The organism is Saccharothrix sp. S26, from assembly GCF_021390395.1.
Taxonomy (GTDB): domain Bacteria; phylum Actinomycetota; class Actinomycetes; order Mycobacteriales; family Pseudonocardiaceae; genus Actinosynnema.
Genome location: NZ_JAJUWT010000032.1, coordinates 1 through 56238 on the forward strand (window position 1 = coordinate 1; position 56238 = coordinate 56238).

Sequence of the window (56238 nt, forward strand, 5' to 3'; positions counted from 1 at the left end):
GGTGGGGGCGGGTCGCGGGGTGGGGTGAGGGATGGGGTTAGGGGTTGTGGGGCAGGGGTTGGTTGCCGGCCTCGTTGTTTCAACCGACGTTTGACGGTTGCGGAAACGGTGTTTTGATTAGGTCACTCGGTTGGGTTCACTCGGTCGTGGAGGTTGTAGTTGGGGAAAGTGCTGGTCAGGGGGGTGGTGGGTTAGGAGGGCGGGGTTGGGGTGATGTCGGTGGGGGTGGGGTCTTCGGCGATGGTGGCGACCTCGGTGGCGGCTTCGGGGCCTGCGGACAGCAGGACGCGGAAGCCGGCCTCGTCCAGGACTGGGACCTTCAGCTGGACGGCCTTGTCTGCCTTGGAGCCCGGGGACTCGCCGACGACCACGAACGCCGTCTTCTTCGACACGGAGCCGGCCGCCTTACCGCCGCGCGACAGGATCGCCTCCTTCGCCTCGTCACGCGAGAACGTCTCCAGCGACCCCGTCACCACGATCGACAACCCCTCCAGGTTGCGCGGGATCGAGGTGTCGCGTTCCTCCGCCGTGCGAACCCCCGCGGCCTGCCACTTGCGCACGATCTCCTGCCGCCACGGCGTCTCCACCCACTCGCGCACGGCCGTGGCGATGGTCGGGCCGACGCCCTCGGCGGACGCCAGCTCCTCCTCCGTGGCCGCGACGATGCGCTCCAGCGAGCCGAACTCCTGCGCCAGGGCACGGGCGGCCGTCGGGCCCACGTGGCGGATCGACAGGGCGACCAGGACTCTCCACAGTGGACGTTGCTTGACCGTCTCCAGGTTGTCCAGCAGCTTCACGGCGTTCGCGGTCAGCTCGCCGTCCTTGGTGCGGAACAGGTCCACCTGGGCCAGCTTGGCCGCGTCCAGGTCGAACAGGTCGCCCTCGTCGCCGTACACCGGCGACTCGACCAGGGCCGCCGCCGCCTCGAAGCCCAGCACCTCGATGTCCAGCGCCGACCGCGACGCCAAGTAGGCCAGGCGCTCGCGCAGCTGACCCGGGCACCCCGCCGCGTTGGGGCAGCGGATGTCGACGTCGCCCTCCTTCATCGGGCGCAACGCGTGGCCGCACTCCGGGCAGGTCAACGGCATCTCGAACGCGTAGGCGCCGTCCGGCCGGGCGTCGATCACCGGGCCCAGCACCTCCGGGATCACGTCGCCGGCCTTGCGGATCACGATGCGGTCGCCGATGAGCACGCCCTTGCGCTTGACCTCGCTCGCGTTGTGCAGGGTGGCGCGGGCGACGGTGGAGCCCGCCACCTTCACCGGCTCCATCACCGCGAACGGCGTCACGCGACCGGTGCGGCCGACCTGCACCTTGATGTCCAGCAGCGTGGTCGTGGCCTCCTCCGGCGGGTACTTGAACGCGATCGCCCACCGCGGCGCGCGGGACGTGCTGCCCAGCCGCCGCTGCGACGACACCTCGTCCACCTTGACGACCACGCCGTCGATCTCGTGCACGGCGTCGTGCCGGTGCTCGCCCCAGTACGCGACGTGCTCCCGCACCTCCTCGAACGTGCTCAGCACCCTGGTGTGCGACGACACCGGCAGCCCCCACGATCGCAGCGCCTCGTACGCCTCGGACTGGCGGCTCAGCTCGAACCCCTCGCGCTTGCCCAGCCCGTGGCAGATCATCCGCAGCCGGCGCGACGCGGTGACCTTCGGGTCCTTCTGCCGCAACGACCCGGCGGCGGTGTTGCGCGGGTTCGCGAACGGCGGTCTGCCCGCTTCCACCAGCCGCGCGTTGAGCTCCAGGAAGTCCTCCACCGCGAAGAACACCTCGCCGCGCACCTCGACCAGGGCGGGCACGGGGTGCTCCTCGGTGCCGGTCAACGTCTCCGGCACGTCCCGCAGCGTGCGCACGTTCAGCGTCACGTCCTCGCCGGTCCGCCCGTCGCCGCGGGTCAGCGCCCGCACCAGCCGCCCGTGCTCGTAGAGCAGGTTGACCGCCAGCCCGTCGATCTTCAGCTCGCACAGGAAGTGCGCGTCCGACCCGACCTCCTTGCGCACCCGCTCGAACCACGCCTCCAGCTCGTCGGGCGAGAACACGTTGTCGAGGCTGAGCATCCGCTCCAGGTGGTCGACCGCGGTGAACTCGGTCGAGAACGTGCCGCCGACGAGCTGGGTGGGCGAATCGGGCGTGGCGAGGCCGGGGTGCGCCTGTTCCAGCGACTCCAACTCCCGGAGCAACGCGTCGAACTCGCCGTCACTGACCGTCGGCGAGTCGAGGACGTAGTAGCGGAACTGGTGCCCGCGCACGACCTCGGCCAGCGCGGCGTGCTCCGCGCGCACGTCGGCGGGCACGTCCTCGACGCCCTCGGCGGGGACCTGGGCGGGGTTCAACGGGTCGTCGCTGGTCACGGCATGAGGGTAACCAGGGGGTCCGACAATTTCAGGACCGATCCCCGGCCACCGACCGCACCAGCTCGCGCAGCTCCAGCAGGCCGATGCCGCCCTCCGGCTCGGCGGACGCCGTTTCCACCCGGCCGAGTCGTTCACCCGCCAGGCGCTCACCGAGCGTGACGTCCAGGGGCAGGAACGTCATGGTCTGCCGGGCCGTGTCGTCGAGGTTCTCGAACTCGGGGTGGTAGACGGCGACGTCGACCAGGCCGTCGCAGACCTGGGCGACCACGCGCACGTCGGCGAGCCGGATGCGGCGCGGGCCGAGGTTGACGGTGACCTCGGTCGGGTCGGGCACGGCGGGCACCGAGTCGTGGTACTCCCAGATCATGTCCTCCGACGGCGCGGCCTTGATCCACGCGTCCGTGTAAGGCCGCAGCTTCGGATCCTCACGGCTGGTGACAACGAGGGCGTAGATCGCGCGGTGGCCGCGTTCGAGGGAGAACTCCAGGTCCGGGTGCACGGCGGCGACCAGGGCCCCGATCTCGCCCTCCACCCGGAACGGCTCGCCGTCGCCCAGCGCCGCGCTGACGTGGGGGAGCAGCTCGAACCACCCCTGCCAGAACGCGACCGCGGCCTCGTCCGGGTTGGGCAGGTGGACGGGTTCGGGCTCGGGCTCGGTGCGTCGGCGGAACCAGCTCATGGCTCCATTGAACTACGGCGGGCGGCGACGGCGAGGAGTTCCGCGGCGGGTCCCACCAACCGGCGTCCGCCCGGCCACACGGCACGCAGCACACGGTCCAGGTCGAGGTCGACGGGCACTTCGACCAGCCGTCCTTCGGCGAGGTCGACGGCCACCGCGAGCACGCTCAGCACGGCGGGCGCGACACCGGCGACCACGGCGCCGCGCACCGCCGTGGTGGAGCCGAGCTCCAGCGCGGGCGGGCACGCGTCGGGCAGCGCCCGGTCCAGGGTGTCGCGGGTGCCGGAGCCGCGTTCGCGCATCACGAGCGGTGTGGCGGCCAGTTCGGGCGGGGTGAGCGGTCGACGCCGGCGGGCCCACGGGTGTGCCGGCGCGACGACCAGCGCGAGCCGGTCCACGGCCACCTTGCGGGACGAAATGCCTGGTGGCGGCGGTCCTGGGGCTTCGATGAAGCCGAGGTCGACCGCACCGTCGCGCACGAGCGCGCCGACCGTCTCCGAGTTGGTCACGCGCAGTCCGACGCGCAGGTCGGGCCGGGTGCGGCGCAGCTCGCCGATCCAGCGCGGGGCGAGGTGCTCGGCCACGGTCATGCTGGCGGCGACCCGCAGCTCGGCCTCCTGCGCCGACCGCAGCGCCCGTGCCGCTTCCACCAGGCCCGCGACCTCGTCCAGCACCCGCCGTGCCCGTTCGGTCACCACCACGCCCGCGGGGGTGAGCGCGGATCCGCGCCGTCCCCGGTCCACGAGCACGACGCCGAGCCCGCGTTCCAGTGTGGACAGGCGCTTGCTCGCCGACGGCTGGGCGATGCCGAGCTCCCCGGCGGCCCGGCCGAGGCTGCCCAGCTCCCCGACCAGCACCAGCAGGCGCAGCGATTCGAGGTCCGGGGTCATAGCCCCAGGGTATGACCCCGGACCTCACCGACGGCTACCGGAAGCGGTCGCGCGGACGGACGCTGGGCGGGTGCTGATCGCCGCGTTGGTCCTGGGTGTGCTGGTGGGTGGACGCCTGCCGGACCTGGCCGGCGTCACGCGCGGGTTGCTGCGCACCGGAGTGGTGCTGCTCGGCCTGCAACTGTCCGTTGTGCAACTTCTCACCCTGGGACCGGGCGTTCTGCTCGCCATCGTGGTCACGGTGTCGGTCACGTTCTTCGGCACCCTGCTCCTGGGCCGCTGGCTGCGGCTGCCCCGCGGCCTGTGCGTGCTGGTGGCCAGTGGTTTCTCGATCTGCGGCGCGTCGGCGATCGCGGCCGTCGAGGGCCGGGTGGACCGGGAGGACGAGCACGTGGCCACGAGCGTCGCCCTCGTCACGCTCTACGGCACGCTGGCGATGGTCGTGTTGCCGTTGCTGGACGCCTCACCGCAGTGGATCGGGCTGAGCGTGCACGAGGTGGCGCAGGTGGCCGCCGCCGCACCCGCGGGCGGCCTGGCGACGGCGATGGCGGTGAAGCTCGGCCGGGTGGCGCTGCTCGCGCCGATCGTGGCCGGTGTCGGTGGGCGCGGTGCGCCGCCCGTGCCCGCTTTCCTGCTCGGCTTCCTGGCGTCGATGCTGGTCGGCCCGCTGCTGCCGACCGCCGTGCTGGACGTGGCCAAGACCGCGACGACCGCGGTGCTGGCCGCCGCGCTGTTCGGCCTGGGCACGTCGGTCCGCCCGAAGGCGCTGCTGCGGACCAGCCCCAGGGCGCTCCTCCTGGGGCTGCTGTCCACGGTCCTGGTGTGCGGGGCGGGCTACCTGTCGCTGCGGGTGGTGTGAGCGCGCAGCAGGTCGGCGTTCAGCCGGGCGATGGTGGTCAGCGGGATGCCCTTGGGGCACGCCGACGTGCACTCGCCGGTGTTGGTGCAGCCGCCGAAGCCGGCCGCGTCGTGCTCGGCCACCATGTCCCGCGCGCGCGAGTACCGCTCCGGCTGCCCCTGCGGCAGCACGCCCAGGTGCGTGGCCTTCGCGGCGGTGAACAGCATCGCCGACCCGTTGGGGCACGCCGCCACGCAAGCGCCGCAGCCGATGCACGCCGCCGCCTCGAACGCCGTGTCCGCGTCCGGCTTGGGCACGGGCGTCGCGTGCGCGTCCGGCGCGGACCCCGTGGGCACGCTGATGTACCCGCCCGCCGCCACGATCCGGTCGAACGCCGACCGGTCCACCACCAGGTCGCGCACGACCGGGAACGGCTCGGCCCGCCACGGCTCCACGGTCACCACGTCGCCGTCGCGGAAGTGCCGCAGGTGCAACTGGCACGCCGTGGTGGCCCGCTCCGGCCCGTGCGCCATCCCGTTGATCATCATCCCGCACATGCCGCAGATGCCCTCGCGGCAGTCGTGGTCGAACGCCACCGGCTCCTGCCCGGTTGTGATCAACCGCTCGTTGAGCACGTCCAGGGCCTCCAGGAACGACATGTCCGGCGACAGGTCGTCCACGACGTACTCCACCAGTCGCCCGGTGGCGCCGCTCTGCCGCCAGATCCGCAGGGTCAGCTTCACGAGTAGCTCCTGGTGCTCGGCGTGACGTGTTCGAAGACCAGCTCTTCCTTGTGCAGCACGGGCGGTTGGCCCACGCCCGTGTACTCCCAGGCGGCCACGTAGGAGAAGTTCGCGTCGTCGCGCAACGCCTCGCCGTCCGGCGTCTGGCTCTCCGACCGGAAGTGGCCGCCGCACGACTCCTCGCGGTGCAGGGCGTCGACGCACATCAGCTCCGCCAGCTCGAAGAAGTCCGCGACCCGGCCCGCCTTCTCCAGCTCCTGGTTCAGCCGCTCACCCGTGCCGGGCACCTTCACCCGCTGCCAGAACTCCTCGCGCAGCTCCGGGATGCGCTCCAACGCCTTGCGCAGCCCCGCCTCGTTGCGCTCCATGCCGCACTCGTCCCACATCAGCCTGCCCAGCTCGCGGTGGAACGACTCGACCGTGCGGTCGCCGTCCACGGCCAGCAGGGTCTTCACCCGGCCGCGCACCTCGGACACCGTGTCCGCGACCGCCGGGTGGTGGTCGTCCACCGGGTCGAACGGCGCGTCGGCCAGGTAGTCCCCGATCACGCCGGGCAGCACGAAGTAGCCGTCCGCCAGGCCCTGCATCAGCGCCGACGCGCCCAGCCGGTTCGCGCCGTGGTCGGAGAAGTTCGCCTCGCCGATCACGTACAGGCCGGGGATCGTGGAGCGCAGGTCGTAGTCGACCCACAAGCCACCCATCGTGTAGTGCACGGCCGGGTAGATGCGCATCGGCGTCCGGTACGGGTCGTCACCGGTGATGCGCTGGTACATCTCGAACAGGTTGCCGTAGCGCTGTTCGACGGCGGGCGTGCCGAGGCGGGCGATGGCGTCGGCGAAGTCGAGGTGGACGCCCCGCTTCTCGTCGGAGATGTTCTTCGCCGCGCGGGAGGCGATGTCGCGCGGCACGAGGTTGCCGAAGGCCGGGTACATGCGCTCCAGGAAGTAGTCCCGGTCGGCTTCGGGGATGTCGTTGGGCGCACGGGTGTCGTGCGGGTCGCGCGGCACCCACACCCGGCCGTCGTTGCGCAGGGACTCGCTCATCAGGGTGAGCTTCGACTGGTGGTCGCCGCTGATCGGGATGCACGTCGGGTGGATCTGGGTGAAGCACGGGTTCGCGAACAGCGCGCCCCGCCGGTGCGCCCGCCAGATCGCGGTGGCGTTGCAGCCCTTGGCGTTGGTCGAGAGGTGGAACACGTTGCCGTAACCGCCGGTCGCGAGCACGACGGCGTCCGCGAAGTGCGTCGACACCGCGCCGCTGACCAGGTCGCGCACGACGATCCCGCGGGCCCGACCGTCCACCACGACCAGGTCCAGCATCTCGGTGCGCGGGTGCATCTCGACGCGTCCGGCGGCGACCTGCCGTTCCAGCGCCTGGTAGGCGCCCAGCAGGAGCTGCTGCCCGGTCTGGCCGCGGGCGTAGAACGTGCGGGAGACCTGCGCGCCGCCGAACGACCGCGTGTCCAGCAGGCCGCCGTACTCGCGGGCGAACGGCACGCCCTGCGCGACGCACTGGTCGATGATCTCGACGCTGATCTGCGCCAACCGGTGCACGTTCGACTCGCGGGAGCGGAAGTCGCCGCCCTTCACGGTGTCGTAGAACAGGCGGTGCACGCTGTCACCGTCGTTGCGGTAGTTCTTGGCCGCGTTGATGCCGCCCTGCGCGGCGATGCTGTGCGCGCGGCGGGGGCTGTCCTGGTAGCAGAACGACTTGACCCGGTAGCCGAGCTCGCCCAGCGTCGCCGCGGCCGAGCCGCCCGCGAGGCCCGTGCCGACCACGATCACGCTGCGGTTGCGCCGGTTCGCGGGGTTGACCAGCCGGGCGGAGAAGCGGCGGCGGTCCCAGCGGGTCTCGATCGGCCCGGCCGGCACGCGTTGGTCGGAGATCGGGGCACCTTCGGTGTAGGGCATATCAGCTCACCAATCCGGTGAAGACGGCGAAGGGGACGGACAGGAAACCGGCGCAGATCGCCACCGCGACGGCGAGGCCGATCACGCGCGAGGTGGTGACGCCGAGGGTCTGGGTGGCGCTCCACACGCCGTGGCGGATGTGGAAGCCCAGGGCCAGCACGGCGACCGAGTACGCCAGCACCACGTACCAGTGCCGGAAGTCGGCGACCACGTTCGCGTGAATCTCGCCGGGCACGCCGTTCGGGTTGAGCCAGCCGACGGTGAGGTCGAGCAGGTGGTAGACCACGAACAGGGCGATGATCACGCCACCCCAGCGCATCGTGCGGGCCGCGTAGCTGCCCTGGACGCGTCGGCGGTGCTGGTAGCGGCCCCTGGCCTTGCGGGCTTTGGCGGTGAGTTGGTAGGCGGCGACGAAGTGCAGCGTGACGCACACGAGCAGCGCCACCCGCGTCGGCCAGACCACGCCGATCTCGCGCAGCCAGCGGCCGTAGCCGTTGATCGCCTCCGCGCCGGAGAAGACGGTCAGGTTGCCGAGCATGTGCACGACGACGTACAGCAGCAGCCCGGCGCCGGTGACCGCCATGACGACTTTCTTGCCGACGGTGGTGCGGTAGAGCCCGATCGTGTCCACGTCGGTGACGCTAGGAACGGGTGTGACGAGTCGTCCAATACATCGTGAGCTGCCTGAAGATAGCCTGGGGCTATGACGCTGCAGCAGCTCGCATACTTCCTGGCAGTGGCCCGGACGCGGCACTTCACGCGGGCGGCGGCGGAGGTGCGTGTGGCGCAGCCCTCACTGTCCAAGCAGATCCACGCGTTGGAGAAGGAGCTGGGGGCGGAGCTGTTCAGCCGGGCGCGGGGCAACGTCACGTTGACGCCGGCGGGCGAGGCGCTGCTGCCCGTGGCCGCGCGGATCCTGTCCGATGTGGACACGGCCCGGCTGGAGGTGGCCGAGCTGGTGGGGCTGCGGCGGGGCCGGGTGCGCGTGGGTGCGACGCCCAGCCTGTGCGGCAGCCTGTTCGCCGACGTGATCAAGCGCTACCACGACGCCTACCCCGGCATCCAGGTGACCGTGACCGAGGGCGGGTCGCGCGACCTCGTGGCGGCGTTGGAGGCGGGTCAGCTGGACCTGGCCCTGGTGATCGTGTCGCCGGCCGACGCGGACCGGGCGCTGACCGTGGTGCCGGTGCTGCGGGAGGAGCTGGTGGTGGCGTCGGCGTCGCCGCTGGGCGTGACCCGGATGCCGTTGACGGACCTGCGCGAGCACCCGCTGGTGATGTTCCGGCCGGGGTACGACCTGCGGGAGACGACGTTGGCGGCGTGCCGCCAGGCGGGGTTCGAGCCGCGGTTCGCGGTGGAGGGCGGGGAGATGGACGCCGTGCTGCGGTTCGTGGAGGTGGGGTTGGGGGTGGCGATCGTGCCGAGCACCGTGCTGGCCACGCGGTCGTTGCACGGGACGCCGTTGACGCCCGCGACGACCCGGACCGTGGCCTTGGCGCACCGGACGGACGTGGCGCCGACGTCGGCCGGGCGTGCGTTCCAGAGCGTGCTGCTGGCGTTCCTGCGCGGGGCGGAAATGCCTTCGGGGGTTCACCTGGTGGAGCCGTAGGGTGCTGTGCCGTGCTGATCCGACGCGAGACCGCCGCCGATGTCCAGGCCATTCACGACGTGACGGAGGCCGCGTTCGCCGCCAGACCGGGCGGTGAGGCGCGGCTGGTGGGCGAGCTGCGTGCCGACCCGGGCTGGATCCCGGCGCTGTCGCTGGTGGCCGAGGTGGACGGCGCGGTGGTCGGGCACGTCGTGTGCACGCGTGGTCGGGTGGGTGACGCCCCGGCTTTGGGCCTGGGTCCGCTCAGCGTGCTGCCGTCGCACCAGCGTTCGGGCGTGGGCAAGGCCCTGATGCACACCGTGCTGGGTGCGGCCGACGCCCTCGGCGAGCCGTTGGTGATCCTCCTGGGCGACCCGGCCTACTACTCGCGCTTCGGCTTCGTGCTCGCGTCGACCTGCGGCATCACCCCGCCGGACCCCGACTGGACCCCGTACTTCCAGGTCCGCACCCTGACCACCTACACCCCCGGCCTGACGGGCCCTTTCACCTACGCCACCCCCTTCACCACCCTCTAACCCCCGCGAGAGTCCTACATCCAGCACGCGAGAGTCCTACGTTCGCGCCCCCTGAATTCAACACTCGGCAGACCGAGCGGTCGGTCGAGCGTTGAACTCGGGGGTCTTGAACGTAGGACTCTCGCGGCGCGAACGCAGGACTCTCGCGGTTACCAGGTTTCCGGGGGTTCGAGGAAGGACTTGGCCAGGTCGCGGGTCAGGGCCAGGGCCCGGCGCATCCACTGGTCGCCGGCGCCGGCCATGCCGCACGTCGGCGTCGGCACGGCGTGCGTGCCCAGGATCGAGCGCGGGAAGCCGAGGCGGTCCACCAGCTCCAGCGCGGGCCGGGCCAGGGACTTCAGGCTCGGTGGCACGGCCGGGTCGGTGCTCGGGGTCAGGCCCAGGAACAGCTGGGTCTTCTCCTCCCACGCCTCGCCGATCTCGTCCCACATCGAGTCGTCCAGCAGCGTGACGTCGAACGACACGGCCCGCGCGCCCGCCTGTCGGATCAGCGTCACGGGCGGCTTCGGCGCGCAGCAGTGCACGATCACGTCCGCGTCGAGCCCGTCGATCACGCCCTGCAACACGGCGCGCGCCTCCGGCTCGGGCACCGCGGGGACCGTGCCCAGCTTGGACGGCGTCGGCAGCAGGCCCTTGAGCACGGCGGGCAGCGCGGGTTCGTCCAGCTGCACGACGACCTTCGCGCCGGTCCGCTTGGCGACCTCGGCGACGTGCCGGTTGAGCCCCTCGACCAACGACTGGGTGAACTCGCGCAACGCTCCCCGGTCGGTCAGCACGCGGTGGCCGCGCAGCAGCTCCACGCTCGCGGTGAGCGTCCACGGCCCGGCGGCCTGCACCTTGACCACCGACGGCGGCGCGGGCTCGGCGGCCTCCTCGAACGCGTCCAGGTCGCGGCGCACCAGGTCCACCGCGCGCCGGTGGTCCCTACCGGGGTGCGCGGTGGTCCGCCAGCCGGACGGGACCACCTCGACCGGCAGGTCGACCAGGAGCGCGGCGGTGCGGCCGATCATGTCCGCGCCGACGCCCCGCGCGGGCAGTTCCGGCAGGTGGGGCAGGTCGGGGAGTTCGCCGAGAACGATCCTGGCGGCCTCCAGCGGGTCGGTTCCGGGTAGCGAGCCGATGCCGGTTGCGGCGCCGGCGGACCAAGGGAGGGCATCCACGCGCACAGTGTCCCACCACCGCCGCCGGCCCGTTCGAGACCGAAAAGGTCTAGACCCATTGACGATGTGGTCCAGTCCACCTACCGTCACCTTGTCGGTGCCGACAGTGGTCGAGGGCACCGCCACGACGTGGTGTGGGGGCGTGCCGCGCCCCACGCTCCCGCACCACTCCCACCCCGTTCCCTCCTGCACGGGAGTAGGTACCGATGTCTTCGAAGCGCACAACCCTGGCCGCGTTGGCGGCCGGCGTCACGGCGGCCCTGACCGCCGGTCTGCTGCTGGCCGCCCCCGCAGGCGCCGCACCAACCCCCACGGCCGTGTTCAGCCAGGACTCCACGTGGAGCTCGGGCTACCAGGGCAAGTTCACCGTCACCGCCGGGTCGAGCGCGGTGTCCGGTTGGAAGATCGAGTTCGACCTGCCCGCGGGCAGCGCGCCCGGCTCGTACTGGGACGCGACGCTGACCAGCAGCGGCTCGCACCACACGTTCACCAACCGCGAGTACAACGGCAGCCTGGCGGCGGGCGCGTCCACGTCGTTCGGGTTCCTGGTGAACGGCACCGGCGTGCCCGCCAACTGCAAGCTCAACGGCCAACCGTGCACCGGCGGCACGACCACCACCACAACCACCACCACGACGACTACGACGACGACCACTTCGGACCAGCCGCCCCTGCCGGGCAGCCTGAAGTCCGCGCCGTACGTCGACATCACCATGCCGACGCCGTCGCTGGAGTCGGTCGCCCGCGCCACCGGCCAGAAGGTGTTCACGCTCGCCTTCGCGCTCGCCGACAGCAGCGGCTGCAACCCGTCGTGGGGCGGCACGATCCCCTTGAACGACAGCCGGATCGTCAACGACGTGCGGGCGCTCAAGGCGCTGGGCGGTGACGTGATCGTGGCGACCGGCGGCGCGGCCGGGCCGTACCTGGAGTACTCGTGCTCCACCGCCGACGCGCTGCTGGCCGCGTACAAGAAGGTGCTGGACGCGGTCGGCAGCAACCACCTGGACGTCGACGTCGAGGCGTCCATCCCGCACGACATGGTGAACACGGCGTTGAAGCGCCTGCAGACCGAGCGCGGCACGTCCATCAGCTACACCATGCGCGTGCAGGGCGACGACTACGGCATGGACCCGTACTCGGTGCAGATCCTGCAGAACGCCGCCGCCAAGGGCCTGACCGTCCTGGTGAACCCGATGACGATGGAGTTCGGCTCGTCCCGCGCGGACTGGGGTGACGCCGTCATCGCGGCGGCGGAGAGCAGCCTGCGCCAGATGAAGCAGATCTGGCCGGCCAAGTCCGACGCCGAGCTGAAGCGCCTGCTCGGCGTGACCCCGATGATCGGCCGCAACTTCAACGGCAAGGTCTTCACCCAAGCCCACGCCCGCAAGCTCGTGACGTGGGCCAACACCAACCGCATCGGCCTGCTGGGCTTCTGGTCGGTGGGCCGCGACAACGGCGGCTGCCCGGGCGGCGGCATCTCGCCGACGTGCAGCAGCATCAGCCAGTCCCAGTACGAGTTCACCAACATCTTCAAGGGCTTCACCGCCTGACAAAGGTCAGTACAGCGGTGTGAAGTGGAGGCTGAAGCCGTGGTCCGCGCGGTGGCCGCTGGTGGCGGCGAGCCAGTACTCGCCTGGCCGGACGATTGCGCCCGCGTACGAGTTCGACTCACCCCCGCCGTGCGCGATACCGACCACGTGCGTCGGTGGGTTGTCCGGGCCGACGGTCAGCCGCACGGTGGCCGTGTAGCCGCCGACGAAGTAGACCGACACGTAACCCAGCACGTCGGCGCGGTAGAGGGTGTCGAGCTTCGGGGTGGTCCGCGGGCCGCCCACGCCCGACGGGGTGGCGCGGGCTTCGAGGGAGCGCACGGCGGCTTCGGCTTGGCGGGCCAGGGATTCGATCCTCGTGGCGTCGTCCAGCAGCGGGCGGGTGGCGGACAGTTGGGCGGCCAGGGTGGCGGACCTGGCTTTCCAGGTCCGCCACCCTGGCCCGCAGTTCCTCGGCCTCGCGCTTCGACTTGAACACCTAGCCTCCCAGCAGGATCAGTACGCCGATGGTGATCAGCACGACCGGCAGCGCCACGTGGCCCCAACGGCTCAGGGCGCGGGCGATGGCGGGACGGGTTGCGAAGTAGCGGCCCGCTCCGCACCATACGGCCACCAAGAGCAGGAAGACGATGGCGTAAGTGGTGATGGCGGTGGTGGCGAAGACGGGGACGTAGACGCCGATGTTGTCGCCACCGTTGGCGAACGTCACGGTGGCCACGCCGAGCGCGCCCGTGGCCACCGGTGACGCGTCGTCGCCCCCGCGCCACGCCTGCCAGGCCGCCTTCACACCCAGCGCCAGCGGCAGGAGGCCCAGCCACGGGAGCACGGTCGGCGGCAGCAGGGTCGCGCCCAGGGCGGCGGCGATGGCCACCGCCAGGATCGCGGCGAAGCCCAGGTACTGGCCCAGCACGACGCGCCACGGCGGCACGCCCCGCGAGAAGAACAACGCCAGCAGCACGATGTCGTCCACGTTCGTCACCGCGAACAGACCTACCGCACGGATGATGTCCAGCACCCGCGAACCTTAAGGTGCGGGGATGGACGGACCCGCGGAGATGCTCGCCAACGACGCCGCGTCGGCCGCGCTCGGCATCCGGGCGCTCGAACTCGGCGACGGCACGGCGAAGCTCGCCATGACGATCACCGACCGGATGGTCAACGGGCACGGCATCGGGCACGGCGGGTACGTGTTCCTGCTCGCCGACACCGCCTTCGCCTGCGCGTGCAACCGCCACGGCTCGGTGACCGTGGCGGCGCAGGCGGAGATCGACTTCATCGCCCCCGTGCACGAGGGGGACGAGCTGGTGGCCGAGGCCGTGGAACGGGCGCGGTTCGGGCGCAGCGGGATCTACGACATCACGGTGCGCCGGGGCGAGCAGGTGGTGGCCGAGTTCCGCGGCCGCAGCCGCACCCTCAAGCCGAACGGCGCAGACCCAGCACCTGCAGGGTGATGAACCCGGCCACGGCGACCGCTTGGGCGACGATCAGGAAAACGCCGAGCCCGGTCACCGGGAACCACCCGGCGAAAGCGGTCAGGAAGCTGTCCAGCACCCACACCGAATTGCCGATGATCACCACCGCGACCAACGGCCGGATCGGTCGCGTCCCGAGCACGAAAACACCCACGCCGTAGGCGACGAGGAATGCGCCGAGCCCGATCACGAGACCGCGCGGCAATCCCGTGGGCAGGTCGAAGAGGAGGGCGAGCAGGCCGAGCCCGCCCGAGGCGACGCCGTCGAGCTTGAGGGCGAAGCGGAGCAGACCGTCGTGGCGAACCTGAGTTGTCGTCATGGCTCGAAAGCTAGGGTCGGCGGCACTGCCGGCGGAACGCCGAACACTGCCAACGCCTGCCAGTCACGACGCCTCGACCTGCGCGGACAAGTCCTCGGCCACCAGCTTCGCCCCCGCGTTCTGCCAGTTGTGCAGGGTCCGCTCGGGCACCTGGTTGACGAACCACGCCAGCGCCCGCCGCGCGTCCGGGTCGAGGTCCTCGCGCTTGGTGCGCCTGCTGTACGGCCGGATGCCGACCACGTAGTAGAAGTACAGCGCGTTGTAGTGCCGCCATTCGTCGCTGGTGCCGAAATCGCCGTCGCGCGGTTTCAACCGGCGGATGCTCTCCAGCAACAACGACTTCAACTCCGCCGCGCGTTCCAGCGGCTGGTCCGACGCGCCCCGGGCGGCCAGTCGGGCGTCGATCACCGGCAATTCCGTCAACGGGCTCGCGACCAACTTCCCCAGGTCGCCGTAATGGCTCAACGCGCGCCTGGTCAGCTTCACGAACTCCGCCGGGTCCAGCGGCGCGCGCCGGGGCAGCGCCTCCACCGCGTCACGCAGCTCCGCCCGTGACGCGGCCACCTCCGGCACCGCGACCCGGTCCACCAGCAACGCCAGCGGGTTGGCCAGCACCTGCACCGCGATCGCGGCGGCGACCGTGCCGTACAGCAGCGGCACCAGCCGGTCGTCGAGGAACAACGCCACCTGCCCGCCGAACACCGCCGCCAACCCGGCCGACGTGAGCAGCGAGCGCACCATGTCCGCCCGGATCGCCTCGCCCTCGTCGAACGCGTCCGTCACCGCCACGACCAAGCCGAGCACGAGCAGGTCGATCCCGGCCGACGCGATCACCAACGCCGAGGGCAGCACGTCCACCAGCAGCAACGCGCAGCTCAGCCCGAACAGCACCGTCGGCGCGCCCAGCAGCGCCCGCCGCACCCGCAGGCACAGCACCACCGCCGCGGCCAACGGGACCAGCACGACCACGGGCGCGAAGTAGGCCGCCACCAGCAGCGGCAGCGCGCTGTAGCGCCACCACCGGTCGTAGCGCACGGGCAGCCAGCACACCACCACCCCGGTCCACGCCACCGCGGGCACCGCCATCGCCATCGGCGGCACGGGCAGGACGATCACCAGGGCGTAGGCCAGCAACCCGATCGAAGCCCGCTGGAGCAGGGGCTTGCGGGGGTCGCGCACGAGCAGGTACAGCCCGAGCCACCAGGCGAGGCCGAACGTCACCACCGACACCGCGATCACCCGGAGATACTACGGTTGCCCGAGCTGGGACCATGTGATCCATGCCGCTCGAGCTGACGCTCCGCAAGGCCGCCGAAGAGGTCGAACGCGGTGACTTGGCCAGTGTGCTGAGGGCGCGACAACGGCTGGTCGGGCTGGTCACCAGCTACCCCGACCGGCTGGACCTGCGCGCGCGCCTCGCCGCGGTGTACCGGGTGCTCGGTGACGCGGCGCAGGCCGGGCGGTGGAGCTACCTGTGCGAGGTGCGCGACGAGGCCGAGGTGGCCGCGTTCGAACGCGCCTACCGCACGCCGCTGGCCCGGCTGGCGGCGATGAACTGGGTCAGCGGCGAGGCGGGCGCGCCGACCGAGACCGCCCGGCAGCGGCTGGTGGCCCTGCAGGAGGCGGCGAGCGACCAGTTGCGCGCCGAACTGCTGGTGGCCGACGACCGAGACTCGTCGTGGCGGGCGAACGTGTTCGTGCTCCTCGGGCTGGTGGTCGTGCTGCTGTGCTTCGTGGTGGGCGCGGTGACGCTCGTCATGTGGGTCTACAGGTGGTTCGCCGGGTGAGCGCATGCTGGGTGCATGACCCCCGACGTCGCCGCCGCCGCTGACCGCATCCGCCCGCACGCCCGCCGCACCCCCTTGTGGCGCACGGAGGTCGACGGCAGGCCGATCGCGTTCAAGCTGGAGCACCTCCAGCTCACCGGCTCGTTCAAGCTGCGCGGCGCGGTGAACACCCTGGTCGCCGCCGGTTCACCGGGTCGAGTGGTCACGGCGTCCGGCGGGAACCACGGCCTGGGCGTGGCCAAGGCCGCGCAGTTGCTCGGGCTGCACGCCACGGTGTTCGTGCCGGTGAGCGCGCCCGAGGGCAAGGTGCGGCGGATCGAGGCGGCGGGCGCGAAGCTGATCCGGCACGGCGACACCTACGCCGAGGCGGTGCTGGCGGCCCGCGAGACGCCCGGGTTCTACGTCGAGGCGTACGACGACCCGACCGTCGTCGCAGGTCAGGGCACGGTGGCGGCGGAGGTCGTGCAGGACGCGCCGGACGTGGACGTGATCGCGGTCGCGGTCGGTGGCGGTGGCCTGGCCGCGGGCACGGCGCTGGCGTCGGGTCGGCTCACGGTCGCCGTGGAGCCGGAGCGGTGCTGCGCCCTGCACCACGCGCTGGCGGCGGGCGAACCGGTCGACGCCGAGGTGGACTCGGTCGCCGCGTCGGCCTTGGGTGCCACGCGGGTGGGCGACGTGCCGTTCGGCATCCTCAGCACGCACCCGGTGACGTCGGTGCTGGTGTCGGACGCGGCGATCCTGGCCGCCCGCGACCGGCTGTGGGAGGAGTTCCGGCTGGCCGTGGAGCCGGCCGCGGCCGTCCCGTTCGCCGCGTGGCTCGACGGACGGGTGCCGGGCGAGCTGGCCTGCGTGGTCCTGTGCGGCGCGAACACCGACTGGACGCCGTAGTACGTCGCCGGACGTACGCCGAAGGGCCGCTCGGCGCCCGACGCCGTGACCCGGTCGGGTGACCACCATCAGCGGCATGACCGCGACTCGCTTCGCCTACCGGGTGGCCGCCGCGCTGGTGGCGTCGGGACTGCTCCACCTCCTGGTGTTCGCCGTGGACGGCGGGCCGTGGGAGGGGCCGGTGTCGTGGCGCAAGCCGGTCACGTTCGGCCTGTCGTTCGGCCTCGCGCTGGCCACCTACGCCTGGGTCGGCACGCGGCTGCGCCTGCGGCCCGGCTGGGTGTGGGTGTTCACCGCCGCCTCCGTGCTGGAGGTGGCGCTCATCACCCTGCAAGCGTGGCGGCACGTGCCGTCGCACTTCAACGAGGCGACGACGTTCGACACCCTGGTCACGCGAAGCCTGACCCTCGGCGGCGTCATGTTGGTCGTCTCGGTGCCGGCGCTGGCCACAGCCGCGTTCCGAGCCCGGCACCTCGCGCCGAGCATGGCGCTCGCGGTGCGAGTGGGCACGGCGACGCTGGTGGTGGCGCTGGCGTTCGGCGGCCTGATGATCGCCGAGCGGGGCGGCTCGTGGAAGCTCGCCCACGGCGTGGCCATGCACGGCGTCCTGCTGCTGCCGGCCCTGGCCTGGGCGTTGTCGTTCACGACCTGGTCCGAGCACCAGCGCACCCGGACCGTCGCCCTCGCCTCGACCGCCTACTGCGCCCTCATCGCCGCCGCCGCGGCCTACAACGCGCTCGTCTGACCGATCAGCGGCACTCGGTCACCCGCCCCAGCTCCGGCGACACGCGCGGCTGCGCCACGCCCCCTTGCGACACCCCCGCCTGCGACGGCACCTCGACCTCGACCGAGAGCGACGGGTCGAGCCGCTCCACCCGGTCCACCATGGCCTCCACCTGGGCGATCAGGTCGGCCCACTCTGGCCGGTGCAGGCGCTCCCGGACCACCCAGCGCAGCGTGCGGACCTCCGCGCGCAGCCGTTCGAACTGCTCCGCGTCGAGACGTTGCGCGGACGGGTGGTCGAGCTTGCTCGAAAGCACCCTCACCCGGGTCCCGATGTCCACCAGCGACCTCCGGCGTCGTGCGTTGTCATACGGCACGCACGCAGTGTCGCAGGCGACACCGACAAAACACCAAGCCGGACGTCAACGAGTCGTGCTGATCGTGGCGCTGGCGAGCACCAAGTCGCCCGCCGCCGCGTCCTCCCGGTACACCGCGACCGCCTGACCAGGGGCGACGCCGCTCAACGGCTCGCGCAGGCGCACGAGCAGCTCACCGTCGACGACTTCGGCCACCGCAGGCGCCAACCCGCCGTGCGCGCGCACCTGCGCCACGCACTCCACCGGGCCGTCGAACGGCACCCGCGTCACGGGCCGCCGCGCGACGATCTCGGTGACCTTCAGCTTCTCCGCCGCGCCGACCCGCACGGTGCCGCTCACCGGCTCCAGCGACAGCACGTACCGCGGCCGGCCGTCGGGGGCGGGCGCGTCGATGCCCAGGCCCTTGCGCTGGCCCACGGTGAACTCGTGCACGCCCACGTGCCGCCCGAGCACCGCGCCGGTCTCGTCGTCCACCAGCACGCCGGGCTGCTCGCCGAGCTTGCGGGTGAGGAAGCCGCGGGTGTCGCCGTCGGGGATGAAGCAGATGTCGTGGCTGTCGGGTTTGTCGGCGACCTGGAGCCCGCGCTCGGCGGCCTCGGCCCTGACCTGCGCCTTGGTCGAGTCGCCCAGCGGGAACATCGCGTGGGCCAGCTGCTCGTGCGTCAACGACGCCAGCACGTAGGACTGGTCCTTGCCGTCGTCGGCCGAGCGGCGCAGCTCCGGCACACCGTCCACAGTGGACAGGCGGGCGTAGTGCCCGGTGCACACCGCGTCGAAGCCGAGCGCGATCGCCTTGTCCAGCAACGCCTCGAACTTGATCTTCTCGTTGCACCGCAGGCACGGGTTGGGCGTGCGGCCGGCCGCGTACTCGGCCACGAACTCGTCCACGACCTCCTCGGTGAACCGCTCCGCGAAGTCCCAGACGTAGAACGGGATGCCGAGCACGTCCGCCGCGCGCCGCGCGTCCCGGGCGTCCTCGACGGTGCAGCAGCCGCGCGCGCCGGTGCGCAGCGTGCCGGGCTTGGCCGACAGCGCCAGGTGCACGCCGGTCACCTCGTGGCCCGCCGCCACCGCCCGCGCCGCAGCCACGGCGGAATCCACCCCGCCGCTCATCGCCGCCAGCACCCGCATGCCCGTCACACCTCCGCCGTCGCCTGGCCCGCAAGCCGCTTCAACCCCGCGATGCCCGCCGTGCGGGCGCGGTCGACCACCGGTCCGATCACCTCGGCCAGCTCGCGCACCTCGGCCGCCGTGGACGTGTGGCCCAGGGAGAACCGCAGCGAGCCGCGGGCCAGCACCGGGTCCACGCCCATGGCCAGCAGCACGTGGCTGGGCTGCGCCACCCCCGCCGTGCAGGCCGAGCCGGTGGAGCACTCGACGCCCTTGGCGTCCAGCAGCATCAGCAGGCTGTCGCCCTCGCAGCCGGGGAACGTCAGGTGCGCGTTGCCGGGCAGCCGGTGCACCGGGTCGCCGTTGACCGCCACGTCCGGCACGACCCGCCGCACCGACGCGACCAGCTCGTCGCGCAGCGCGGCGACCTGCGCGGCCGTCTCCGCCTGGTGGTCCACCGCGTGCCGCACCGCCGCGGCCAGCGCGACGATCGACGGCACGTCCAGCGTGCCGGACCGCACCTCGCGCTCCTGACCGCCGCCGTGCAGCACGGGCGTCGTGGCCACGTCACGGCCCAGCAGCAGCACGCCGACGCCGTACGGCCCGCCGATCTTGTGCCCGGTGAGGGTCAGCGCCGACGCGCCGGACCCGGCGAAGTCGACCGGCACCGAGCCCACGGCCTGCACCGCGTCGGTGTGGAACGGCACCGACCGCTCGGCGGCCAGCGCGGCCAGCTCGCGCACCGGGTTGATCGTGCCGACCTCGTTGTTCGCCCACATCGCGGTGACCAGGGCGACGTCGTCGTCCAGCGCCTCGCGCAGCGCCTCGGGCCTGATCCGGCCGAGGCCGTCGGGGTCCAGCCAGGTGATCTCGGCGCCCTCGTGCTCGGCCAGCCACTGCACGGCGTCCAGCACGGCGTGGTGCTCGACCGACGAGGCCACCACGCGCCGGCGGCGGGACGTGCGGCGGGACCAGTAGACGCCCTTGACCGCGAGGTTGTCGCTCTCCGTGCCGCCGCTGGTGAAGATCACCTCGGAGGGTCGCGCGCCGAGGGCGTCCGCGATGTCCTCCCGCGCCTCCTCGACCAGCCGCCGGGCCCGCCGCCCCGAGGTGTGCAACGACGAGGCGTTGCCCGTGGTGGACAACGCCCGGGTCATCGCCTCGATCGCCTCGGGGAGCATGGGGGTCGTGGCGGCGTGGTCGAAGTAGGCCATCAGCTTCCCAGGGTAGCCGGGCGCAGCCGCCCGGCGAGCACCGCACCGAGCACCGCGACGCCCGCCATCAGCAGGTCGAACGGCACCACGGCGGCGGTCGGCGCGGCCGCCGAGGCGAACGTGGTGACCAGCACACCGCCCAGGCCGACCAGCAGCGCCGAGCCGAGCATGTCGCTGATCTGCAGGGCCGAGGAGTTGAACCCCCGGTCGACCTCGGACGACGCGCCCAGGGTGAGCACGCTCAAGCTCGACATCGCCAACCCCATCCCCGCTCCGGCGACCGCCCACAGGACCGGGGTGGCCCACGCCGGGCCCCACGACGGTGCGATGAGCGTCACCCCGGAAATACCCGCGGCATTCAGCACGAACCCCCAACGCACGAGCTTCTCGCGCGGGACGTCGGGCTTGCGCGACTGCCACCACGCCGCGCCGGACCAGCCCAACGCGCTCAGCGTGAGCGGGATGCCGGCGGCGATGGCCGAGTAGCCGTGCACGGAGGTCAGCGTCAGCGGGATGAACGCCTCGGCGGCGAAGAACGAGCCGGCCAGCAGCGCGCGGGCCAGGATCGTCACCGGCAGGCCGCGGCGCGCGGTGAGCGTGCCCTTGGGCAGCAGCACCCGCAGCGCGGGCGCCAGCACGGCCAGCCCGGCCACCCCGATCACCAGGTCGAGACCGCGGGGGTGCTGGGCGGCCCAACTCAGCGCCGCCACGCCGAAGCCGGCGCCGAGCGCGGCCAGCGGCAGGCCGCGCCGGGTGTTCCGGTCCGGGGTGTGCGGCGGGAGGTTGCGCAGCACGGGCACCAGCAGCAGCACGCCCAGCAGCACGAACGGCGCCAGCCCCAGGAACACCCACCGCCAGCTCAGCGTCTCCGTGAGCCACCCGGCCAGCGCCGGGCCGACCAGCGACGGCACCACCCACGCCGACGCGAGCAGGCCGAACACCGCGGGCCGGTCCCGTTCCGGGTAGACCAGGCCGATCAGCACGTAGACCGCGACCACCTGCGCGCCGCCGCCGATGCCCTGCAACACGCGGCCGAGCAGCAGCAGCGGCATGTCCTGCGCCACCCCGGCCACGATCAGGCCGACCAGGAACAACGCCGGCCCGACCAGCAACGACGGTCGCGGCCCGCGCAGGTCGCTGAGCCGTCCGGACAGCACGGTGGCGACCACGCTCGCGGCGAGGAACGCCAGGAACGGCCACGCGTACAGGTCGTTGCCGTCGAGGTCGGCGACCATGCGCGGCATCGCGGTGCTGACGCCCATGTTCTCGAAGGCGAGCAACGTGACGAGCAGGATGATCCCGACCGTCGGGCCCCGCCGTTCAGGTGTCCAGAGGTTGCTCTTGGCGGAGGTCTCGGTCGTCGTCGTCACGGGTCAATGGTTCAACCTCCACCGGGGAGGAGGTCAAGGTAATATGACGCAGTTCAGGACGGGCGTCCCGACTGTGGGGACGCCCGCGCGGCGGCACCTCCGACGGGTGAATCGCCGGGCGGCTCGTATTTTCCCGGGACAGCGGCTCCTCTCTCTCCGTGACATCGCCGCCATCAACCTCGGAGAGATCTCATGCGACGTCCGGTTGTGCTCGTCCTGCTCGTCTGCGCGCTCACCGCTTCCACCGGTCTGCCGGCCCTCGCGCAGCCCACCCGCGAGGTGGTCTCCACCCCTGGGGAACCGAGCGACCGCCTCGTCCCGTTGGCCGTGCTGGAGTACGTCGGCGGCACCGCCGTCGAGTTCGCCCGCGGCGCGGAGACCGGCGACCTCGTCCTGCATCAGCAGGGGGACGACGGCGTCAACGCGCCGGTGGTCCCGCCGCGAGCGACCACCTTCCTGGAGGCGTACCTGGCGATCACGCCGGCGCACCTGCCCGTGCCGTCCGCGCTGGTCGGCACCGATTCCGCGCCACCCGCTCTGGCCGAGCGGCGCGTGGTCGACACCCTGGTCACCGCGACCGACCTGCCCGCGCCGACGAGTGGCGCGGCCGTGCGCTCCGCCTGCTGGGCGAGCTTCTTCGACCAGCCGGTGTGGGCGGAGAGCTTCAAGGGCATGACGTCGGCGACCTACAAGTCCGACAACTACGGCGGCAGTTACCGCTACGCGGGCAGCGGCGTCGTGAACTGCACGCCGAAGACCGGACCGCTCGACCACTGGGCCAAGCACCGCCTGTACCGCAGCCTGACCCCGGGCGTGGACGGGATCAAGATCCTCGACCACGCGATCGCGCCCGGCAAGTGGTCCGTGGCAGTCGCCGGTGCGCCGACCCGCCGCTACTGGACCGTCCGCTACAGCGACGGCTGGAACTCCTCGCCCGACTCCGCCAGCCAGTACTACCGCGAGGGCACCTTCGCCGACAGCCACCCGTAACGGTGCCGCCGGGCTCCGGCCGGACGCGCGCGCCCGGCCGGAGCCTCAGTCGTCCAGGGCCGGCGCGGGGGCGTGCACCCGTTGCGAGAGCAGCTCGACCGAGGCGTACGCGACCCGTTCGGCCTCCTGCTGCACGAGTGCCGCCAGCTCGCGGCGCGTGGCCGCGCGGCCCGGCGCCACCTCGTCCAGCACGTGCACCTCCACCACGAGGCCGCGCGAGCGCAGCACCCGCCGCACCGAGTCGACCAACGTGTCCGACCCCACGAACGCGGGCCGGGTGGACGTCGCCGAACCCTGCGTGTACCGCAGCACCACCGGCCGCACGGGCACGCCGGCGTCCAGCGCGGCCTGGAACAGCGCCGGCCGGTAGCGCCCGGACGCCACGCCGCACCACGTCGTCCCCTCCGCGTGGATGCCGACCGCCGCGCCGTCCCGCAGCGCCGCCGCCAGCTCGGCCACCGTGCCCGGCAGCAGCGACAGCCGTTCCCGGTCGAGGTAGACCGTGCGGGCGGCCGTGATCAGCCTGCCCAGCACCGGCCAGTCGCGGATGTCGCGCTTGGCCACCATCCGGATCGGCTGCACCGCGTCGATCGCCAGCTCGTCGAGCCACGACACGTGGTTGGACACCACCAGCACGCCACGCCCCGGGTTGGCCTGGAACACCGGCCCGGCCACCCGCAGCCGCACGCCGAACGCGCCCAGCAGGGCCCGGAACCAGCGCCGCAGCAGCACCGAACGGACCTGCCCGCGCAGGCACAGCACGGCCAGGACCACGAGCACCCCGGACAGCATCACGGCCGACGCCGCCACCACCCGCCACGCCACCCGCAGCCCGCCGACGGACGGCGTCGAGTGGTCGACGCACCCGTCACCGCACGGCGACACGGGCATCCACGCGTGCTTGCTCACGCCGTCTCCCCCAGGAAGAACTTCAGGTACCGCTGGTCCACCCGGTCCATCCCGAGCAGCACGGGCAGGTCCGCCACGCCGAAGTCGGCGTCCAGCGCGGGCCGCCCGCACACCCACGCGCCCAGCCGCAGGTAGCCCTTCAGCAGCGGCGGCAGCACGGTCTTGGCCGGCCGCGGCACGGAGTCGACGTCCCACGGCGTCAACGGCGTCACGCGGTACTCGTCGGGCGCGTGGTGCTTGGCCAGCACCACGTCCCAGACGCCCGCCGCGTACCCGCCGCCGTCGTGCAGCGGCACGGACGCGCAGCCGATCAGCCACGAGTGGCCCGACAGCAGCATGTACCGGGCGATCCCGGCCCACACCAACGACACCACGGCACCGTTGCGGTGGTCGGGGTGCACGCACGACCGGCCGGTCTCCACCAGCGACGGCCGCAGCGCGTCGAGGGCGGACAGGTCGAACTCGCCGTCGGAGTACAGCCGGCCCGCCTCGGCGGCCCGCTCGGGCGGCAGCATCCGGTAGGTGCCGACGATGTCGCCGGTGCGGTCGTCACGCACGACGAGGTGGTCGCAGTACTGGTCGAAGTAGTCGACGTCGTGCCCCGGCACGGAGCTGTGCAGCACGGCGCCCATCTCGGCGGCGAACACCTGGTGCCGCAGCCGCTGCGCGGCCACGACCTCGTCGCTGTCGCGCGCGACCAACAGGGAGTAGCGCGGCGCGTCGGAAGCGGCGTCACCGGTGCTGACAAGCAGTTGCGGCTGCGTCATGGGTCTGGTCTACCGACCGGTTGGCGACCGGGAGCAGGTCGTTCCGGTGACGCCTCAGTGGCAGCTCGGTTAAGGCGCGGTGAGGCCGTGCACGGCACGGGGGCCGCCTCGCGCGTGGCGAGACGGCCCCCGTGGGCGAACCGGATGGTCAGCCCTTGCGCTTGGCGACCTCTTCGGTCAGCTGGGGCGCGACCGCGAACAGGTCGCCGACGACGCCGAAGTCGGCGATCTCGAAGATCGGGGCCTCGGGGTCCTTGTTGACCGCGACGATGGTCTTGGACGTCTGCATGCCCGCCCGGTGCTGGATCGCGCCGGAGATGCCCAGCGCGATGTACAGCTGCGGCGAGACCGTCTTGCCGGTCTGGCCGACCTGGAACTGGTGCGGGTAGTAGCCGGAGTCGACCGCGGCCCGGGAGGCGCCGACCGCCGCGCCGAGGCTGTCGGCCAGCTTCTCCACGACCTCGAAGCTCTCCGCGCTGCCCACGCCGCGACCACCGGACACGACGACCGAGGCCTCGGTCAGCTCGGGGCGGTCGCCGCCGACGATCGGCTCGCGGCCGGTCACCTTGGTGACCAGCGCCGGGTTCGCGGCGGGCAGCTCCACGGCCTGCTCGACCGCGTCCGCGGGCGACTCGGACGCCTCGATGCCGCCGGGGCGCACGGCGATGACCGGCACGCCCTTGGTGACCTTGGACTTCACCACGTACGCGCCACCGAAGACCGACTGCGTGGCGACGCCCTCGCCGTCGAGGTCGACGGCGTCGTAGAGCAGGCCGGAGCCCAGGCGCACGGCCAGCCGGCCCGCGACCTCCTTGCCCTCCAACGTCGCCGAGACCAGCACGGCGGCGGGCGACGCGGTGCCCGCGATCGTGGCGAGCGCGTCCACCTTCGGCGTGACCAGGTAGTTCGCGGCGTCCTCGGACTCCACCGCGTACACCTTCGTCGCGCCGTAGCGGCCCAGGGACTCCCTCACCTTGCCCGCGGTGCCGGGCGATCCGACCACCACCGCGGCCGGCTCGCCGAGACGGCGCGCGGCGGATAGAAGCTCATGGGTGACCTTCTTGACCTCGCCGTCGACGTGGTCGACGAGGACGAGTACCTCAGACATTGGATTCCTCGCCTTCAGATGAGCTTCTGGCCGACCAGGTACTCGGCGATCTTCGAACCGCCGTCACCCGAGTCCTCGACACGCTGACCGGCGCCGCGCGGCGGCTTGGGGGCCGACTCGAGCACCTGCGACCACGACGCGCCGAGGCCGACCTCGCCCGCGTCCAGCCCGAGGTCGGCGACCGTGAGGGTGCTGACCGGCTTCTTCTTGGCCGCCATGATGCCCTTGAACGACGGGTACCGCGGCTCGTTGATCTTCTCGTTGACGCTGACGACCGCGGGCAGGCTCGCTTCGAGGTGCGCGACGCCCTCGTCGGTCTCCCGCTCGGCCTTCACGGTGCCGCCCTCGACGGTGAGCTTGCGCACCTGCGTCACCTGCGGCAGGCCCAGCAGCTCGGCGAGCATCGCGGGCACCGCGCCCGCGCGGCCGTCGGTGGCCTCGTTGCCGGCGATGACGAGGTCGACGCCCTCGATCGTGCCGATGGCCTTGGCCAGCACCTTGGCGGTGGTGAGCGCGTCGGAACCGTGCAGGGCCTCGTCGGAGACGTGCACCGCCTTGTCCGCACCCATGGAGAGCGCCTTGCGGATCGCGTCGGTCGCGCGGTCGGGACCCATCGCGACGACGGTCACCTCGCCGCCGTGCGCCTCCTGGAGCAGCAGCGCCTCTTCCACGGCGCGCTCGTTGATCTCGTCGAGCACGGCGTCCGCGGACTCGCGGTCGAGGGTGTGGTCGGCGTCGGCGAGCTTGCGCTCGGACCAGGTGTCGGGCACCTGCTTGACCAGGACGACAATGTTCATGGGTCCTCTTCGACCTCCTGCGGACGGGCGGCGACGTGGGTGGGCGACGGTGGTTGCCCGCGGTCGCCGGATTGTTCGTGACCCTGCCATGTCATCGCCGCATTGGCATGGTGGTGTCGGCCACCCGCATGTTACCCACCGGTAGCAGAGGTGCAAACGGCAGCAAGCACCGGCCGCGGGTGATGATGCTCACTGGCGCGTTTCAGGCCATTCGGACAATGTCGCCTCTCCGCACGACGGCGTTACAGACCCTCCCCCAACTGGGCTAGGTTCGACCGCATGCCACGGCGAGTAGCGATTGTCACGGACTCCACCGCCTGCCTGCCGCCGCAGTTGACCGAGAAGCTCGGCGTGACCGTCGCGCAGATCCAGGTGCGCATCGGGGAGTGGGTCGACGACGAGGTCCGCGTGCCCGTGCCCAAGCTCGTGGACGCGCTGCGCGGGCAGCTTGACGTGACCACCGCGCCACCGGACCCCGGCGCGTTCTTCTGGACCTACGCCGACGCGGCGGCCGCCGGCGCGGAGGCGATCGTGTCGCTGCACGTGTCGACCGGGCTGTCGCAGACCGTGGAAACGGCCCGGCAGGCCGCCGCGCAGGTCCCGGTCCCGGTGCACGTGGTCGACACGCGGACGTGCGGCATGAGCCTGGGCTACGCGGTCGTGGCCGCCGCCACCGTGGCCGCCGCGGGCGGTGACGTCGAGCGCGTGGTGTCGGCCGCGCAGCGCACCGTCCGGCGCAGCAGCGAACTGCTCTACGTCGACACGTTGGAGTACCTCCAGCGCGGCGGGCGGATCGGCCGGGCCGCCGCCCTGCTCGGCTCGGCGCTGTCGATGAAGCCGCTGCTGACCGTCACCGACGGGCGGATCGCGCCGCTGGACAAGGTGCTCGGGGCGGAACGGGCGATGCGCAAGCTGGTCGACATCGCGGTCAAGCGGGCGGGCGACGAGCCGGTGGACATCGCGGTCGAGCACTTCGACGCGGCCGACCGCGCCGGGAACGTGCTCGAACAACTGCGGGCCAAACTGCCCAACGTGCGGCGATTCCTGGTGACCCAGGTCAGCTCGGCGATCGGCGCGCACGTCGGCCCGGGCGCGCTGGGCGTGACCGTTTCGCCGGTTTAGGAACTCCTTGCCAGGTTTGAGCGTTGGCCTGGCAGGGAAGGAGATAGGCATGGCAAAACTGTTCAGCAAGCTCGCCGCGTTCGCCCGCAGTCCGCAGGGCCGTCGGGTCACCGAGCAGGTCAAGCAGGCTGCCCGGGATCCCCGCAACAAGGCCAAGGCTCAGCAACTGATGCGCAAGTTCCGCAAGCGCTGACGGTCGCCGACGTTCAGCGGCCCGCTACCGGTTGGACTCCCGGCGGGCCGCTTCGAACGTGCGCGGGGTCGGGACGGCTCCCGGCTTCGGTGGCGCCTGTTGCGCCGCCACTTGGATGGCCATGGGGTCGGCGGGTTCGGCGACCGGCTTCGCGGTGCCGCTCGGCACGACGGGTTCGGCGGTCGGTTCGGCCGTGCCCCCCGACATGACGGGGTCGGCGGTCGGTTCGGCCGTGCTCCCCGGCATGGCGGGGTCGGTGGTCGGTTCGGCCGTGTTCCCAGGCACGACGCGTTCGTTCGCCGGCTCCGTGGTGTCGTCCGGCGCAACGGTTCCCGGTGCCTCGCCGCCCGGATATGCGCCGGAAGTGGCCGTGTCGGCGCGTTCCGCGCCCTCCCCGGGCGGTTCATCGTCCGCGACCGGCGGCGTGACGAGGGTCGGGGTGGGGCGCACCACGTGCATCCGGCGCACCGCGTCCTGGCGCACGGGCAGTTCCGCCGCCGGCTTCGGGTCCGGCACCAGGACCAGCTTCGGCCGGGCCGGGCGGGGTGCGGGCAGCGCGGTCGGGACGCCCATCACCGGGTTGCGGTGGATCGGCTTGGTCGCGTAGTCCTCCGGCGGGAACCGGAGCTCGAACCGCGGCGGTGGCGGTGCGGGCGCGGGTTCAGGTGTCGGTTCGGGCGGTGAGTCCCGGCGGAGCATGACCGCTGTCAGCACGCAGCCCGCCGCGAACGACAAGGCGCACAACCCGAACACGACCGCGACCCCGGACATCACCCGTCCTCACTCGACCGGCGCGCCGCCGAGAGCCGGCTCGCCGTGCCCCATCGGGAACTCCCGCTCCGGCGCGACCGTCGGCCGCACCGGGGCCTTCGTCGGGCGCGTGACCGCCGGCGCACCGCTCGCCTCGCCGCCGTGCGCCGCGCAGCCCGACACCACCACCGCCGCCACACCGACCACCACCGACAGCACGGGCCGCAGGCGCATCAGGCACGCACCCGCCGGTCGTCGTCGTCGGCCCGCTCGGCGGGCACGGTTCCGGTGGGCACGGGTTCGGCGGCCACGGGTTCGGCGGCCACCGGCTCGGCGCTCGCCTGCTCGACGGTCGTCTGCTCGGGGATCAGGCCGGGCACGTGGTCGGCCGCCGAGTCCAGCGCGACCCGGGCGGACGCGAGCTGGGCGGCCACGGTGTGCCGCAGCTCGCGCAGCTCGTCGGCCTCCTGCTGGATCTCGCCGATGCGCCGGTTCGCCTCGCGGGCGGCGAGCTTGATCAGGAACGCGGCCCGCGCCTTCGACAGCTCCTCCTGCTCGGCGAAGTGCTGCTCGGTCTCGTGCCGCCGCCGGTTCATGGTCAGCTCGAAGAAGTTCTGCGCCTTGGTGCGCCGGGCGTCCGACTCGGCCTCCAGCTGCGCGCACCGCTCGGCGGCCTCGCGCAGGATCCGGTCCGCCTCCCGTTCGGCACTCGCCACGGCGGCGGCGCACTCGGCATCGACCTGGTCGGCCCTGTCCCGCAGGTGCGCCTCGACCTCGGCCCGCCTGCGCTCCAGGTCGACCTCGCGCTGGTCCAGCGCGGCGGCGCGCTCGTTGGCCGCCTCACGCTGGTCGCGCGCGTGCGCGTCGAGCTCCGCCCGTTGCGCGGCCAGCTCCTCCTCGACCTGGCGACGCCGCTCGGCCAGCTCCACCTCGGTGCGCTCGCGCAACGCCGTGACCTCGCGCTCGGCGCGCAGCCGCAGCTCGTTCGCCTCGTCCTCGGCGAGCGTCAGCATCCGGTGCAGCCGCTCGGACGCCCCTGCGGTGGTGTTGGGCGACATCTCCAGCCGCTCGACGCGGGCGCGGGCGTCGTCCAGGTCCTGCCTGGTCATCTCCAGCAGCTTGCGCAGGTCGGCCGCCTGGGCCAGCGCCTCGGCGCGGTCGATCGACAGGTACTTGAGCTGCTCGTCGAGGTTCTCCAGGTGCTCGATCACCTGACGGCGGTGGAACCCCCGGTAGACGACGTCGAAACCCGCGTGCAGCGGAACAATCTCCGGCTCTTTCGCACCCATGGCGGCCCCGCTCGTTCGAAGATTGGCCGAGGTGCCGAGCGTAAGGCACCAAACCGGCTCGTGACCACCCACGACTACCCTGCCACAACGACTTCGATGCATTGTCCTGGCAGGGCAAACACCATCAGGGAAGATCCACGCAGGATAGGTGTGAGTCACCCGATGGTGTTGATTTTTCGAACCCTGTCGCGCTATCCAGAATGCGCAGCGCACAAAATATCCACCCCTGTGGGGCGACACATTCACACGAAACAGTGAGGGCTTGACGGACGGTCGCTGCCTACCCACGAGTAACGGACAACTAGGCTGGCCGGGTGACCGTCGAGCCGCTGCCCCTCACCGGTGAGCGCACCGTGCCCGGGATCCCCGAGGAGAACTACTGGTTCAGGCGCCACGAAGCGGCGTACTCCGACCTGGTCCGGCACTGCGTCGGCGCGGTCGTGCTGGAGGCGGGTTGCGGCGAGGGCTACGGCGCGGCGCTCATCGCCCGGCACGCCGAACGGGTCGTCGCGCTGGACTACGACCAGGCCACCGCCGCGCACGCGAGCCGCGCGTACCCCGGGCTGGCCGTGGTGCGGGGCAACCTCGCGTCCCTGCCGCTGGGCGGCGCCACCGTGGACGTGGTGGCGAACCTCCAGGTCATCGAGCACCTGTGGGACCAGGAGGGCTTCCTGGCCGAGTGCGCGCGGGTGCTGCGGCCGGGTGGGCGGCTGCTGGTCACCACGCCGAACCGGATCACCTTCTCCCCCGGCCGCGACACCCCGCTCAACCCGTTCCACACCCGTGAGCTCGCGCCGGCCGAGCTGCACGAGCTGCTGGTCGGCGCCGGCCTGCGGGTCGAGCTGCTGGCCGGCCTGCGGCACGGTCCGGCGCTGCGCGCGCTGGACGAGCGGTTCGGCGGGTCGATCATCGACGCGCAGGTGGCCGTGGTCGTGGGCGGCGGCCAGTGGCCCGACGACCTGCTGGCCGCCGTGGCGTCGGTGCGCAGCGAGGACTTCGAGATCACCACCGACGACCTGGACGCGAGCCTGGACCTGGTGGCCGTGGCGGTGCGCCCGTGACGCACGAGGGGACGTTCTGCCTGGTCCTGCACAGCCACCTGCCGTGGCTGGCGCACCACGGGGCCTGGCCGGTCGGCGAGGAGTGGCTGTACCAGGCGTGGGCGCACTCGTACCTGCCCGTGGTGGACCTGCTGGAGCGGTTCGCCGCCGAGGGGCGCGAGGACGTGCTGACCCTCGGCGTCACGCCGGTCCTGGCCGCCCAGCTCGACGACCCGTACAGCCTGCGCGGCCTGCACGACTGGCTGGGCAACTGGCAGTTGCGCGCGCACAGCGCCTCGTTCCGGCTGCCCGACCTGGCCGCCCGCGAGCACCGCGCGTCGGCGTGGGCGTTGGACCGCTTCGAGACGCGGTGGCGGCACGGCTTCTCGCCGGTGCTGCGGCCCCTCGTGGACTCGCGGACCGTGGAGCTGCTGGGCGGACCGGCCGCGCACCCGTTCCAGCCGTTGCTCGACCCGCGGCTGCGGGCGTTCTCGTTGCGCACCGGGCTGGCCGACACCGCGTCGCGGATCGGCTCGACGCCCGCGGGCATCTGGGCCCCGGAGTGCGCGTACGCGCCCGGCATGGAGCACGACTACGCGCGGGCCGGCGTGCGGCGGTTCCTGGTGGACGGGCCGTCGCTGCGCGGCGACACCGCCGCGGGCAGGCCGGTCGGCACGTCGGACGTGGTGGCGTTCGGGCGCGACCTGGAGGTGTCCTACCGGGTGTGGTCGCCCAAGGTCGGCTACCCCGGCGACCCGGCGTACCGGGACTTCCACACCTACGACCACCCCAGCGGGCTCAAGCCCTCACGGGTCACCGGCAAGAAGGTCGAGCCCGCCGACAAGCGGCCGTACGACCCGGACCTCGCGGCCGAGGCGGTCCGGCGGCACGCGGCGGACTTCGTGGACACGGTGGTGCGGCGGCTGCGGGCGTTGAAGGAGCAGCACGGCAAGCCGTCCCTGGTGGTCGCCGCGTACGACACCGAGCTGTACGGGCACTGGTGGCACGAGGGCCCGGCGTGGCTGGAAGCGGTGCTGCGGCAGTTGCCGCGGGCGGGGGTCCGGGTCACGACGTTGCGCGGCGCGGTCGAGGCCGGGCACGTGGGCGCGCCGGTCGACGTGCCGCCGTCGTCGTGGGGCTCGGGCAAGGACTGGTCGGTGTGGAACGGGCCGCAGGTGAGCGACATCGTGCAGGGCAACGCCGAGGTGCAGCGGGAGCTGCTCGCGCTGGAGGTGCCCGGCGCGGTGCGCGACCCGGTCGCCGACCAGGCCGTGCGGGAGGCGTTGCTGGCGCTGTCCAGCGACTGGGCGTTCATGGTCACCAAGGACTCGGCCGCCGACTACGCCCGGTACCGCGCCAAGGTGCACGCGGAGCGGTTCCGGGAGCTCGTCGCGCTGCGGCGGGCCGGGCGCGGGCACGACCGGGCGGCCGAACTGCGCCTGGTCGACGGTCCGTTCGGCCGCCTCGACGCGCGAGGGCTGGCTAGTTGACGCCGCCGCCGGAGAAGTCGCTGCCGTGCTCCCGGCGCGTGATGCCCGCCGAACCGGGGTTGTCGGTGCGGGCCCGCACCACCGGGTCCGCCTTCGAGCGCCCCGTGGTGTCGGCCGGTCGTTCGAGGCCGGCGCGCTTCGCGCGGGCCCTCCGGTCCACCGCGAAGCCGACCGCCAACGCCACGACGCAGAACAGCACCGCCCAGGCCCAAGGCTGCATGACCGTACCCCCACTTCCCCCTGTCGAGCCCAGGGTAGCGGTCCCGAGATGCGAGGATGGCCCATGCGCGTGCTGATGTTGTCCTGGGAGTACCCGCCGGTCGTCGTCGGCGGGTTGGGCCGGCACGTGCACGCGCTCGCCGGTCACCTGGCGGCCCAGGGCCACGACGTGGTCGTGCTGTGCCGGCAGCCGGCCGGGACGGACGCGGTCACGCACCCCACCACGGACACCATGACCGAGGGTGTGCGGCTGATCCGCGTGGCCGAGGACCCGCCGCACCTGGTGTTCGAGCGTGACCTGGTGGCGTGGACGCTGGCCATGGGTCACGCGATGGCGCGGGCCGGGTCGGCGTTGCTGCGGGACTGGCGGCCCGACGTCGTGCACGCGCACGACTGGCTGGTGACGCACCCCGCGATCGCGCTCGCGCAGGAGTGCGGGGCGCCGCTGGTGGCGACCGTGCACGCGACCGAGGCCGGGCGGCACAGCGGGTGGCTGTCGCAGACGTTGAACCAGCAGGTGCACTCGGTCGAGTGGTGGCTGGCGAACCGGGCCGACGCGCTGATCACGTGCTCGTCGGCGATGCGGCGCGAGGTGGCGCACCTGTTCGAGGTCGACCCGTCGTCGGTGACGGTGCTGCACAACGGCATCGAGCCGCGCCGGTGGCGGGTCCGCTCGTCCGACGTGGCCGCCGCGCGTGCCGCGCACAGCCCGTCCGGTGCGCCGTTGCTGCTGTTCTTCGGGCGGTTGGAGTGGGAGAAGGGCGTGCAGGACCTGATCGCCGCCCTGCCCCGGATCCGACGTGCCCACCCCGGCACGCGGCTCGTCGTGGCCGGCACGGGAACGCACCGGGACTGGCTGGTGGACCAGGCGCGCAAGCACAAGGTGCGCCGGGCGGTCGACTTCGTGGGCCACCTGTCGGACCGCGCGCTGGCGGCGGTGCTGGCGGCGGCCGACGCGGTCGTGCTGCCGAGCCGTTACGAGCCGTTCGGCATCGTGGCGCTGGAGGCGGCGGCGGCCGGCACGCCGTTGGTCGCGTCCACCGCGGGCGGCTTGGGCGAGGTGGTCGTGGACGGCGTCACGGGCCTGTCCTTCGCCCCCGGCGACGTCGACGCCCTGGCCGGCGCGGTCCGTTCCGTCCTGGACGACCACCCCGCCGCCCAACGCCGGGCCCGTGCCGCGAAATCCCGCCTCGCCACCGACTTCGACTGGGCCAAGATCGCCGAGGACACGGCCGCCGTCTACCGCTCCACCACCGCCCGCGACCACCTGCCGCTGGGCCGTCCGAAGATCCCGACCGGCAACGCGTTCCTCTAGGCCACGCGCTGGAGCGCGGCGAGCGCCGACGAGGATGTCATCCTCCGGCGCGGTGCCCGCCCGGAACTTCTCCACCACTCCCGCGAAGTGCCGCGGCTGCACCCTGCCCAGAGCGAACTCGGCGAGGAAATAGATCCTGCTGTTGTCATCGATCCACTCGAGCAGGTGATCGCCGACCTCGTCCGCGAGCTGCGGATGCGAGTTCCCGGTCGCCGCGGTCGACCTGGTGGTGGCCGGCCTCAGAGGGTGAGCACCAGCTTGCCGGCGGTCCGGTTGGCCTCGCCCACCTCGTGCGCCTTGACGACGTCCTCCAGCGGGAACGTCTCGGCCACGACCGCCCGCAGCTCGCCGCGCTCCACCAGCCGGGCCAGGTGCTCCAGCGCGGCGTGGTCCGGCACCACGGACACGGTGGTGGCGCGCACGCCCAGCGGCTCGGCCTTGGCCCGCAGCTCGGGCAGCCTGCTCGGGTCGGTCAGGCCCACGTACACCCCGCCCGGCTCGAGCACCCGCATCGACCGCTCCTCGTAGTCGCCGCCGACCAGGTCGACCACCACGTCGACGGCGGCCAGCTCGCCGAAGTCCCGCGTCCGGTAGTCGACCAGCTCGTCGGCGCCCAGCTCGCGCAGCAGGTCGTGCTTGCCCGCGCTCGCGGTGCCGATCACCCACGCGCCCAGCGACTTCGCCACCTGCACCGCGAGGTGCCCGACACCGCCCGCGGCGGCGTGCACCAGCACCCGGTCGCCCGGCTTGACGTCGGCGGCCTCGGTGAGCACCTGCCACGCGGTGAGCGAGGCCAGCGGCAGGGCGGCGGCGTGCACGTGGTCGACGTTGGCGGGCTTGCGGGCGAAGTGGCGCGCGGGCGCGGCGACGTACTCGGCGTACGCGCCCGCCTGGCGGGGCAGGTGGGGCATCCCGAACACCTCGTCACCGACCTCGAACCGGTTCTCCCCCGGCGGCACGGACGCCACCACACCGGACACGTCCCAGCCGGGCACCCACGGGGTGGTGAACCAGAAGCCGTGCCGCCGCACCAGCCAGTCGAACGCGTTCACGCCCGCCGCGCGCACCTCGACCACGATCTCGTCGTGCGCCGGCTCGGGCCGGGCGACCTGGCGGACCCGCATGACCTCCGGCTCGCCGAAGGCTTCGACCACAACCGCTCGCATCTCGTTCGTCATGGTCGAAAGGATCATCCACAGTGGTACCTGTTGTGAAGAAGGCACCTCAACGGTATATAGGTACCTCGTGTATACCGTCACTGACCTGCGCGCCCACGGCGGCGCGGACGCCTACCTCCGCAGCTGCGCCTCACGGGCGGTGCTCGACCTGCTCGCCAACAAGTGGGTGTGCCTGGTCGTCGGCGCGCTGCGGCCGGGCACCATGCGCTTCGGCGAGCTGCGCCGCCGCCTCGACGGCATCACCCAGAAGATGCTCACCCAGACGTTGCGCGACCTGGAACGGGCCGGTCTCGTGCACCGCGCCGTCTACCCGAGCGTGCCGCCGCGCGTCGAGTACCGCCTCACGCCGCTGGGCGAGGACGTGGCCGGCCTGATGGACGCGATCAGGGCGTGGTCGGAGAACCACATCGAGGACATCCGCGCCGCGCAGGAGGAGTACGACCGCAAGGCGGGCGAGGAGCTGCACCCGGTCTAGGAGCCGTTGCGGGACTGCTCCAGGGCTTCCTGCGCCTTGCGGGCCATGTCGGCGACCGCGGCGCGGCGCTCGGCGTCGGCCTCGTAGTCCGCGCGGCGGTCCTTGACCACCCGCGCGGGCAGGCCGACGGCGATCTTGAAGTCCGGCACGTCGCCGCGCACCACGGCGTGCGCGCCGATCACGCACCCGCGCCCGATCCGCGTGCCGCGGGTCACGGTGACCTTCGTGCCCAGCCAGCAGTCCGGGCCGATCCGCACCGGCGACTTCACGATGCCCTGGTCCTTGATCGGCAGCGTGACGTCCGCCGTGACGTGGTCGAAGTCGCAGACGTACACCCAGTCCGCGATCAGCGTGGCCGCGCCGATCTCCACGTCCAGGTAGCAGTTCACCGTGTTGTCCTTGCCGAACACGGCCTTGTCGCCGATGCGCAACGAGCCCTCGTGGCAGCGGATCGCGTTGCCGTCCCCGATGTGGACCCAGCGGCCGATCTCCAGCCGGCCGTAACCGGGGCGGCAGTGCAGCTCCACGTTCTTGCCCAGGAACACCATCCCCCGCAGCACCACGTGCGGGTTCGCGAGCCGGAACTTCAGCAGCCGCCAGTACCGCACCAGGTACCAGGGCGTGTACGCGCGGTGCCGCAGGACCCAGCGCAGCGAGGCGAGGGTGAGGAACCTGACCTGTGCCGGGTCGCGGCGCGACCGACGCCACCTCGTCCAGACCGGGGCACCCCACATGCTCGTCACGCCCGGCACTCTAACCGGGCCCACCGGTGCTGCTCGGCGGACGGCGGGTGGTGTCACAGTGTGCACGTGACGACCCCACTGATCATCGACACCGACCCCGGCGTGGACGACGCGTTCGCCCTCGCCCTCGCCGCCGCCAGCCCCGAGGTGGAGTTGATCGGGGTGACCACGGTCTTCGGCAACGTCTCGCTGGAGAACACGACGCGCAACGCCCTGCGCCTGCTCACCCTGCTCGGCCGCGACGACGTGCCGGTCGGCGTCGGCGCGGCCCGGCCCCTGGTCCACCCCCACCCCCACCTGTCCAGCGCGCATGGCTCGGACGGGTTGTCCGGGTTCGCCCACACGCTGCCCGAACCGACCCGGGACGTGGACGGGCGTGACGCCGTCACCCTGCTGCGCGAGCTGCTGGAACAGGCCGACCGGCCCGTCACGATCGTGCCCATCGGCCCGCTCACCAACATCGCGCTGCTGCTCGCCGCCCACCCGCACCTCAAGCCGAAGATCGGCCGGCTCGTCGTCATGGGCGGCGGCGTGACCGGCGGCAACGTCACCGCCACGGCCGAGTTCAACGTCTGGAGCGACCCCGAAGCCGCCCGCCGCGTGCTGGTCGAGGAGGACGTGCCGACCACGCTGGTGCCGATGGACCTGACCCGTCGCTGCGCGGTCAGCGCCGAGTGGCTGGACGCGCTGGCCAAGACGTCCGAGGTCGCGAAGACCCTGGTCGGCCTCACCCCGGACTACCTGGCGACCTACCGCAAGTTCCTCGGCTGGGACGGCATGGCGGTGCACGACGCGGTCGCGGTGGCCGAGGCGGTCCGCCCGGGCATCCTCACCGCGACCGCGTTCCCGGTGGACGTCGACTGCGCGTTCGGCCCGAACCGGGGCGCGCTCGTGGTCGACCAACGGCTGGAGGTCGACGCGCCCAAGACCCTGGGCATCACCCTGGACGCCGACCTCGACGGCCTGCGCGCGTTCCTGTTCGACCGGCTAGGTGCGCTCGGCGTGCGCCAGTAGGTAGACCGGGCGGCGGCCGATGCGGGTCAGCGCCACGGTCGCCTCGGTGGAGCCCGAGAGCTTCAGCCTCGGCCGCAGCGCGTTCGGGTCCACGTCCAGGCCGCGCACGAGGATCTCCAGGCGGCCCACGTCGTGCGAACGCAGCACGGACCGCAGCGCCTTCTCGCTGTAGTGACCGTGCTCCACCACCCGGAACGCCCGCACGCCCGGCGGCGGTGTGGGGCCGGTCAGGTAGGCGATCCGCTCGTCGAGCTGCACGAGGCCGTGCCGGGCCGCGTAGTGCCGCACCAGCCCGGCCCGCACGACCGCGCCGTCCGGGTCGACCAGCCACTCGGCCGGCTCGCCGACGCCGCAGTCGTCCGGCTCGGCGGAGGTGATCGTCCACTCCGGACCGCCCGACCGCAGCACGGTCGCCCGGCGCGCCACACCGGGCGTGGCCAGGCCCCTGGTCCACAGGCACGCCTCGCGCACCTGGCCGTCCAGCGACACCACCTCGACCTCGTCCGCCCACGGCGCGACCGCGAAGTCCACGCCCGGCGCGCACTTCACGGCCAGGTCACGTGCCGCGTAGGCCGACGCCAGCTCGTCCAGCGGCGGCGCGAAGTCCGACGGACGCCACGTGCGCCGCCCGCTCGCGTCCCGCCGGGCCGGGTCGGCCAGCACCGCCGTGCCGCGTGACACCGGCCGCAACGCGTCCGCCCGCACCAACGGCACCGCGTCACCCAGGTTGTGCCGCGCCATCGCCAGCCGCACCGGGTCGAGGTCCGAGCCGACCGAGCCCTCCGGCAACGCCGCCAGGTCCGCGCCGATCGAACACGTCACGTCGTGCGCGGGCCCGGTGAACCGGCGCGCCCGGTGCGCCGCGACCGGGTGCGCGGTCGCCTGCTGCACCGCGTCCGAGGTGAACAGCCCGTCGGTGAACGAGACCTTGCCCGCCGCCTTGCGCCGCAACAGCAGCGTCTCCAGCACGGCCGCGAAGCGGGTCGGCGCGACCTGCTTGGCCCGGTTCACGTCGGCCAGCCGTGACGCGGGCGTCAACGGCAGGTCGGCCAGCGCCGACAACGCGGCGCACCCGGCGTCCGACCGCAGGTACACCACGTCGTCGAGGCTGAACTCGTAGGCCACTAGACCGGCTTGCGACCCGTCACGGAGACGTTGTAGAACACCTCGCGCGGCAGCACCTTGGCCAGCACGTTCTCGTCCACCCAGGACAGCCGCTGCCAGGTCCGGTAGGCGAACATCGCCCACCCGAAGCCCAGCTTCTCGCGCGGCACGGCGGCCTCGAACGTGCGCACCGGCCAGCCGAACAACGCCGCCGACAGCTCCTCGGTCACCGCGCGCACGTCGACCGCGCCCGCGCCCCGGGCCGTGCGCTCCAGGTCGGACGGGTCGAACGTGTGCAGGTCCACCACCGCCTCCAGCGCGGCGGCCCGGGAGGACTCGTCCAGCTCCTCCTGCGGCCTGCGCCAGTCGTTCAGCGGCGCGAGCTTGGTCACGTTCGTGGTCAGCCACCACGTCAGTTGGCCGAGCTTGCGGGCGTAGAAGTTGCCGACGTTGGTCGGGTCGCCCGCGAACACGAACTTGCCGCCCGGCTTGAGCACCCGCAGCACCTCGCGCATCGCGGCGGGCACGTCCGGGATGTGGTGCAGCACCGCGTGCCCCACGACCAGGTCGAACGTGTCGTCGTCGTACGGGATGCGCTCGGCGTCGGCCACCCGGCCGTCCACCGGCAGGTCCAACTGCTTGGCGTTGCGCAACGCCACCTCGACCATGCCCGGCGACAGGTCGGTCACCGAGCCGCGCTCGATCACGCCGCCCTGCATCAGGTTGAGCAGGAAGAACCCGGTGCCGCAGCCCAGCTCCAACGCGTGCCCGTGCGGCCCGACCTCACCCGCGACCGCCCGGAACCGGTCCTTGGCGTAGGTGATGCAGCGCTCGTCGTACGAGATCGACCACTTCTCGTCGTACGTGCCGGCTTCCCAGTCGTGGTAGAGCACGTTCGCGAGCTTGGGGTCGGCGTACGCCGCCTCGATCTCCTCGGCGGTGGCGTGCGGGTTGGGCTTGGGATCAACGGCCACTGAACTTCGCCTTCCCCGGGCCGTTCTCGATGAACGACGCCATGCCGGTCTTCTGGTCCTCGGTGGCGAACATCGCGGCGAACAGCTGGCTCTCCAGCTTCAGCCCGCTGCCCAGGTCGGTGTCCAGCCCGCCGTCGATCGCGGCCTTCGCGGCGGCGTAGGCGCGCACCGGGCCGTTCACGAACTGGCCTGCCCACCGCTTGGCCGCCTCGAACACGTCGTCCGGGGCCACGACCTCGTCCACCATGCCGATCCGCAACGCCTCCTCGGCGCCGACGAACCGGCCGGTGTAGATCAGGTCCTTGGCGCGCGACGGCCCGATCAGCCGCGGCAGGCGCTGCGTGCCGCCCATGCCGGGGATGACGCCGAGCAGGATCTCCGGCTGGCCGACCTTGGCGTTGTCGCCCGCGATCCGCCGGTCCGCGCACAGCGCCAGCTCGAACCCGCCACCCAGGGCGTAGCCGGTGATGGCGGCCACGGTCGGCTTGGGGATCTCCTCCACCGCGCGCAACGCCGAGGTGAACGCGCCCGCGCGGGCCGCCATCTCGGCGTAGGACAGCTCGGCCATCTCCTTGATGTCCGCGCCGGCCGCGAACACCTTCGGACCGCCGTACACGATCACCGAGTAGACGTCGGCCCGGTCGGCCGCCTCCAGCGCGGCGGACCGGATCTCCTCCTGGACCTGCCGGTTGAGCGCGTTCATCGGCGGGCGGTCCAGCCGGATGGTGCCGATCCCGTCCTCGACTTCGAGCCTCACGAACTCAGCCACGCGGTCCTCCTCGACCTCCGTCGGTGCGCCTCGCAGGTTACCCCTCGGTAGTTTTGCGCCGGGCGAAGTACCTGTCACCCGACCGCTGGAGCTCCAACGGCTGGTCGAACGTCTTCGACAGGTTCTCCTCGGTCAGCACGTCGTCCAGCAGGCCCTGCGCCACGATGCCGCCGTCACGCAGCAGCAGCGCGTGCGTGAAGCCGGGCGGGATCTCCTCCACGTGGTGCGTGACCAGCACCGTCGCCGGCGCGTCCGGGTCCAGCGCGAGCTCGGACAGCCGCGCCACCAGATCCTCCCGGCCACCCAGGTCCAGGCCCGCCGCGGGCTCGTCCAGCAGCAGCATCTCCGGGTCGGTCATCAACGCCCGCGAGATCAACGTGCGCTTGCGCTCACCCTCCGACAGCGTGCCGTAGGTGCGGTCGGCCAGGTGCTCGATGCCCATCGCGGCCAGCAGCTCCCGGGCGCGGGCGGTGTCGAGCTGGTCGTACTCCTCGCGCCACCGGCCCAGCACCGCGTACCCGGCGCTGACCACCAGGTCGACCACCTTCTCGTCGGGCGGGATCCGGCCGCTCAACGCCGCCGAGCACAGCCCGATGCGGGGCCGCAGCTCGAACACGTCGGTCTTGCCGATCCGCTCGCCGAGCAGGTGCACCTTGCCCCTGGTCGGGTGCAGCTCGGCGCTCGCCAGCCTGAGCAACGTGGTCTTGCCGGCCCCGTTCGGACCGAGCACGACCCAGCGCTCGTCCAGCTCCACGCTCCAGTCGACGTCCCCGACCAGCGTGGTCTTGCCACGTCGAACCGAAACACCCTGCATGTGGATGACCAGATCTTCGTTTTCCACGCCTGCCCTCGCCCCGTCGATGCATCGCCACCGCCATTGTTCTGCACCCGCTCCCGCGCGGGGTCCGGTGGGGGGAGGTAGGGACGGGAGCGGTGAACCTCACCGCGCTCATGCCCACACCGGGCGCGTGTGCTGGAAAGATCGGACGCATGGCTGCCGACTCGATCCTGCTCGCGGGCCGACCGTTCCCCCTCGGGGCGCACCCCGAGGCCGGAGGTGTGCGCTTCGCGGTCTCGGCGCCGCCCGCGCACGCCGTGGAAGTGTGCCTGATCAGCGAAGACGGCACGGAGGAGCGGGTCGAGCTGACCGAGCGCACGTTCGGCGTCTGGCACGGGCTGATCTCCGGCGTCACGCCCGGCCAGCGCTACGGCTACCGCGTCCACGGCCCGTACGACCCGTCGCGGGGGCTGCGGTGCAACCCGGCGAAGCTGTTGGTCGACCCGTATGCGACGCGGATCACGGGGACGTTGTCCGACCTCGACGCGGCGCTGGGCTACGTGGGCGACCCGATGCTCGGCGGGCCGTCCCCGGTCGACTCCCTGGGCAGCGTGCCGCTGTCGGTGGTCACCTCGCCCGGCGGGCCGGACACGGGCGTGAAGCCCGAGGTGCCGTTCGAGGAGGCGGTGATCTACGAGCTGCACGTGCGCGGGTTCACCCGGCAGCACCCGGCCGTGCCCGAGCACCAGCGCGGCACGTACCTGGGGCTCGCGCACCCGGCCGTGCTGGAGCACCTCACCCGGTTGGGCGTGACGACGGTGGAGCTGCTGCCCGTGCACGCGTTCGTGGACGAGCCGTCGTTGATCCGCGACGGCAGGCACAACTACTGGGGCTACTCGCCGCTGAGCTACTTCGCGCCGCACCCCGCCTACGCCAGCGAGCCGGGCCGGGAGGTGGAGGAGTTCCGCACGATGGTGGCCGCGCTGCACAACGCCGACATCGAAGTGATCATCGACGTGGTGTTCAACCACACGTGCGAGGGCGGGCCGGAGGGCCCCACGCTGTCGTACCGGGGCTTCGACGCACCCGGCTACTACCTGCACATCGACGGCGGCGGCACGCTCGACATCACCGGCTGCGGCAACACCACCGAGGCCGGGTCGCCGCAGTTCGTGCGGCTGGTCACCGACTCGCTGCGGTACTGGGCCACCGAGATGGGCGTGGACGGGTTCCGGTTCGACCTGGCCTCCACGCTGGGCAGGCCGGGCGGCGGCCGGTTCGACCGGGCGTCGGCGATGCTGACCGCGATCACGCAGGACCCGGTGCTGTCGCGGTGCAAGCTGATCGCCGAGCCGTGGGACGCCACCGGCGACGGCTACCGGGTCGGCGACTTCGGCGTGCAGTGGGCCGAGTGGAACGGCCGCTACCGCGACACCGTGCGCGACTACTGGCGCGGCATGACCAGCGTGCGCGACCTGGCCTACCGGCTGTCGGGGTCGTCCGACCTGTACGCCGACGACCTGCGGCGACCGTGGCAGTCGATCAACTTCGTCACCGCGCACGACGGGTTCACGCTGCGCGACCTCGTGTCGTACAACGAGAAGCACAACCTCGCCAACGGCGAGGACAACCGTGACGGCACCAACGACAACCGGTCGTGGAACTGCGGCGTCGAGGGCGAGACCGACGACCCGGAGGTGCTGGAGCTGCGCGCCCGGCAGGCGCGCAACCTGTTCGCCACCCTGATGCTGTCCACGGGCACGCCGATGGTCACCGCGGGCGACGAGCAGTGGCGCACGCAGGGCGGCAACAACAACGCCTACTGCCTGGACGACGAGACCTCGTGGGTGGACTGGAAGCTCGGCGACGAGGGTGAGGCGATGCTGGCGTTCGCCCGCCGGGTGATCGCGGTGCGCCGCGCGTCGCCCGCGTTGCGGCAGCCGCAGTTCTTCGACGGCCGCACCACCGCGTCCGGCGCGCCCGACCTGGTGTGGTTCCGGCCCGACGGCGAGGAGATGGCCGAGACGGACTGGTTCGACGAGGGCCGCCGGTTCCTGGGCATGTGGATCGACGGGTCGAACAGCCTGTCCCGCTCGCGTGACGGCGAGCTGGTGTCCGACGACTCGTGGCTGCTGCTCGTGCACGCGGGGGCGGACCCGATCGAGGTCACCCTCCCGGGGCCGGAGTACGGCGGGCGCTACGAGCCGACGATCGACTCCACCACCGCCGACGGCTCGCCCGCGGTCGGGGAGAGCCTGGCGGCGGGCGAGACCGTCGTGCTGGAAGGCCGCTCGCTGCTGCTGCTCCGGGTACCGAACTGAGGTTGTGTCGGGGCCCGACTGCCTCCGGGCCCGACGCAATCCTGCCTGGTGAGAGCCCCGCACGCGGGTCGTGGATCCGTGGCACGATGCGGGCGTGGCCCGTCCGTTGCTGACCTGGTGCGACCGCACGATCGACCTCCTGCTGGTGGCGTCGTGCGGGTGTAGCCGGACGCGACGCGGCCGGTCCCGCCGCACGGGCTGACCCCGCGTCGCGTCTGATCGCTACCCCGCCCGATCCCGTAGCCATCAGGAGCGACCGAAGTGACCGCGACGATCGCGCGCGCCGACCTGCACCCGAAGCTGGACGTGCCGTTCCTGCGCGACATCATCCACCCGGACCGCGAGCTGTGGACGCCGCGCGAGCTGCGCGAACTGACCTCCACCGTGGCCGCCGAGCTGACCACCCCGTTGCTGGAGATCCTCCGGTACGACCCCGACCAGCGCTGGTGGGCGCGGCTCGGGCTGACCGAGGGCGTCGAGCTGTGGTTGCTGAGCTGGCTGCCCGGCCAGGGCACCGAGCCGCACGACCACGGCGGCGCGGCCGGCTCGTTCACCGTGCTGACGGGTGAGCTGGCCGAGGACTACCGCTACCCCGGTGGGCCGATCCGCAGCGCGGCGCGGCCCGTGGGCAGCGTCCTCGGGTTCGGCGCCGGGCGTGCGCACCAGGTGGTGAACCGCGGCGAGGTGGGTGCGGCGAGCGTGCACGCCTACTCGCCGCCGTTGGTGCCGACGCGGGAGTACCCGAGCCTCGCCGACATCCCGCACGAGATCCCGCCGTTGCCCGCCCTGCGGCTGCCGTTGGAGCAGCTGCGCGTTCTGGCCGACCAGGAGGGCCCGTGAGTGCCGAGCAGTTGCTGGAGGAAGCGCGGCGGTCGTTGAGCCGGGTGTCGCCGCAGGAGCTGGCCGGGTTGTCGGACGTGCTGGTGGTCGACATCCGGCCGCACCACAACCGTGCCGCGGAGGGTGAGATCCCCGGCTCGATCCCGGTGGAGCGGATCGTGCTGGAGTGGCGGCTGGACCCGAACGGCGAGCACCGCATCCCCGGGTTCACCGCCGACACCACCGTGGTCGTGCTGTGCAACGAGGGTTACGCGTCCAGCCTGGCCGCCCGCGACCTGCAACGGGTGGGCCTGCCGCGGGCGACGGACCTGGTCGGCGGCTTCCGCGGCTACGCCGCCGCCGGCCTGCCCGTGCGGCCCGGTGCCACCCAGGCCGTGACCTGAACGTCGAACTCGGGGTACCTGAACGTAGGACACACGCGTTCCGAACGTAGGACTCGCGCGAGAGTCCTACGTTCAGGCCGCGAGAGTCCTACGTTCAGGACCGGTGAGTTCGACGTTGGGAACCGGGCGGCCGGCGGTAGCGTCTCCAGGTCCGTGTGGAAAGTGCTGACCGGGCTGGCCCTGGTCGTCCTCGTGGTCTGGCGGCCGGGTGTCGCGACGTTCGGCGGTGCGGTGTTCGGCACGTGGGCCGTGCACGCCGTGCTGCAACTCGGGTTGCTGGTCGGCGCGCTGGTGTTCCGGGTGCGGGTGTCGCTGGTCGAGATCGGCGTCGGCGGCGAGGTGCGCACGTGGACCAAGCCGCACCTGCGGGTGGTGTGGCGGACGGTCCCGCTGCTGATCTCGCTCGGCCTCACGTCGATCAAGGCCCCGGTGCGCCGTCGGCTCGCGCTCACCGGCTTCACTTCGGTGGCGCTGTGCGCGGCGGTCGTGGCGGCGGTCTGGTCGGGCGCGCTGCTCTGGTCGGACGCCGACCGGCCGTTCCTGCGCGGTGTCGCCGTCGCGGGCACGGCGGTGCTGCTCAACGGCCTGTGGCCGCGACGCGGCGCGGGCACGACCTCGCCGGGCTGGTTCCTGTTCACCCTGCCCCGCCTGTCCGGCCGCACGGCGGCCGAGTACGAGGCGACCCCGCTGGTCAACGAGGTGTCCGACGCGCTCGCCGTGGGCGACCTCGACCGGGCCGAGGCGATCGCCGACGAGCTGGTCGAACGCCACCCCACGCTGCTGGTCGCGGTCGGCGCGCGGACCTCCGTGCTGACCCTGCGCGCCAAGTACGCCGAAGCGCTGCACGCGGTCAGCGGCCTGATGGGCCGCACGGACCTGGAACCGCGGGACATGGCGTTCGTGCTGGCCGCGATGGCCAGCTCCACCGCCAACGCGGTCGAGGGCGGCCAACTGCCCGCCGACGTCGGCGTGCCCGCGGCCAGGCGGGCGACGGACGGCGCGATCCAGTTCGGCTACCCGCGCTACCGCTGCACGGGCACGCTGGCGCAACTGGCCCTGATCGAGGACGACCACGCCACCGCGCTCGCCCTGGCCAGGCAGGCGAAGGCGACCAGCGAGAGCGGGCTGGCCCGCGCCGACGCCCTGGCCACGATCGCCCGCGCGCAGATGGCCGCCGGTGACAACGCGGCGGCCCGCGCGACCCTGGTCGAGGCGCGGGAACTCGCGGGCTGGATGCCCCGGGTCGCGGAAACCACGGCCCGGCTCACCATTTCCTGACCCGCGCCGGAATTACGCCGGCGGGTTCGGCAGAGTCGGCATTCCGCCGGGCGGCGCGGGCAGGCCGCACGTCGACACGGTGTCGTTCACCGTCTTCAACCAGTTCTGCACTTCGCCGCGCAGCTTCCCCGCGTCGGGCGCGACCGCACCGGGCACGATCTTGCTCAGCACGCTGAACAGCCCGGCGAACGTCGCCATGGACCGGGACAGGCACAGCTCGGGCCCCCGCGGCTCGACGTCCGGCGACCGGACCTCCGCGGGCGCGCTCATCGGGGGCGTGGGCAGGCACTTCGCCGCCGTCAGCCCCACCAGCACCCGCAGCGAATCACCCAGCGGCACGACGGCCTTGTCGGGTGTGGGCGGCTTCGCGGCCAACGGCTCGACGGCCGCCTTCAGCGTCGTCGCGAGCTGGTCCACCAGCCCCGCGCACGCGGCCGGGGGTTCCGCCTGCCGCTGCGCCGACGCGGCCGGGATCACGGCCACGGCGAGCACCACGGCGAGCACCGAGCCGAACGTCACGAATGTCCTCACGCCGAAAGCGTAAGCGCGGAAACGCCGCTCTCTCACGGCGAACAACGCCAGTTCACCCGACCGAAGAAACCGTGTGCGAAAGCGTGAAAATCCGGGAATCAGATGACCGCCGGTCACGCCGACGGTCATCTGATCGAGCGGTGTCAGCCCGCCAGCACGACCCGGCCGAGTTCCGCGGGTGAGGCCAGCAGGTCGTGCCGCGGCAGCACGCGCACGGTGTACCCGACCGCGCCCGCGTGCGGCAACGGCACCTCGACCTCGTAGTTGCCGTTGCCCGCGTAACGCATCGGGTGCGTCACCACGTCGTACAGCTCGTCGGAGTCTCCGACCCGGCCCAGCGCCACCTGCACGTCCACTTCGGACGGCTCCAGCCCGGCCAGCTCGATCCGCGCCCGCACGCCCACCGACGCGCCGAGCTTCGGCGTGGCCGAACCGTCCGTCGACAGCTCCGAGTCCAGCACCCGCACCCGCGTCCACGACGACCTCAGCCGCTGCCGGTACGCGGCCAGTTCCTTCGCGCCCCGGAAGCCCTCGCCGACCACCGAGGCGGCCGACGACGCGGCGGGCGCGTACAGCCGCTCCACGTACTCGCGCACCATCCGCGACGCCTGCACGGCGGGGCCGAGCGACGCCAGCGTGTGCCGCACCATGGCCAGCCACCGGGTCGGCACGCCGTCCTCACCGCGGTCGTAGAACAGCGGCGCGACCTGGCTGCCGAGCAGGTCGTACAGCGCGGCGGCCTCCAGGTCGTCGCGCCGGGTCGGGTCGGTGACGCCGTCGGCGGTCGGGATGGCCCAGCCGTTGCTGCCGTCGTACAGCTCGTCCCACCAGCCGTCGCGGATCGACAGGTTCAGCCCGCCGTTGAGCGCGGACTTCATGCCGGACGTGCCGCACGCCTCCAGCGGCCGCATCGGGTTGTTCAGCCACACGTCGCAGCCCCAGTACAGGTACCGGGCCATGGACATGTCGTAGTCGGGCAGGAACACGATCCGGTGCCGCACGCCCGCGTCGTCGGCGAACCGCACGATCTGCTGGATCAACGCCTTGCCGCCGTCGTCGGCCGGGTGCGACTTGCCCGCCACCACGAGCTGCACCGGCCGTTCGGGGTGCAGCAGCAGCGCCCGCAACCGGTCCGCGTCGCGCAGCATCAGCGTCAGCCGCTTGTAGGTCGGCACGCGGCGGGCGAAGCCGACGGTCAGCACGTCCGGGTCGAACACCGAGTCGGTCCAGCCCAGCTCCAACGCCGACGCGCCGCGTTGCAGCCAGGAGGCGCGCGTGCGGCGGCGCACCTCGTGCACGAGCTTGGCGCGCAGGTCGTTGCGCAGCTCCCACAGCCGCTGGTCGGTGACCGGCTCGAAGCCGTGCGGGCCCACGCCGCTGTCCTCGGTGTCGCCGACCAGGCGGCTCATCTCGGTGGCCGCCCACGTGGGGCCGTGCACGCCGTTGGTGACCGAGCCGATCGGCACCTCCGAGGCGTCGAAGCCCGGCCACAGGCCGCGGAACATGTCGCGGCTGACGGTGCCGTGCAGCTTGGAGACGCCGTTGGCGCGCTGCGCGAGCCGCAGGCCCATGTGCGCCATGTTGAACAGGCCGGGGTTCTCCTCGGCGCCCAGCGCGAGGATGCGCTGGGTGTTCACGCCCGGCAGCAGGGTCTCCGCGCCGAAGTAGTGCTGCACGAGGTCGACCGGGAACCGGTCGATGCCCGCCGGCACCGGCGTGTGCGTGGTGAACACGGTGCCCGCGCGGACCGCCGCCAGCGCCTGGTCGAAGTCCAGGCCCTCGCCGGTGACGAGCTCGCGGATGCGCTCCAGGCCGAGGAAGCCCGCGTGGCCCTCGTTGGTGTGGAACACCTCGGGCGCGGGGTGGCCGGTCAGCTCGCAGTAGGTGCGCACGGCGCGGACGCCGCCGACGCCGGCCAGGATCTCCTGCCGGATGCGGTGGTCCTGGTCGCCGCCGTAGAGGCGGTCGGTGACGCCGCGCAGGTCGTCGTCGTTCTCCTCCACGTCGGAGTCCAGCAGCAGCAGCGGGATGCGGCCCACCTGGGCCTTCCACACCTTGGCGCGCAGCACCCGGTCGCCGGGCATGGCCACGTGCACCAGGATCGGCGCGCCGGACGGCTCGGTGAGCAGCTCCAACGGCAGCCCGCGCGGGTCGAGCACCGGGTAGTGCTCGATCTGCCAGCCGTCCAGCGACAGGGCCTGGCGGAAGTAGCCCGACCGGTACAGCAGGCCGACCGCGATCAGCGGCACGCCCAGGTCGGACGCGGCCTTGAGGTGGTCGCCCGCCAGCACGCCCAGGCCGCCGGAGTAGTTCGGGAGGGCTTCGGTGACGCCGAACTCCATCGAGAAGTAGGCGATCGCGCGCGGCAGGGGGTGCGCGTCGTGGTGGCCGTGCTCGCGGCGCTGCGCGATCTCGTCCTGGCGGCGCTGGAACCAGCGCGGTCCGGTGGTGTAGCGGTGCAGGTCGTCGGCCAGGGCGCGGGCGTGGGCGAGGAACTGCTCGTCGCGGGAGAGCTCTTCGAGGCGTTCGGGGGCGACCACGGACAGCAGGCGCAACGGGTCGCCGCTCTCGGCCCACGACTCGGGGTCGACCGACGCGAACAGGTCCTGGGTGGGCTGGTGCCACGTCCAGCGCAGGTTCGTGGCGAGGGTGCCCAGTGCCGTCAACGGCTCGGGCAGACTGGCTCGGACGGTGAACCGGCGAAGTGCTCGCATGGCGTCGGACCTTATCCCCCAACCAGCGGCACAGGACAACGGTCACCCGAACCGATGCAGGGACCGATACAGTCCCACCAGCGCAAACGGCGCGCTGCAAGTTATTTCGCCCACTTTGCGCAAGCGTGGAAACGCGGCGGCGGCGGTCGGTTCGCCATTGCTCCGAATGGCGGCTCGGGCGGCGTCCGGTCCCGCCGGCGGCCGGCCGTGCGCGCGGCCCCGTGACCCGGTGGCGTCGAGGTGATCGTCGTCCCGATCGTGTGATCAGGTTTCGCCCGATCGAGGGCGGCGTGGCAGCGGCCCCGACACGGGATTGTGATCTTCCATGACGAGAAGAACGACATCGCCAAGTGTGCAATCCAACCAGAAGGGGTAGGAACAGCAGGTACGGGTCCCGGTGACGGCTCGTCCGATCGCTGCGGGCAGACTTGCACGCGCAAGCGTCATACCAGGTGAGAGAGGCGCTGCCGATGAGCGGACGACTCGGAATCGACGAGGTCTCCCCGACCGTGAGCGGCGGTCGCTACCCGGCGAAAGCCGTGGTCGGCGAGCACGTCCCGGTCGAGGCCACGGTGTGGCGCGAGGGCCACGACGCCGTGGCCGCCACGGTGGCGTGGCGGGGGCCGAACGACCGGGTCGCCAGACAGACGCGGATGGTGCCCCAGGGCGTCGGCCTGGACCGCTGGGCCGCCACGATCGTGCCGGACGCCGAAGGCGCCTGGACGTTCCGCGTGGACGCCTGGAGCGACCCGTGGTCGACCTGGTTGCACGCCGTCGAGGTCAAGATCGCCGCCGGGCAGAGCGCGCACGAGCTGGAGAACGATTTGGAGACCGGCGCGCGGCTGCTCGACCGCGTCAGCAGGCGGCCGGACCGGCGCAAGGAGAAGCCGCTGCTGCTCAACGCGGCCATCGCGTTGCGCGACGAGCACCGCCCCCTGGCCGAGCGGGTCGCGCCCGCCCTGGCGGCCGACGTGCGCCAGGTCATGCACGACCACCCGGTCCGCGAGCTGGTCACCAAGGGCAAGCCGCAGAAGGTGTGGGTCGACCGCAAGCGGGCGGCGTTCGGGTCCTGGTACGAGTTCTTCCCCCGCAGCACGGGCGGCGTGGACGAGTCGGGCGTCCCGGTGCACGGCACGTTCGTCACCGCCGCCAAGGAGCTGGACCGCATCGCGGCCATGGGCTTCGACGTCGCCTACCTGCCCCCGATCCACCCGATCGGCCGGGTCAACCGCAAGGGCCCGAACAACTCGCTGCACGCCACCGAGGACGACCCGGGCTCGACCTGGGCCATCGGCGCGGACGAGGGCGGGCACGACGCGATCCACCCGCAGCTGGGCACCATCGAGGACTTCGACGCGTTCGTGGCCCGCGCCCGCGAGCTGAACATCGAGGTGGCGCTGGACCTGGCGCTGCAGTGCGCCCCCGACCACCCGTGGGTGCTGAAGAACCCGGAGTGGTTCACCACCCGCCCGGACGGCTCGATCGCCTACGCGGAGAACCCGCCCAAGAAGTACCAGGACATCTACCCGGTCAACTTCGACAACGACCCGCAGGGCATCTACAACGAGGTGCTGCGGGTCGTGCTGCACTGGGTGGACCACGGGGTGCGCATCTTCCGGGTCGACAACCCGCACACCAAGCCGCCGGACTTCTGGGCGTGGCTGATCTGGGCGGTCAAGGACCGGCACCCGGACGTGCTGTTCCTGTCCGAGGCGTTCACCCGCCCGGCCCGCCTGTACGGCCTGGCCAAGCTCGGCTTCACGCAGAGCTACACCTACTTCACCTGGCGCACGACCAAGGAGGAGCTGACCGAGTTCGGCGCCGAACTGGTCGAGCACTGGGACGAAGCGCGGCCCAACCTGTTCGTCAACACCCCGGACATCCTGCACGAGTCGCTGCAACACGGCGGCCCGGGCATGTTCGCGCTGCGCGCGGCGCTGGCGGCGACGATGGCGCCGACCTGGGGTGTGTACTCGGGCTACGAGCTGTTCGAGCACGAGGCCGTCCGACCGGGCAGCGAGGAGTACCTGAACTCGGAGAAGTACCAGCTCCGCCCCCGCGACTACGCGGCGGCGGTGGCCGAGGGACGGTCGCTGGAACCGTGGTTGCGCAAGCTGAACGCGATCCGCCGGGCTCACCCGGCGTTGCAGCAGATGCGAACACTGCGGTTCCACCACGTCGACAACCCGGCGCTGATCGCCTACTCCAAGCAGGACCCGGGCAGCGGCGACACGGTCGTCGTCGTGGTCAACCTGGATCCGCACAACGCGCAGGACGGCACCGTCTGGCTGGACCTGCCCGCGCTCGGCGTCGACTGGCACGAGCGGCTGATCGCGCACGACGAGGTGTCCGGGGAGACCTGGGACTGGGGCCAGGCCAACTACGTCCGCCTGGAACCCTGGCGCGCCCCGGCGCACATCGTGGGCGTGCAGCGCAGGTTCTCCTGAGGCGCGGCTCGAACAGCTAGCGAAAAAACCAGCCCGGTCCCCGAAACCTGAGTCCCCGTGCCCGCCGAAGGACACGAGGGACGATCGAACGCACCCCCAATGAGGTGGGACGAGGTGGAGCACACATGCAAGAAGAGGCCCGACCCGACGCCGCGCTGGTAGGCCTGGAGAACGTGCCGCACACCGGCGAGGCCATCGGCGCCGACGGCCTGCTGGTGGAGCCGCAGGCCGAGGACTTCCGGTCGGCCAAGCTCGTGCCGCGCGACCCGAACTGGTTCAAGGGCGCGGTGTTCTACGAGGTGCTCGTCCGCGCGTTCAGCGACTCCAACGGCGACGGCACCGGTGACCTGCGGGGCCTCGCGTCCCGGTTGGACTACCTGGAGTGGCTCGGCGTCGACTGCCTGTGGCTGCCGCCGTTCTACGCCTCGCCGCTGCGCGACGGCGGGTACGACATCTCCGACTTCCGCGCGGTGCTGCCCGAGTTCGGCTCGGTCGAGGACTTCGTCTACCTGCTGGACGAGGCGCACCGCCGGGGCATCCGGGTGATCACCGACCTGGTGCTCAACCACACCAGCGACGCCCACCCGTGGTTCCAGCAGTCGCGCACCGACCCGGACGGCCCGTACGGCGACTACTACGTGTGGAGCGACGACGACTCCAAGTACGCCGACGCGCGGATCATATTCGTCGACACCGAGTCGTCGAACTGGACCTACGACCCGGTGCGCGGCCAGTTCTACTGGCACCGGTTCTTCTCCCACCAGCCGGACCTGAACTACGAGAACCCGCACGTCCAGGAGGCCATGCTGGACACGCTGCGGTTCTGGCTCGACCTGGGCATCGACGGGTTCCGGCTCGACGCCGTGCCGTACCTGTTCGAGCAGGAGGGCACCAACTGCGAGAACCTGCCGCGCACGCACGACTTCCTCAAGCGCTGCCGCAAGGTCGTGGACGACGAGTACCCGGGCCGGGTGCTGCTCGCCGAGGCCAACCAGTGGCCGTCGGACGTGGTCGAGTACTTCGGCGACCCCGATGTCGGCGGCGACGAGTGCCACATGGCGTTCCACTTCCCGCTGATGCCGCGCATCTTCATGGCGGTGCGGCGCGAGTCGCGGTTCCCGATCTCGGAGATCCTGGCGCAGACGCCGGAGATCCCGTCGGGCGCGCAGTGGGGCATCTTCCTGCGCAACCACGACGAGTTGACGCTGGAGATGGTCACCGACGAAGAACGCGACTACATGTACGCGGAGTACGCCAAGGACCCGCGGATGAAGGCCAACATCGGCATCAGACGGCGGCTGGCCCCGTTGCTGGAGAACGACCGCAACCAGCAGGAGCTGTTCACCGCGATGCTGCTGTCGCTGCCCGGCTCGCCCGTCCTGTACTACGGCGACGAGATCGGCATGGGCGACAACATCTGGCTGGGCGACCGTGACGCGGTGCGCACGCCCATGCAGTGGACCCCGGACCGCAACGCCGGGTTCTCCAGCTGCGACCCCGGCCGGATCTACCTGCCGGTGATCATGGACCCGGTGTACGGCTACCAGGGCCTCAACGTCGAGGCGCAGCTGAACAACCAGTCGTCGCTGCTGCACTGGACCCGGCGGATGATCGAGGTCCGCAAGCAGCACCACGCGTTCGCCGAGGGCGACTTCACCGACCTCGGTGGGTCGAACCCCAGCGTGCTGGCCTACCGGCGGCGGTGGCTGCGGCCCGACGGCCACGAGGACGTCGTGCTGTGCGTGAACAACCTGTCGCGGTTCCCGCAGCCGGTCGAGCTCGACCTGTCGGAGCACCGCGGCAGCAGGCCGGTGGAGCTGACCGGCGGCGTGGTCTTCCCCACCGTGGGCGAACTGCCCTACCTGCTGACCCTGCCCGGTCACGGCTTCTACTGGTTCCAGCTCGTGGAAGCCGGCGACGACAGCGAGCCGAGGTGATGGACGTGACCGAACCGCACGACCTGGTCGACAAGGTGATGGCCGAGCTGCCCGAGTGGCTGCCCGCGCAGCGGTGGTTCGGCGGCAAGGACCGCCCGGTCATCTCCATCCGCCCGCTGCGCACGACGGTGCTGCGGGCCGAGCAGCCGGTGCTGGTGCACCTGGTGGTGGAGGTCGAGCAGCCGGACCGGCGGGAGCCCTACCAGCTGCTGATCACCGACCACGTGGACAACTACGACGCCACGCACGTGCCGGAGCTGACCGGCGCGCTGCTCGACCTGATCGCCGAGGGCGCGCAGGTCGACGGCCTGAGGTTCGCGCGCGAGCCGGGCGCGGAGCTGCAGACCGGGCTGCGCGGCCGGCCGATCACCTCCGAGCAGTCGAACACCTCGATCGTGTTCGGCAGCCACTACATCCTCAAGCTGTTCCGCAAGCTGACCTACGGCGACAACCCCGACCTGGTGCTGCACCGGGCGTTGCGGCAGGTCGGCTGCGAGCACATCGCCCAGCCGCTCGGGTCGATCACCGGCAGGCTGGACGGCCAGACCACGACCGTCGGCATGTTGCAGCAGTTCATGCCGGACGCGGTGGACGGCTGGGCGATGGCCACGACGAGCGTGCGCGACCTGATGGCCGAGGCCGACCTGCACGCCGACGAGGTGGGCGGTGACTTCGCCGGCGAGGCGCAGCGGCTGGGCCAGGCCGTGGCCAGCGTGCACGCGGACCTGGAGCGCGCCCTCGGCGTGCAGCACGCGGACGCGGAGGACATCGAGCGGACCGTGCGGGCGATGATCGCGCGGCTGGACTCGGTGGTGGCCGCGGTGCCGGAGCTGCGGCCGTACGTGCCCGCGCTGCGGGAGGCGTTCGAGCAGGCCAGGGAGACGCCGGACGCGGTGGCCGTGCAGCACATCCACGGCGACCTGCACCTGGGCCAGGTGCTGCGGACCGTGCAGGGGTGGCTGCTGATCGACTTCGAGGGCGAGCCCGGCTCGCCGATCGCCGAGCGGACCGCGCTGCGCTCGCCGTTGCGCGACGTGGCCGGGATGCTGCGATCGTTCGACTACGCGGCGCACCAGTTGCTGGTCGGCCAGCCGGAGGACCACCAGCTGACCGTGCGGGCGCTGGAGTGGGCGCGGCGCAACCGGGCGGCGTTCACCGAGGGCTACGCCGAGGCGGCGTCGGACTCGGTGGGCGACCCGCGCAAGCGCGGCTACCTGCTGCGGGCGTTCGAGCTGGACAAGGCCGTGTACGAGGTCGCCTACGAGCACGCGAACAGGCCGGAGTGGTTGACGGTCCCGTTGTCGTCGATCGCGCGGATCACTGGAGAGGGAGCGGTGCAGTCATGATCTCGCCCGAGGACGTCGACCGGCTGCTGGCCGGGGCGCACCACGACCCGCACTCGGTGCTCGGCGTGCACCACGTCACCGAGGGCGTGGTCGCGCGGGCGCTGCGGCCGGGTGCGACCGCGGTGGCGGTGATCGCGAACGACAAGCGCTTCGAGCTGGACCGGGTCGCCGACGGGCTGTTCGCGGGCGACCTGCCCGAGCACCCGGGCGGCAACTACCGGTTGGAGGTCGAGTACGGCGACGACGTCGTCGAGGTCGACGACCCGTACCGGTGGCTGCCGACCGTCGGCGAGCTGGACCTGCACCTGATCGGCGAGGGCAGGCACGAGCGGCTGTGGGACGTGCTGGGCGCGCGGGTGCGCACCTACGACACGCCCGACGGCGTCGTCTCGGGCGTCTCGTTCGCCGTGTGGGCCCCGACCGCGCGCGGTGTGCGGGTGTGCGGCGACTTCGACGGCTGGGACGGGCGCGCGAACCCGATGAGGTCGCTGGGCTCGTCCGGCGTGTGGGAGATCTTCATCCCCGGCGTCCCCGAGGGCACCCGGTACAAGTTCCGGATCCTCGGCCGCGACGGCGGCTGGCACGAGAAGGCCGACCCGATGGCGTTCGCCACGGAAACGCCCCCGCACACCGCCTCGGTGGTCACCCGGTCCACGTACGAGTGGGGTGACGCGGAGTGGCAGGCCAAGCGGGACGCCACGCAGTGGATCAACGCGCCCATGAGCGTGTACGAGGTGCACCTGGGCTCGTGGAAGCCGGGCCTGGGGTACCGGGAGCTGGCCACGGAGCTGGCCGACTACGTGGTGAGCGCCGGGTTCACGCACGTGGAGCTGATGCCGGTGGCCGAGCACCCGTTCGGCGGGTCGTGGGGCTACCAGGTGACGTCGTACTACGCGCCGACGTCGAGGTTCGGCTCGCCGGACGACTTCCGGCACTTCGTGGACGTGCTGCACCAGCGCGGCGTCGGCGTGATCATGGACTGGGTGCCGGCGCACTTCCCGAAGGACTCGTGGGCGCTGGCCAGGTTCGACGGCAGCGCCCTGTACGAGCACGAGGACCCGCGCCGGGGCGAGCACCCGGACTGGGGCACGCTGGTGTTCGACTTCGGGCGCAACGAGGTGCGCAACTTCCTCGTCGCCAACGCCCTGTACTGGATCGAGGAGTTCCACATCGACGGCCTGCGGGTCGACGCGGTGGCCTCGATGTTGTACCTGGACTACTCGCGGCAAGAGGGGCAGTGGCTGCCCAACCAGTACGGCGGCCGGGAGAACCTGGACGCGGTGCGGTTCCTGCAGGAGCTGAACGCGACCGTCTACAAGCGCCACCCCGGTGTGGTGATGGTGGCCGAGGAGTCGACGGCGTGGCCGGGCGTGACGCGGCCGACGCACCTGGGCGGCCTCGGGTTCGGGTTCAAGTGGAACATGGGGTGGATGCACGACTCGCTGCACTACCTGTCGCGCGAGCCCATCCACCGGTCGTTCCACCACAACGAGATCACGTTCTCGCTGGTGTACGCGTGGAGCGAGAACTTCGTGCTGCCGCTGTCGCACGACGAGGTCGTGCACGGCAAGGGGTCGTTGTGGCAGCGGATGCCCGGCGACGACTGGAACAAGGCGGCGGGCCTGCGGTCGCTGCTGGCGTTCATGTGGGCGCACCCCGGCAAGCAGCTGCTGTTCATGGGCGGTGAGTTCGGGCAGCGGGAGGAGTGGTCGGAGAGCCGGTCGCTGGACTGGCACCTGCTGGAGTCGCCGCTGCACAGCGGCCTGCACCGGCTGATCGCGGACCTGAACCGGGTGTACACGGCCTCGCCCGCGCTCTACAGCGCGGACAACCGGCCCGAGGGGTTCTCGTGGATCGACGCGAACGACTCGGCGGGCAACGTGCTGAGCTTCCTGCGGATCGG

At 72.2% G+C, this 56238-nt stretch carries 55 protein-coding genes (1 of these 55 only partly in view); 24 read left to right on the forward strand and 31 right to left on the reverse strand.

The genetic code is table 11. From position 1 onward, the window contains the following. Window positions 1–191: 191 nt before the first annotated feature. From ligA to LZG04_RS38015, 3 genes are read right to left on the reverse strand one after another with little or no spacing between them, the layout of a single operon-like run. Window positions 192–2357 carry an NAD-dependent DNA ligase LigA gene (gene ligA / locus LZG04_RS38005; protein WP_233826510.1) on the reverse strand — a complete coding sequence of 722 codons (2166 nt, stop codon included), beginning with the start codon at window positions 2355–2357 and terminating at the stop codon, window positions 192–194. A 31-nt stretch (window positions 2358–2388) separates the two neighbouring features. After that, window positions 2389–3039: a hypothetical protein gene (locus LZG04_RS38010; protein WP_233826512.1), complete on the reverse strand. Its 651-nt coding sequence runs from the start codon at window positions 3037–3039 to the stop codon at window positions 2389–2391. Beyond that, window positions 3036–3929 (reverse strand): LysR substrate-binding domain-containing protein, encoded by an 894-nt coding sequence (locus LZG04_RS38015; RefSeq protein WP_233826514.1) that lies wholly within the window; start codon window positions 3927–3929, stop codon window positions 3036–3038. The genes LZG04_RS38010 and LZG04_RS38015 overlap by 4 nt, the downstream gene beginning before the upstream one ends. 70 nt (window positions 3930–3999) lie before the next feature. On the opposite strand from LZG04_RS38015, the gene LZG04_RS38020 reads away from it, so the two are divergent. After that, window positions 4000–4788 (forward strand): putative sulfate exporter family transporter, encoded by a 789-nt coding sequence (locus tag LZG04_RS38020; protein WP_233826516.1) that lies wholly within the window; start codon window positions 4000–4002, stop codon window positions 4786–4788. Here the strand turns inward: LZG04_RS38020 and LZG04_RS38025 are convergent. The 3 genes from LZG04_RS38025 to LZG04_RS38035 are packed head-to-tail and all read right to left on the reverse strand — an operon-like array spanning window position 4764 to window position 8051. Then, on the reverse strand, window positions 4764–5510 hold the full coding sequence (locus tag LZG04_RS38025) for a succinate dehydrogenase/fumarate reductase iron-sulfur subunit (protein ID WP_233826518.1): 747 nt from the start codon (window positions 5508–5510) through the stop codon (window positions 4764–4766). The two genes, LZG04_RS38020 and LZG04_RS38025, sit on opposite strands and share 25 nt — an antisense overlap. Next, window positions 5507–7420 (reverse strand): fumarate reductase/succinate dehydrogenase flavoprotein subunit, encoded by a 1914-nt coding sequence (locus LZG04_RS38030; RefSeq protein ID WP_233826520.1) that lies wholly within the window; start codon window positions 7418–7420, stop codon window positions 5507–5509. The genes LZG04_RS38025 and LZG04_RS38030 overlap by 4 nt, the downstream gene beginning before the upstream one ends. 1 nt (window position 7421) lies before the next feature. After that, window positions 7422–8051, reverse strand: a complete 630-nt coding sequence (locus LZG04_RS38035; RefSeq protein WP_308199658.1) for a succinate dehydrogenase cytochrome b subunit — start codon at window positions 8049–8051, stop codon at window positions 7422–7424. A 72-nt stretch (window positions 8052–8123) separates the two neighbouring features. Between LZG04_RS38035 and LZG04_RS38040 the strand changes: the two genes are divergently transcribed. Further along, window positions 8124–9029 carry a LysR family transcriptional regulator gene (locus LZG04_RS38040; RefSeq protein ID WP_233826523.1) on the forward strand — a complete coding sequence of 302 codons (906 nt, stop codon included), beginning with the start codon at window positions 8124–8126 and terminating at the stop codon, window positions 9027–9029. Between the two features lie 11 nt (window positions 9030–9040). Next, window positions 9041–9544, forward strand: coding sequence for a GNAT family N-acetyltransferase (locus tag LZG04_RS38045; RefSeq protein ID WP_233826525.1), 504 nt, complete (start codon window positions 9041–9043; stop codon window positions 9542–9544). A 149-nt stretch (window positions 9545–9693) separates the two neighbouring features. Here LZG04_RS38045 and LZG04_RS38050 read toward each other — a convergent pair whose 3' ends face one another. Next, window positions 9694–10704 (reverse strand): methionine synthase, encoded by a 1011-nt coding sequence (locus LZG04_RS38050; RefSeq protein WP_233826527.1) that lies wholly within the window; start codon window positions 10702–10704, stop codon window positions 9694–9696. A gap of 206 nt (window positions 10705–10910) precedes the next feature. On the opposite strand from LZG04_RS38050, the gene LZG04_RS38055 reads away from it, so the two are divergent. Next, on the forward strand, window positions 10911–12254 hold the full coding sequence (locus LZG04_RS38055; protein ID WP_233826529.1) for a cellulose binding domain-containing protein: 1344 nt from the start codon (window positions 10911–10913) through the stop codon (window positions 12252–12254). Window positions 12255–12260: 6 nt separating this feature from the next. Here LZG04_RS38055 and LZG04_RS38060 read toward each other — a convergent pair whose 3' ends face one another. Continuing rightward, window positions 12261–12575 carry a hypothetical protein gene (locus LZG04_RS38060; RefSeq protein ID WP_233826531.1) on the reverse strand — a complete coding sequence of 105 codons (315 nt, stop codon included), beginning with the start codon at window positions 12573–12575 and terminating at the stop codon, window positions 12261–12263. 157 nt (window positions 12576–12732) lie between these two features. Then, window positions 12733–13269: a cadmium resistance transporter gene (locus LZG04_RS38065; RefSeq protein WP_233826533.1), complete on the reverse strand. Its 537-nt coding sequence runs from the start codon at window positions 13267–13269 to the stop codon at window positions 12733–12735. Window positions 13270–13291: 22 nt separating this feature from the next. Between LZG04_RS38065 and paaI the strand changes: the two genes are divergently transcribed. Next, on the forward strand, window positions 13292–13705 hold the full coding sequence (paaI, locus tag LZG04_RS38070; RefSeq protein WP_233826535.1) for a hydroxyphenylacetyl-CoA thioesterase PaaI: 414 nt from the start codon (window positions 13292–13294) through the stop codon (window positions 13703–13705). Here paaI and LZG04_RS38075 read toward each other — a convergent pair. Further along, complete coding sequence (locus LZG04_RS38075; protein WP_233826537.1) at window positions 13668–14045, reverse strand: hypothetical protein; 378 nt, start codon at window positions 14043–14045, stop codon at window positions 13668–13670. The two genes, paaI and LZG04_RS38075, sit on opposite strands and share 38 nt — an antisense overlap. Before the next feature lie 63 nt (window positions 14046–14108). Then, entirely contained in the window at window positions 14109–15284 is a 1176-nt protein-coding gene (locus tag LZG04_RS38080) for a hypothetical protein (RefSeq protein ID WP_233826539.1), read from the reverse strand. A 41-nt stretch (window positions 15285–15325) separates the two neighbouring features. Here LZG04_RS38080 and LZG04_RS38085 point away from each other — a divergent pair, with 41 nt between their 5' ends. From LZG04_RS38085 to LZG04_RS38095, 3 genes are all read left to right on the forward strand, one after another. Next, complete coding sequence (locus LZG04_RS38085; protein WP_233826541.1) at window positions 15326–15832, forward strand: DUF6584 family protein; 507 nt, start codon at window positions 15326–15328, stop codon at window positions 15830–15832. Window positions 15833–15847: 15 nt separating this feature from the next. Beyond that, the gene (locus LZG04_RS38090; protein ID WP_233826543.1) at window positions 15848–16720 is read left to right on the forward strand and encodes a serine/threonine dehydratase; all 873 of its coding nucleotides are present in this window, start codon (window positions 15848–15850) and stop codon (window positions 16718–16720) included. A 76-nt stretch (window positions 16721–16796) separates the two neighbouring features. Further along, window positions 16797–17465, forward strand: a complete 669-nt coding sequence (locus LZG04_RS38095; protein WP_233826546.1) for a hypothetical protein — start codon at window positions 16797–16799, stop codon at window positions 17463–17465. A gap of 4 nt (window positions 17466–17469) precedes the next feature. Here LZG04_RS38095 and LZG04_RS38100 read toward each other — a convergent pair whose 3' ends face one another. From LZG04_RS38100 to LZG04_RS38115, 4 genes are all read right to left on the reverse strand, one after another. Beyond that, the gene (locus LZG04_RS38100; RefSeq protein WP_233826548.1) at window positions 17470–17766 is read right to left on the reverse strand and encodes a hypothetical protein; all 297 of its coding nucleotides are present in this window, start codon (window positions 17764–17766) and stop codon (window positions 17470–17472) included. A gap of 99 nt (window positions 17767–17865) precedes the next feature. Continuing rightward, window positions 17866–18951 carry a tRNA 2-thiouridine(34) synthase MnmA gene (gene mnmA / locus LZG04_RS38105; RefSeq protein ID WP_233826550.1) on the reverse strand — a complete coding sequence of 362 codons (1086 nt, stop codon included), beginning with the start codon at window positions 18949–18951 and terminating at the stop codon, window positions 17866–17868. Between the two features lie 5 nt (window positions 18952–18956). Beyond that, window positions 18957–20144, reverse strand: coding sequence for a cysteine desulfurase family protein (locus LZG04_RS38110; RefSeq protein ID WP_233826552.1), 1188 nt, complete (start codon window positions 20142–20144; stop codon window positions 18957–18959). Beyond that, a complete protein-coding gene (locus LZG04_RS38115) occupies window positions 20144–21514 on the reverse strand; it encodes an MFS transporter (RefSeq protein ID WP_233826554.1) in 1371 nt (456 codons plus the stop codon). The genes LZG04_RS38110 and LZG04_RS38115 overlap by 1 nt, the downstream gene beginning before the upstream one ends. A gap of 192 nt (window positions 21515–21706) precedes the next feature. Here LZG04_RS38115 and LZG04_RS38120 point away from each other — a divergent pair, with 192 nt between their 5' ends. Continuing rightward, entirely contained in the window at window positions 21707–22504 is a 798-nt protein-coding gene (locus LZG04_RS38120; RefSeq protein ID WP_233826556.1) for a hypothetical protein, read from the forward strand. 45 nt (window positions 22505–22549) lie between these two features. Here LZG04_RS38120 and LZG04_RS38125 read toward each other — a convergent pair whose 3' ends face one another. The 4 genes from LZG04_RS38125 to LZG04_RS38140 all read right to left on the reverse strand — a co-directional run bounded on the left by LZG04_RS38125 (window position 22550) and on the right by LZG04_RS38140 (window position 26085). Beyond that, window positions 22550–23413: a 1-acyl-sn-glycerol-3-phosphate acyltransferase gene (locus LZG04_RS38125; RefSeq protein ID WP_233826559.1), complete on the reverse strand. Its 864-nt coding sequence runs from the start codon at window positions 23411–23413 to the stop codon at window positions 22550–22552. After that, window positions 23410–24180, reverse strand: a complete 771-nt coding sequence (locus LZG04_RS38130; protein ID WP_233826561.1) for a GNAT family N-acetyltransferase — start codon at window positions 24178–24180, stop codon at window positions 23410–23412. The genes LZG04_RS38125 and LZG04_RS38130 overlap by 4 nt, the downstream gene beginning before the upstream one ends. 148 nt (window positions 24181–24328) lie before the next feature. Further along, the gene (locus LZG04_RS38135) at window positions 24329–25288 is read right to left on the reverse strand and encodes an electron transfer flavoprotein subunit alpha/FixB family protein (protein WP_233826563.1); all 960 of its coding nucleotides are present in this window, start codon (window positions 25286–25288) and stop codon (window positions 24329–24331) included. Between the two features lie 14 nt (window positions 25289–25302). Next, window positions 25303–26085, reverse strand: coding sequence for an electron transfer flavoprotein subunit beta/FixA family protein (locus LZG04_RS38140; RefSeq protein ID WP_233826565.1), 783 nt, complete (start codon window positions 26083–26085; stop codon window positions 25303–25305). A gap of 279 nt (window positions 26086–26364) precedes the next feature. Here LZG04_RS38140 and LZG04_RS38145 point away from each other — a divergent pair, with 279 nt between their 5' ends. Together LZG04_RS38145 and LZG04_RS38150 are read left to right on the forward strand one after the other, a co-directional pair. After that, complete coding sequence (locus LZG04_RS38145; protein ID WP_233826567.1) at window positions 26365–27207, forward strand: DegV family protein; 843 nt, start codon at window positions 26365–26367, stop codon at window positions 27205–27207. Between the two features lie 49 nt (window positions 27208–27256). Continuing rightward, the gene (locus LZG04_RS38150) at window positions 27257–27400 is read left to right on the forward strand and encodes a hypothetical protein (protein WP_233826569.1); all 144 of its coding nucleotides are present in this window, start codon (window positions 27257–27259) and stop codon (window positions 27398–27400) included. Between the two features lie 24 nt (window positions 27401–27424). Here LZG04_RS38150 and LZG04_RS38155 read toward each other — a convergent pair whose 3' ends face one another. From LZG04_RS38155 to LZG04_RS38165, 3 genes are read right to left on the reverse strand one after another with little or no spacing between them, the layout of a single operon-like run. Beyond that, on the reverse strand, window positions 27425–28171 hold the full coding sequence (locus LZG04_RS38155) for a hypothetical protein (protein WP_233826571.1): 747 nt from the start codon (window positions 28169–28171) through the stop codon (window positions 27425–27427). Between the two features lie 9 nt (window positions 28172–28180). Continuing rightward, on the reverse strand, window positions 28181–28384 hold the full coding sequence (locus LZG04_RS38160; protein WP_233826573.1) for a hypothetical protein: 204 nt from the start codon (window positions 28382–28384) through the stop codon (window positions 28181–28183). Continuing rightward, entirely contained in the window at window positions 28384–29439 is a 1056-nt protein-coding gene (locus LZG04_RS38165; protein ID WP_233826574.1) for a hypothetical protein, read from the reverse strand. The genes LZG04_RS38160 and LZG04_RS38165 overlap by 1 nt, the downstream gene beginning before the upstream one ends. A gap of 314 nt (window positions 29440–29753) precedes the next feature. Here LZG04_RS38165 and LZG04_RS38170 point away from each other — a divergent pair, with 314 nt between their 5' ends. Continuing rightward, on the forward strand, window positions 29754–30500 hold the full coding sequence (locus LZG04_RS38170; RefSeq protein WP_233826576.1) for a bifunctional 2-polyprenyl-6-hydroxyphenol methylase/3-demethylubiquinol 3-O-methyltransferase UbiG: 747 nt from the start codon (window positions 29754–29756) through the stop codon (window positions 30498–30500). Then, window positions 30497–31969: a glycoside hydrolase family 57 protein gene (locus LZG04_RS38175; protein ID WP_233826578.1), complete on the forward strand. Its 1473-nt coding sequence runs from the start codon at window positions 30497–30499 to the stop codon at window positions 31967–31969. The genes LZG04_RS38170 and LZG04_RS38175 overlap by 4 nt, the downstream gene beginning before the upstream one ends. On the opposite strand, the gene LZG04_RS38180 is transcribed toward LZG04_RS38175, so the two are convergent. After that, window positions 31962–32189, reverse strand: coding sequence for a hypothetical protein (locus tag LZG04_RS38180; protein WP_233826580.1), 228 nt, complete (start codon window positions 32187–32189; stop codon window positions 31962–31964). The two genes, LZG04_RS38175 and LZG04_RS38180, sit on opposite strands and share 8 nt — an antisense overlap. Before the next feature lie 63 nt (window positions 32190–32252). Between LZG04_RS38180 and LZG04_RS38185 the strand changes: the two genes are divergently transcribed. Further along, window positions 32253–33503 carry a glycosyltransferase family 4 protein gene (locus LZG04_RS38185; RefSeq protein WP_233826582.1) on the forward strand — a complete coding sequence of 417 codons (1251 nt, stop codon included), beginning with the start codon at window positions 32253–32255 and terminating at the stop codon, window positions 33501–33503. Between the two features lie 239 nt (window positions 33504–33742). Here the strand turns inward: LZG04_RS38185 and LZG04_RS38190 are convergent, their stop codons facing one another. Beyond that, a complete protein-coding gene (locus LZG04_RS38190; protein ID WP_233826584.1) occupies window positions 33743–34681 on the reverse strand; it encodes an NADP-dependent oxidoreductase in 939 nt (312 codons plus the stop codon). 67 nt (window positions 34682–34748) lie between these two features. Between LZG04_RS38190 and LZG04_RS38195 the strand changes: the two genes are divergently transcribed. After that, a complete protein-coding gene (locus LZG04_RS38195) occupies window positions 34749–35156 on the forward strand; it encodes a helix-turn-helix domain-containing protein (protein WP_233826586.1) in 408 nt (135 codons plus the stop codon). Here LZG04_RS38195 and LZG04_RS38200 read toward each other — a convergent pair. Beyond that, on the reverse strand, window positions 35153–35899 hold the full coding sequence (locus LZG04_RS38200; protein ID WP_233826588.1) for a DapH/DapD/GlmU-related protein: 747 nt from the start codon (window positions 35897–35899) through the stop codon (window positions 35153–35155). The genes LZG04_RS38195 and LZG04_RS38200 overlap by 4 nt on opposite strands. A gap of 66 nt (window positions 35900–35965) precedes the next feature. On the opposite strand from LZG04_RS38200, the gene LZG04_RS38205 reads away from it, so the two are divergent. Beyond that, complete coding sequence (locus LZG04_RS38205; protein ID WP_233826590.1) at window positions 35966–36913, forward strand: nucleoside hydrolase; 948 nt, start codon at window positions 35966–35968, stop codon at window positions 36911–36913. Here LZG04_RS38205 and LZG04_RS38210 read toward each other — a convergent pair. The 4 genes from LZG04_RS38210 to LZG04_RS38225 are packed head-to-tail and all read right to left on the reverse strand — an operon-like array spanning window position 36887 to window position 40574. Further along, window positions 36887–38038, reverse strand: a complete 1152-nt coding sequence (locus LZG04_RS38210; protein ID WP_233826592.1) for a class I SAM-dependent methyltransferase — start codon at window positions 38036–38038, stop codon at window positions 36887–36889. The genes LZG04_RS38205 and LZG04_RS38210 overlap by 27 nt on opposite strands. Beyond that, entirely contained in the window at window positions 38038–38991 is a 954-nt protein-coding gene (locus LZG04_RS38215) for a class I SAM-dependent methyltransferase (RefSeq protein WP_233826594.1), read from the reverse strand. Before LZG04_RS38215 ends, LZG04_RS38210 begins: the two co-directional genes overlap by 1 nt. Beyond that, window positions 38981–39760: an enoyl-CoA hydratase/isomerase family protein gene (locus LZG04_RS38220; RefSeq protein WP_233826596.1), complete on the reverse strand. Its 780-nt coding sequence runs from the start codon at window positions 39758–39760 to the stop codon at window positions 38981–38983. The genes LZG04_RS38215 and LZG04_RS38220 overlap by 11 nt, the downstream gene beginning before the upstream one ends. A 37-nt stretch (window positions 39761–39797) precedes the next feature. After that, the gene (locus LZG04_RS38225) at window positions 39798–40574 is read right to left on the reverse strand and encodes an ABC transporter ATP-binding protein (protein ID WP_233826688.1); all 777 of its coding nucleotides are present in this window, start codon (window positions 40572–40574) and stop codon (window positions 39798–39800) included. 176 nt (window positions 40575–40750) lie between these two features. Between LZG04_RS38225 and glgX the strand changes: the two genes are divergently transcribed. From glgX to LZG04_RS38245, 4 genes are all read left to right on the forward strand, one after another. Beyond that, window positions 40751–42859: a glycogen debranching protein GlgX gene (gene glgX, locus LZG04_RS38230; RefSeq protein WP_233826598.1), complete on the forward strand. Its 2109-nt coding sequence runs from the start codon at window positions 40751–40753 to the stop codon at window positions 42857–42859. A gap of 261 nt (window positions 42860–43120) precedes the next feature. Continuing rightward, the gene (locus LZG04_RS38235) at window positions 43121–43699 is read left to right on the forward strand and encodes a cysteine dioxygenase family protein (RefSeq protein WP_233826600.1); all 579 of its coding nucleotides are present in this window, start codon (window positions 43121–43123) and stop codon (window positions 43697–43699) included. After that, on the forward strand, window positions 43696–44082 hold the full coding sequence (locus tag LZG04_RS38240) for a rhodanese-like domain-containing protein (protein ID WP_233826602.1): 387 nt from the start codon (window positions 43696–43698) through the stop codon (window positions 44080–44082). The genes LZG04_RS38235 and LZG04_RS38240 overlap by 4 nt, the downstream gene beginning before the upstream one ends. Before the next feature lie 153 nt (window positions 44083–44235). After that, window positions 44236–45360, forward strand: a complete 1125-nt coding sequence (locus LZG04_RS38245; protein WP_233826604.1) for a hypothetical protein — start codon at window positions 44236–44238, stop codon at window positions 45358–45360. A 12-nt stretch (window positions 45361–45372) separates the two neighbouring features. Here LZG04_RS38245 and LZG04_RS38250 read toward each other — a convergent pair whose 3' ends face one another. Both LZG04_RS38250 and glgP read right to left on the reverse strand, forming a co-directional pair. Further along, window positions 45373–45891: a hypothetical protein gene (locus tag LZG04_RS38250; protein ID WP_233826606.1), complete on the reverse strand. Its 519-nt coding sequence runs from the start codon at window positions 45889–45891 to the stop codon at window positions 45373–45375. Between the two features lie 143 nt (window positions 45892–46034). Next, window positions 46035–48605, reverse strand: a complete 2571-nt coding sequence (gene glgP, locus LZG04_RS38255; protein WP_233826608.1) for an alpha-glucan family phosphorylase — start codon at window positions 48603–48605, stop codon at window positions 46035–46037. 470 nt (window positions 48606–49075) lie between these two features. Between glgP and LZG04_RS38260 the strand changes: the two genes are divergently transcribed. From LZG04_RS38260 to glgB, 4 genes are all read left to right on the forward strand, one after another. Next, window positions 49076–51052, forward strand: a complete 1977-nt coding sequence (locus LZG04_RS38260; RefSeq protein ID WP_233826610.1) for an alpha-1,4-glucan--maltose-1-phosphate maltosyltransferase — start codon at window positions 49076–49078, stop codon at window positions 51050–51052. A 125-nt stretch (window positions 51053–51177) separates the two neighbouring features. Next, complete coding sequence (gene treS / locus LZG04_RS38265; RefSeq protein ID WP_233826612.1) at window positions 51178–52989, forward strand: maltose alpha-D-glucosyltransferase; 1812 nt, start codon at window positions 51178–51180, stop codon at window positions 52987–52989. A gap of 5 nt (window positions 52990–52994) precedes the next feature. Beyond that, complete coding sequence (locus LZG04_RS38270; RefSeq protein WP_308199662.1) at window positions 52995–54335, forward strand: phosphotransferase; 1341 nt, start codon at window positions 52995–52997, stop codon at window positions 54333–54335. Continuing rightward, window positions 54332–56238 carry the 5' portion of a 1,4-alpha-glucan branching protein GlgB gene (gene glgB / locus LZG04_RS38275; protein ID WP_233826616.1) on the forward strand. Its footprint extends 436 nt past the window's final position, so only the first 1907 of its 2343 coding nucleotides appear in the window; the start codon lies at window positions 54332–54334; its stop codon lies off the right edge, out of view. The genes LZG04_RS38270 and glgB overlap by 4 nt, the downstream gene beginning before the upstream one ends.

Coding starts and splice junctions, on each gene's coding strand:
- LZG04_RS38150 (WP_233826569.1), top strand. CDS start 27,257: ATGGCAAAACTGTTCAGCAAGCTCGCCGCGTTCGCCCGCAGTCCGCAG.
- treS (WP_233826612.1), top strand. CDS start 51,178: ATGCAAGAAGAGGCCCGACCCGACGCCGCGCTGGTAGGCCTGGAGAAC.
- LZG04_RS38010 (WP_233826512.1), bottom strand. CDS start 3,039: ATGAGCTGGTTCCGCCGACGCACCGAGCCCGAGCCCGAACCCGTCCAC.
- LZG04_RS38110 (WP_233826552.1), bottom strand. CDS start 20,144: ATGGCCTACTTCGACCACGCCGCCACGACCCCCATGCTCCCCGAGGCG.
- LZG04_RS38260 (WP_233826610.1), top strand. CDS start 49,076: ATGAGCGGACGACTCGGAATCGACGAGGTCTCCCCGACCGTGAGCGGC.
- LZG04_RS38120 (WP_233826556.1), top strand. CDS start 21,707: ATGCGACGTCCGGTTGTGCTCGTCCTGCTCGTCTGCGCGCTCACCGCT.
- LZG04_RS38040 (WP_233826523.1), top strand. CDS start 8,124: ATGACGCTGCAGCAGCTCGCATACTTCCTGGCAGTGGCCCGGACGCGG.
- LZG04_RS38155 (WP_233826571.1), bottom strand. CDS start 28,171: ATGTCCGGGGTCGCGGTCGTGTTCGGGTTGTGCGCCTTGTCGTTCGCG.
- LZG04_RS38085 (WP_233826541.1), top strand. CDS start 15,326: ATGCCGCTCGAGCTGACGCTCCGCAAGGCCGCCGAAGAGGTCGAACGC.
- LZG04_RS38130 (WP_233826561.1), bottom strand. CDS start 24,180: ATGACGCAGCCGCAACTGCTTGTCAGCACCGGTGACGCCGCTTCCGAC.
- paaI (WP_233826535.1), top strand. CDS start 13,292: ATGGACGGACCCGCGGAGATGCTCGCCAACGACGCCGCGTCGGCCGCG.
- LZG04_RS38180 (WP_233826580.1), bottom strand. CDS start 32,189: ATGCAGCCTTGGGCCTGGGCGGTGCTGTTCTGCGTCGTGGCGTTGGCG.
- LZG04_RS38185 (WP_233826582.1), top strand. CDS start 32,253: ATGCGCGTGCTGATGTTGTCCTGGGAGTACCCGCCGGTCGTCGTCGGC.
- LZG04_RS38190 (WP_233826584.1), bottom strand. CDS start 34,681: ATGACGAACGAGATGCGAGCGGTTGTGGTCGAAGCCTTCGGCGAGCCG.
- LZG04_RS38015 (WP_233826514.1), bottom strand. CDS start 3,929: ATGACCCCGGACCTCGAATCGCTGCGCCTGCTGGTGCTGGTCGGGGAG.
- LZG04_RS38075 (WP_233826537.1), bottom strand. CDS start 14,045: ATGACGACAACTCAGGTTCGCCACGACGGTCTGCTCCGCTTCGCCCTC.
- glgX (WP_233826598.1), top strand. CDS start 40,751: ATGGCTGCCGACTCGATCCTGCTCGCGGGCCGACCGTTCCCCCTCGGG.
- LZG04_RS38030 (WP_233826520.1), bottom strand. CDS start 7,420: ATGCCCTACACCGAAGGTGCCCCGATCTCCGACCAACGCGTGCCGGCC.
- glgP (WP_233826608.1), bottom strand. CDS start 48,605: ATGCGAGCACTTCGCCGGTTCACCGTCCGAGCCAGTCTGCCCGAGCCG.
- LZG04_RS38140 (WP_233826565.1), bottom strand. CDS start 26,085: ATGAACATTGTCGTCCTGGTCAAGCAGGTGCCCGACACCTGGTCCGAG.
- LZG04_RS38095 (WP_233826546.1), top strand. CDS start 16,797: ATGACCGCGACTCGCTTCGCCTACCGGGTGGCCGCCGCGCTGGTGGCG.
- LZG04_RS38225 (WP_233826688.1), bottom strand. CDS start 40,574: ATGCAGGGTGTTTCGGTTCGACGTGGCAAGACCACGCTGGTCGGGGAC.
- LZG04_RS38090 (WP_233826543.1), top strand. CDS start 15,848: ATGACCCCCGACGTCGCCGCCGCCGCTGACCGCATCCGCCCGCACGCC.
- LZG04_RS38135 (WP_233826563.1), bottom strand. CDS start 25,288: ATGTCTGAGGTACTCGTCCTCGTCGACCACGTCGACGGCGAGGTCAAG.
- LZG04_RS38165 (WP_233826574.1), bottom strand. CDS start 29,439: ATGGGTGCGAAAGAGCCGGAGATTGTTCCGCTGCACGCGGGTTTCGAC.
- LZG04_RS38160 (WP_233826573.1), bottom strand. CDS start 28,384: ATGCGCCTGCGGCCCGTGCTGTCGGTGGTGGTCGGTGTGGCGGCGGTG.
- LZG04_RS38145 (WP_233826567.1), top strand. CDS start 26,365: ATGCCACGGCGAGTAGCGATTGTCACGGACTCCACCGCCTGCCTGCCG.
- mnmA (WP_233826550.1), bottom strand. CDS start 18,951: ATGCGGGTGCTGGCGGCGATGAGCGGCGGGGTGGATTCCGCCGTGGCT.
- LZG04_RS38055 (WP_233826529.1), top strand. CDS start 10,911: ATGTCTTCGAAGCGCACAACCCTGGCCGCGTTGGCGGCCGGCGTCACG.